Source organism: Pseudomonas huaxiensis (assembly GCF_003231275.1).
In the GTDB taxonomy this organism is placed as follows: Bacteria; Pseudomonadota; Gammaproteobacteria; order Pseudomonadales; family Pseudomonadaceae; genus Aquipseudomonas; species Aquipseudomonas huaxiensis.
In genome coordinates, this window is sequence record NZ_QKVL01000039.1 from 1 (window position 1) to 52,753 (window position 52,753).

The window sequence follows — 52,753 nt, forward strand, 5'->3', positions numbered from 1 at the left end:
CCCTGGGCGAAGTTGCGCAAGGTGTCGCCCTCCATGCGGTAGCGCACCCACTCGTCCTGGGGTTGCGCGCCGATGGAAAGGTAGAAATCGATGGCCGGCTGGTTCCAATCGAGCACACTCCACTCCAGACGACCGCAGTCATTGGCGCAGGCCACCTGGGCCAGGTGGCGCAGGAGCAATTTGCCGGCGCCGGTGCCGCGGGATTGCGGCGTCACGTAGAGGTCTTCGAGGTAAATGCCGTTGCGGCCGAGCCAGGTGGAGTAGCTGAAGAAGTACACGGCATAACCGATGGCCTGGCCGTCACGCTCGCAGATCAGCCCCTTGGCGGTGCTGTCCGGGCTGAACAGGCTGCGCTGGATGTCCTCGACGCTGGCGATCACTTCGTGGCGGGCGCGCTCGTACTCGGCCAGTTCAGTAATGAAGGTGAGAATTTGTCCGGCGTCTTCAGGCTGGGCGGGGCGGATGTGCAACGACATGAAAGGCATTCCGATGAAAAAGGTGCCGACATCGTAGTCCACTTTACCGACCGCCGTCAGAGGGTGTCGGGTGGAACAGTAAAGTGTATCTGCGCAATAGTGCAAAACTGTACCGCTGTGGGCGCACGGTTTCCCGGTAGGGTTTTACCGACAACGCCAAGGGGCACGACGCCCCGATAATCAGGTACACCGCCATGCTGCTCACGTCCCTCAATCTGCTTTCAGCCTTCGTGCTGTTTGCCTTCGTTTCCTCGATCACCCCCGGCCCGAACAACACCATGCTGTTGGCGTCGGGGGTGAACTTCGGCGTGCGTCGGACCATTCCCCATGCGCTGGGAGTGAGCATCGGTTTCATGGTGATGGTGCTGGGTGTCGGGTTTGGCCTGGGCGAGGTGTTCAAGCTCTATCCGATGGCCTATACCGTGCTGCGCTACGCCGGGGCCGCGTACCTGTTGTACCTGGCGTGGAAGATCGCCACGTCCGGGCCGATGTCGGCGAGCGATCCGCAAAACCGCAAGCCGCTGGGTTTCTGGGGTGCGGCGGCGTTCCAGTGGGTCAACCCCAAGGCCTGGGTGATGGCGGTTGGCGCGATCACCACCTACACGCCGGCCCAGGGCTATCTGTTCAACGTCGTGGTGATCGCAGCGGTGTTCTGCTTGGTCAACCTGCCGGCGGTGTGCGTTTGGGTGATGTTTGGCAGCGCGTTGCGGCGCTTCTTGCAGGATCCGCGTTGGCTTCGGCTGTTTAACCTGCTAATGGCAGCGCTGTTGGTGCTATCTCTGTATCCGCTGCTGTTTGTAGAATCGGGCTTTTCCTGATTCCCGCTGCGAGCCCCGATGGAACTGATCCCCTGGTCGCATGATTGCGCCGAACACTTCACCCTGCGCGGCTGGCGTTCACCCGCCAGCGGCAGGCCGCTGCTGCACTTCATTCACGGTAACGGTTTCTGCACCCTGGCGTACCAGCCGCTGCTGGAACGCCTCGCGGTGCACTTCGACCTCTGGCTCAGCGATGTTCAGGGCCATGGCGACAGCGATCACGGTGGCACCTTTGTCGGCTGGAACCGCAGCGCCGAACTGGCGCTGGAAGCCTTTCACGCCGGACGCGGTGTCTACGGCGATGTGCCGATGTTCGCGGTGGGTCACAGTTTCGGCGGCGTGCTGACCGGATTGATGCTGGCCCGCGAGCCGCACCTGTTCCGCCGCGCGGTGCTGCTCGACCCGGTGGTGTTCAGCCGCTCGATGATCGGCGTGATGGGCGTGGCCAGCCTGTTCGGCATGCACCGCCGTCACGGCCTGGCGCGCAAGGCCGCCACCCGCCGCAGTTTCTGGCCGGACCGCCAGGCCGCCCACGACTCGCTGCAGGGCCGCGGCATCTTCAAGGGCTGGAACGAAGCGGCGCTGCAGGCCTATGTCGATCACGCCATCGGCGACTGCGGCGAAGGCGTGGTGCTCAAGTGCCGGCCCAGCCGTGAGGTGGAAATCTTCAGTTCCTTCCCGCAACGGATGTGGGCGTCGCTGGCCAGCATCGAGGTCCCGACCCTGGTGCTCTACGGCGAGCAGACCTATCCCTTCGTGCCCTTGTCATTGGCGCGCCTGGCTCGCCTGAACCGCAAGGTCGAACCGCGCAAGGTGGCGGGCGGGCACTGCTTCATGCAGGAAGACCCGCAAGAAAGTGCTGCGCAGATCGAAGCCTGGGTGCTGGAAGCGTTGACCACCGCCCAAGTGAAATCCGCCTGATTGTTCCACTAATGGAACAGTGCGGGCGTTTTTAGCCCTCTACCGCCTTTTTCGTTGCATGGGTATTGTGTGTCCCATGCAACGAGGAGGTTTTCAATGAAGAAGATTCAAGGCGTTTACCAAAGCCCGGCGGCCCATTGGGTCGGTGACGGTTTTCCGGTGCGCAGTCTGTTTACCTACGACAACCTGGCCCGCCATATCAGCCCGTTCCTGCTGCTGGATTACGCGGGGCCCCATCATTTCAGCCCCACCAGCGCCCGCCGTGGCGTCGGCCAGCATCCGCACCGCGGCTTTGAAACCGTGACCATCGTCTATCAGGGCGAACTGGAGCACCGCGATTCCACCGGTGCCGGTGGCTTGATCGGCCCGGGCGACGTGCAGTGGATGACCGCCGCAGGCGGGATCATCCATGAAGAGTTCCATGCACCGTCGTTCGCCCGATCCGGCGGGATGATGGAAATGGTCCAGCTCTGGGTCAATCTGCCGGCCCGCGACAAATCCGCGCCTGCCGGATACCAGACCCTGCTTGCTGCCGACATTCCGCGAGTCGAACTGCCTGCCGACGCTGGCAGCCTGCGCGTGATCGCCGGTGATTACCTTGGCTACCAAGGGCCGGCGCGGACCTTCACGCCCATGGACGTCTGGGACCTGCAGTTGCAGGCGGGCAAGTCCGTCAGCTTGTCCACGCAGGAAGGTTACAACGCGGCGCTGGTGGTGTTGGCCGGCAGTGTCAGGGTCAATGGCCAGCAGGACCTAGGCAAAGCGCAACTGGTGTTGTTCGAGCGCGACGGTGCGCAGGTGCAACTGGAAGCCAGCAGCGACAGCAAATTGCTCTGGCTCAGCGGCGAACCGCTGGACGAACCCATCGTCGGCTACGGGCCGTTCGTGATGAACAGCCAGGCAGAAATCGCCGAAGCGTTCGATGATTTTCACGCCGGCCGTTTTGGCCAGATGGGCGCGGAGGGGTGATCCGACAACCTTTCGTCTGATGGGCCGTCACCTCGCCTGAACGGGCAGCGAGCGCGCCGCTCTTTAAGTCATGGCCTACGGGTCTGGCTGGTGACAGCCATGTGCGGGCTCAATGAGGGAAGGGCTGATCCATGGCTTTTTCAATTTGAACCTGCTGCCGGGCAGGCCTAACGTGGGCGACAGCCTTGACGAGCAGAGGGTTTGACGATGCCAATGCACGGAGTGTGCGATCTCGAATTGCGGCAGTTGATAGAGGGTGCCTTCCTCCCGGACCACTGCGAGGTGCGCTGTGGTGACGGGATGTCGCTGACTCTGTATTTCCCTGCCGATGCCAAACGCCAGGCGATGGTGGTCGGCGATATCCAGCTCAACAGCCTGCCAGACTGCAGGGCGCTGGCTGATCTGGTGATGAAGGTGCGTCAGCAGCGTGAGTTGCACAGCCATGGGCGGGTCGACGTGCCGCATCTGATGGCTGGGCGTTGAGATTTGCAGCGCATCGCGACGAACCGTCGCGATGCGTCCCCTGATTCACCCCGCCTTGCGCAACGTAAAATTGATCCGCCGCGCCCCGAGCAGCGGATGCACGCCGTCCTTGAGCGGCAATATCCCGTGAAAGCGCAATCGATCCTCACCACCCCACACCATCACATCCCCATGCTGCAACCCGATTCGCTGGGTGCGGTCAGCCCGTTCGTGGCCGCCAAACAGAAAGGTCGCCGGCAACCCCAGTGACACCGACACGATCGGCTGGCTGAAGTCCCGCTCGTTGCGGTCCTGATGCAGGGTCAGACGATTGCCGGGCAGGTAGCTGTTGACCAGGCAGGCATCCGGGGTGAAGTCGGCGAATCCGGCCTCGCTCGCGGCCTCCCGCGCAAGCTCCAGAAAGACCGGCGGCAATGCTGGCCACGGCTCCCCGCTCAGCGGATCAAGCGGACTGTAGCGATAACCGCGCAGGTCGCTGATCCAGCCCAGTTCGCCGCAATTGGTCACCCGCACCGAGATGGTCCGGCCACCCGGCGTGGTCATGTTGCGAAACGGCGCGGCATGCACTACCCGGCGCAAGGCGGGCAGCAAGTGTTCCACGCGTTCCAGGGCGAAGCCGGGCAGCACCACCGTCTGTTGGCCGACCCACTGCGGCTCGCGGCGCTGTGGCGAATCGAACAGCGCAAGTTCTGTCTGCATGTTCAAAGAAGCTCTGGGGGAAATCAGGTCGCCAGTATGAACCGGCGCGTGCTGGGTTGCCGGCTCACGCGACCGAACGGCGCTCGACGCCCGGCGGGTCGGCATCAGGGCAGTGGCCGAGGAGGAAGTCGCGCAGCGTATCGATGCTGTCCTGCCAGGCGCTGCCCGTCGGCCAGACCAGGTAATAGGCATCGCCGGTCGCTACCGCCTGAGAGAACGGCAACGCCAGCCGGCCATCGCGTAAATGAGCACCGATCAGCGCTAGATCGCCGACAGACAACCCATGTCTAGCCATCGCCGCAGCCATGCCTTGGTCGAGGGTATCGAAGCAGATGCCGCGCATCAGGTCGATGTCTGTCTCCAGCCCGCTGCCGCGCAGCCAGCGTTGCCAGTCGCGGCGGTCGCTGGACGGGTGCACCAGCGAGGCGTTGCTCAGGCGCTGGACGTCCCATGGTGTTTCACCCAGCAGCGACGGCGCGCAGATCGGGATCAGCCATTCCTCGAACAGCTTGCAACTCTGCACCTGCTCACCGAAATGGCCGTTGCCCAGCAGCACCGCGCAGTCGTAGGGCTCACTGGAAAAATCCACGGCGTCCTGGTCCATCCACACGCTGGCCAGTTGCACGGCGACGTGTTGCGGGTCTTGCCGGAAATGCTCCAGGCAGCCCAGCAGCCAGTGCATGGTCAGGGTCGACGGAGCTTTCAGGCGCAGTTGCCGACGCGCCCCGCGAAACGGCTGGCAAGCCTGCTCGATCAGGGTGAAGCCGGCGTTGAGTTGCCGGGCCAGGCGTTGTCCGGCGTCGGTCAAACGCAGGCGCGGTCCGTGGCGTTCGAACAGGCGGCAGCCCAGGTGGTTTTCCAGGCTGCGGATGTGCCGGCTGATGGCGCTCTGGGTCAGGGCCAGTTCATCGGCGGCGCGGGTGAAGGAGCAGGAGCGGGCGGCGACCTCGAAGGCGCGCAGGGCATACAGCGGGGGCAGGCGGTCAGCCATGGCAAAGGCTCATGATGAGTTTGAGTCATAGTAGGCCAGCGCTTTTTGCGTTTTTCAAGGCAGAGTCCACTGCCCAGAATGCGCGGATTCAACGCTACGAGAGCCAGACATGAACACACCGTTGCTGATTGCCTACCTGGGCACTGTCATCCTGTTGATCGCGACACCGGGCCCGGTGGTGCTGTTGGTGGTGGAAACCAGCAGCCGCGCCGGCACCGCCAAAGCGGTGAAAACCGCACTGGGCGCCAATGCGGCGTCGCTGATTCTGGTCGCGGCTGCTGCGGCGGTATTAGCCGGCAGCCTGGCGATCAGCCCGCAATTGCTGCAATGGGGCGGCCTGCTAGGTTGCCTGTTTATCGGTTGGCTGGGTTTTAGCGGCTTGCGTGATTCCGCCAGCGCCGAGACGAGCGTGGCCCCGCGCGCCAGTGGCTGGTGGCAAGGCTTCGTGATCGGTATTTCCAACCCCAAGGACATTCTGTTTTTCGTGGCCCTGTTCCCGCAGTTCATCCCGGTGACGGACTCCTTCGGCGTCAGCATCGGCTTGTTGGCAGTGCTCTGGTTGATCGTCGACCTGGGGATACTGGCGTTGTACATCGGACTGACACGACACGCTCTGGCACAACGCTACAGGGCGGGCGTGTCGCGGCTATCGGGTTGGGGTCTGTTAATCCTCGGAGGGATGGGTGCGGTTTACTGGACTGGCGTCCTGACAGGTTGATTCACGTCTCGGGCAGTACGGAGGAGTGATGGCTGCTGATCAGCCAGCGTTCACCGTCCCACGTATAGGCGAAGGAGTAACGTGCAGCGACCTCGGCCCCGGTGCCGACAAACTTGAAGGTGTAGAGACCGCTCAGCAGTGCACTGTTACAGCCGGTGTGGACGCGCTGGCTGTCGAGCTTGCCGACAGGCTGGCTGGCGAGGAAATGCTTGAAGTAGTCGATCCGTTCCTGAGCATTCAGGCGAGGGATGTTGGAGACCGTTGGCAATAAAACCGCATCGGGGGCGTACAGCGCGTTCACGGCCAAAGGGTCGCCGCTTTGCAGGCTGCTGTTCCACTGATGGAACAGATCGAGGATGTCGGCTTCAGTGGTGGTCACGCAGCGAGTGGCTGAGGGTGCAGCCTGTACGGACGTAGCGAGGAACGACAAAAGGGAGAGGCAGAGCAACGTTGTTCTCATCGAAGAGTCTCGGCATGGCTGACGCCTGATGCGCCAGCGCTGGCGGATTCTCGATAAACGCGCCCAGCAGTGAAATGCCGAAACTGTGAGGAACTGTTTATCTTTGCGCTGCGGCGCCGCTCTGCGGGGCTGGAGCTTGTTGTAACAGGAAATTCAGGCGTGCGACCTGCTCCTTGAGCTGGTCACGTTCCTGCTTCAGACGCTGCAGTTCGTCACGGCGAACCTGGACGTAGAGGGTCTGGGGTGGGCTTGCCGGCATCAGGGTTTGCATTGCGCACCTCGCAAATGGGTTGTCACAGAACTGAAGCGTAGACGCTTGACGGGGCGCGATTCTGAATTCTTTTTCCGTCGGGTGGAACTTTTTTGTTTGTCGCTGTCATGCCGTTCGTCGTGAAACCATCCTCCGGTCGTCTGGACTAACCTTGTGCACCTGATGAAGCATTTCTTCCTTTCGAACGGAGCGTCGGCACATGCAACTGGGAATCGTGGGGCTGGGCCGCATGGGCGGTAATATCGCAAGGCGCCTGATGCGCAATGGCCATCAATTGGTGGTGAACGACCGCAATCAGGCGGCAATCGCCACCTTGATGGAGCAAGGCGCGCAAGGCGCGCCGGACCTGCCGGCGCTGGTGGCGCAACTGGCCAAGCCGCGGGCCGTGTGGGTGATGTTGCCGGCAGGCGCTCCGACCGAAGAAACCATCGCGCAACTGGCCGACCTGCTGGAGGCGGGCGACGCGATCATCGACGGCGGCAACACCTTCTACAAGGACGATATCCGCCGCGCCGGCGAACTGAGCGCGCGTGGCCTGCACTACGTGGATGTCGGCACCTCGGGCGGCGTCTGGGGGCTGGAGCGCGGCTACTGCATGATGATCGGTGGTGAACAGGCGGTCATCGAACACCTCGACCCGCTGTTCGCCAGCCTTGCTCCGGGCGTTGGCGATATCCCGCGCACCCGCGGTCGCAGCGGCCCGTCCGTCCGTGCCGAACAGGGCTACATCCATACCGGGCCGGCCGGCTCCGGGCATTTCGTCAAGATGGTCCACAACGGCATCGAGTACGGCCTGATGCAGGCTTACGCCGAAGGCTTCGACATCCTGCGCGGCAAGGCCGGCGAGGAACTGCCCCCCGAGCAGCGTTATCAACTGGACCTGGCCGAGATCGCCGAGGTCTGGCGGCGCGGCAGCGTAGTCACTTCCTGGCTGCTCGACCTGACCGCTGATGCGCTGGCGGCCGATCCGCAGTTGAGCCACTACAGCGGTGCGGTGGACGACAGCGGTGAAGGGCGCTGGACCATCGATGCGGCGGTGGAGCAGGCGGTGCCAGTACCGGTGTTGTCCAGCGCGCTGTTCGCCCGCTTCCGTTCGCGACAGCAACAGGGCACCTATGGCGATCGCCTGCTGTCGGCGATGCGCTTCGGTTTTGGCGGGCATGTCGAGCGTTCCGAATGAATGAATACAACGTCGAAACCGCACCACCTTGCACCCTGTTTCTGTTTGGCGCCAATGGCGATCTGGTCAAGCGCCTGTTGATGCCGGCCCTTTACAACCTCAGCCGCGACGGCCTGCTGGACAGCAATCTGCGCATCGTCGGTGTCGACCACAATGCCGCCACCGGCGCTGAGTTCGCCGCCCGCCTGGAAGCCTTCATGCACGAACGCGACAAGGCGGCAGGCGAGGGTGCGCAGTGCCTGGACCCGAAGCGCTGGGCCAAACTGGCAAAGCGCATCGATTACCTGACCGGGGATTTTCTCGACGACGCCACCTACCAGGGCATCGCCAGGCACATCGACAAGTCGCGCAATGGCAACGCGATCTTCTACCTGGCGACTTCGCCACGCTTCTTCGCCGATGTGGTGCAGCGCCTCGGCGCCGCCGGGCTGCTGGACGAACGCGACGGTTTTCGCCGGGTGGTGATTGAAAAACCGTTTGGCTCGGACCTTGCCAGTGCGGAAATGCTCAATGCCCGCCTGCTCAGCGTGATGAGCGAAAAGCAGATCTACCGGATCGACCATTACCTGGGCAAGGAGACGGTGCAGAACATCCTGGTCAGCCGTTTTTCCAACGGCCTGTTCGAAGCGTTCTGGAACAACCACTACATCGACCATGTGCAGATCACAGCGGCGGAAACCGTCGGCGTGGAAGAGCGCGGCGGTTTCTATGACGGCACCGGCGCGTTGCGTGACATGGTGCCGAATCATCTGTTCCAGTTGCTGGCGATGGTGGCCATGGAGCCGCCGGCCGCTTTTGGCGCTGATGCCGTGCGCAGCGAAAAGGCCAAGGTCATCGGCGCGATCCGGCCCTGGTCGAAAGCCATGGCCCTGAAAAACTCTGTACGCGGGCAGTACAGCGCCGGCAAGCGCGGACGCAAGAAGCTCAAGGCCTATCGCCAGGAGCCGCGAGTGGAGGCGGACAGTCAGACCGAAACCTATGTGGCCCTCAAGGTGATGATCGACAACTGGCGCTGGGTCGGCGTGCCGTTCTACCTGCGCACCGGCAAGCGCATGAGCGTGCGCGACACCGAGATCGCCATTTGCTTCAAGCCGGCGCCCTACGCGCAGTTCCGCGACAGCGATGCTGAACGGCCCAAGCCCAACTACCTGAAGATCCAGATCCAGCCCAACGAAGGCATGTGGTTCGACCTGCAGGCCAAGCGTCCCGGGCCTGCGCTGGTGATGGAGAATGTCGAACTGGGCTTCGCCTACAAGGACTTCTTCAAGATGCGCCCGGCGACCGGCTACGAGACCTTGATTTACGACTGCCTGATTGGCGACCAGACCCTGTTCCAGCGTGCCGACAACATCGAGAACGGCTGGCGGGCGGTGCAGCCGTTTCTGGATGCCTGGAAGGAGGGCGGCGAGGTTCATGAATACCCGGCGGGTGAGGATGGACCAGCGGCGGGGGATGAGTTGCTGGGAAGGGAGCGCAGGAGTTGGCATCGGTTGGGGTGAGTTTCGATTTGATTGCTCCATGGGTATCTACACATCTCACGGTGGTGCGGCGACCAAGCGCTAGCCGACAGCTTTTTAGCGCTCTCAAGATCGAGCGCCGCCCGCGCGGCGCATCGCGAGCAAGCTCGCTCCTACATTTGTCGCAACGTGCCATGGCCTGTCAGAGATGGGTTGCCAGCCTTTGGCGCTTGACGATGGATTGCGAAGACGCTTTTGGGCCAACTTGATATCACGTCGTACAAACAAGGCGGGCAACTATGGCCTGACAGACATAGGCACGTTGCAACAAATGTAGGAGCGAGCTTGCTCGCGATGCGCCGCGCGGGCGGCGCGCGATCTTGAGAGCGCTGGAAAACTCCCGACATGCATCTGGTCGCCATCACTCGGTCTTTTGACAAGCGCCTTCCAGCCATCCCCTGAACCTTCACCAAAACCATCCAAACGGATGCCTGACCTAGCCGTCAGTATTTTCCCGCATAGCCCGTAACACGCGGGTTACAGCCATTCCTTGACGCCATTTATTCGCCGCCAATGGCAACTGGCTATATTGTTTCGGATGCGGCATCTTAGAAAAAAAGCGAGCGCGATCGGGCTTTTTGCAATCCTCCACAAGAGGCCATCGCGGTTCATTTTTCACGTATCCGTTGAAGGGTTTCGCATGGACGCCGTCTTGGCAAAGTCAGGGAATTGCACGCCATGAGCCGGCCGGGTGGACTGCAACAGGTCCTGGACGACAGTAACGGGCGGTATCCGGGCAAGGCGGCGATCATCTATGCCGGCGAGACCTACACCTACGCTCAAGTCGAAGACGCCAGCCAGCGACTGGCCGGCGGGCTATTGGGCGTCGGTCTGCGCACCCAGGACCGGGTGCTGTTGTGCCTCGGCAACCGCATTGAGACGGTGTGCGCCTTTTGGGGCGTGCTCAAGGCTGGCGGCGTGGTGGTCAATGTCGAGCCGCAGATCAGCGCCAGTCACCTCGACTACATCCTGCGCGACTGTGAAGCCACGGTGCTGATCACCACCTGCGCGACCCTTGCCGGCCTGCCGTCGAGCATCGCCGGGCTGCCGCACCTGCGCAGCATCGTCCTGCTCGACGGCGAGCCGGATGCCAAGGCCACCCGCACTTTCGAAAGCCTGCTCGGACAGGAAGCCTGGTGTGCCTCGGCGATGCCGCCGCAGGAGCAGGACCTGGCGACCATTTTCTACTCCGACGACACGCCGGGCCTGCCCCGTGGCGTCATGGTCACCCACCGCAACATGCTTGCGGCGCTTGGTTCATTGCGGCGCAACCTGGCGTATGAGCTCAGCGACAACGTTCTGTGCTGCTTGCCGTTGTCCTCGGACTACGGCCTCTACCAGATGCTGATGGCGCTGGACGCGGGTGCCACCCTGGTACTGGAGAAAACCTTTGCGTGGCCGATATACCTGGTTGAGAGCATCGAACGTCATGAAGTCAGCGTGGTGCCCTTTGTCGCCAACACGTTGATGCAGTTGCATGAGTATGCGGTTCGCCGCGGTCTCTGCTTTCCTGCGGTGCGGCTGGTGACCAATGGTGGAACCGGGCTGCGCCGGCGTCAGGTTGCGCGGATCGGCACGCTGTTTCCCATGGCGCAGATCTGTACGTTGTACGGGCTGCCGGAGTGCAAATGCTGCGCTTACCTGCCTGCCGAAGACGTACATGACAAGCCGGGCAGTCTGGGTATTCCGGTGCCCGACACCGAGGTCTGGCTGATCGACGAGGAGGGCAGCGACATTCTCCAGCCGGACCGCATGGGCCAACTGGTGATCCGCAGCCCATCGATGATGCCGGGTTACTGGCGTAACCCGGTGGTTACGGCGCAGCGGCTCAAGCCGGGCGTCGAGCCAGGCGAGAGCGTGCTGCACACCGGTGACCTGTGCAGCCGTGACGAGGACGGTTATCTGTATTACCACGGCGCGATCCAGCGCCTGGCGACCTGCGACGGCGTGCGGGTCAATCCGGTCGAGGTAGAGAGTTTTCTGCATGCCCTGGAGGGCGTGCAAGACGCCGCGGTGGTGGGCATTGCCGACCCCGTGGCCGGCGAGCGGCTGTGGGCCTTCGTGGTGCCGGACAGCAACGGGCCGCCGAGCCCCGGCGAAGTACTGGAGCGATGCCGGACCGGATTGACGGCCTGGCAGGTGCCGCAGGGGGTCACGTTCAGAAACGTGCTGCCCAGCACCGGTAGTGGTCGGGTGGACTTCACCCTGTTGCAACAATGGGCACGTAACGAACAGATGCAGGGAGATGGACCATGACAGCCGCCGAAACAACACTGGAGGAACCGAGCTTTGACTTCGACAGCATGCTCTGTTTCGCCCTGTATTCCACCGCCAACGCCCTGATCCGCGACTACGGTGAACCGCTGCGCCGGCATGGCGTGACCTACCCGCAACTGTTGGTGCTGATCGGCCTGTGGGGCGAGGACGACCTGTCCATCAGTGCCTTGAGCGCGGTGACCCTGTTCGACCTCGGCACCCTGACGCCGATCATCCGCCGCCTGAGCGATGCTGGCTTCATCACGGTCTACCTGGATCCGGGCGACCGTCGCCGGCGCAAGGTGTTGCTCACCGACCAGGGCCGAGCCCTGAAGGTCGAGGCGGCGCGGCTGTTCGAACACATGCAGGGCAAGTTGGCGCTGGAGCCACAGAACGTCAAGCACGTGCTCGACACCTGCGGGCACATCCGCTCGCGGCTACGTTGAAGCCGATCCGTCGAGGTGCTGCGGCGTATTGAAGTTGGCCAGCCGCGGATCGTCCTCGGCACAGTCCAGGGGCACTAGCGGCCCGCTGCGCAATACTCGCAACAAACTGCGCTCGCCGGCATTCCAGGCGTCCGCCAGGGAGGCGTGCAACGCCCGCGGAACGACGCTGAACATTGGTTGCCACTGACCGGCCTGACGCACCATCACCGGCGTATTGTGCGTCGCGGCGAGGGTCAGCATCGACGTCAGCAACCCATCGTCCACTTGCGGCGCATCGCAGGCCAGCACCAACAACCACTCATGACGGGCCGCCGCGAGCCCGGCCAGAACGCCGGCCAGCGGGCCGGGAAAGTCCGGCTCGTCGTCGTGGACCAGGGTGTCGGCGTACGTGCGGTAAGTGTCGGCGTTGCGGTTGCAGGAGATGATCAGGTCATCGCTGAGGGGGCGCACCACCGCGTGCAGGTGGGCAACCAGCGGCGTGCCGCGCCAGGGCAGCAAGCCCTTGTCCTGACCACCCATGCGCTGGCCGCGACCACCGGCCAGGATCAGGATCGAACAGGGCGGAAGAGGGGCGGCGCTCATTGCGAAGTGTTTCCGTCGGACAGGGTCCGCCACCTTCCCATGAGCGCCGCCGGGCTGTCCATCAGCTTTCGCTGACGGCGGCTGACGCGGCCTTGGCCTTGTTGCGGCGATAGCCGGTCAGGCGCATCACCACCACGAAGAACACCGGCACGAACACGATCGCGAGAGTGGCGCTGAGCATGCCGCCGACCACCCCGGTGCCGATCGCCTGCTGGCTGGCCGAGCTGGCGCCGGTGGCGATCGCCAGCGGCACCACGCCGAGGATGAACGCCAGCGAGGTCATGACGATCGGCCGCAGGCGCAGGCGCGCAGCCTGCACCGTGGCGTCCACCAGGTCGTGGCCCTGGTCCACCAGGCTCTTGGCAAACTCGATGATAAGGATGGCGTTCTTCGCCGACAGGCCGATCAGGGTAATCAGGCCAACCTTGAAGAACACGTCGTTGGGCAGTCCGCGCAGGGTCACCGCCAGCACCGCGCCGAGAATCCCCAGCGGCACCACCAGCAGCACCGAGGTCGGGATAGACCAGCTCTCATACAGGGCTGCCAGACAGAGGAACACCACCAGCAACGACAGGCCCATCAACAACGGCGCCTGGCTGCCGGACAGCCGTTCCTGCAGCGACAGCCCGGTCCATTCCAGGCCGAAGCCCAGCGGCAGCTCCGCCACCAGTCGTTCCACCTCGGCCATGGCGGCGCCGGAGCTGTAGCCCGGCGCCGGCTCGCCGCTGACGGCGATGGCCGGATAACCGTTGTAACGGGTCAGTTGCACCGGCCCGGACACCCATTGGGCGCGGGCGAAGGCGGCCAGCGGGACCATCTTGCCGCTGCTGTTGCGCACATGGATCTTCAGCAGGTCTTCAACCTGGCTGCGGCGGTCGCCTTCGGCTTGCACCACCACCCGCTGCATGCGGCCCTGGTTGGGGAAGTCGTTGACGTAGCTGGAGCCCACTGCGGTGTTCAGCACGGTACCGATATCAGCGAAGGACACGCCCAGCGCATTGGCCTGCTTGCGGTCGATCTCCAGTTGCACTTGCGGGCTTTCGGCCAGGGCGCTTTCACGCACGTTGACCAGCACCGGGCTCTTTTCCGCAGCGGCGAGCAACTGGTCCCGGGCGGCCATCAAGCGGTTGTAACCCAGGCCACCACGGTCCTGCAGACGGAACTCGAAGCCGGTGGAGGTGCCCAGGCCGTCCACTGGAGGTGGCAGCACCGAAAAGGCGATGGCGTTCTTGAACTGGCTGAAGGCGATGGTCGCTCGCTCGGCAATGGCCGCAGCGGCATCGTTGGCGCTGCGCTCGGACCAGTCCTTGAGCGTGGTGAACACCAGCGCGGCGTTCTGGCCGTTGCCCGAGAAGCTGAAACCAAGGATCACCGTGGTGTCGCCGACGCCCGGTTCAGCAGCGTTGTGCGCCTCGATCTGCGCCGCTACCTGCTCGGTGCGCTCGCGGCTGGCGCCGGGCGGCAACTGCACGTCGGTGATGGTGTAGCCCTGGTCCTCGGTGGGCAGGAACGACGACGGCAACTGGCTGAAGCTCATCACCAGCACGCCCAGCAGCACGGCATACAGCAGCAGGTAGCGGCCGCTGCGGGCGATGGCGCTAACCACCCAGCGCTGGTAGCCGTTGCTCATCGACTCGAAACGCCGGTTGAACCAGCCATACAGGCCGCGGCGTTCGTGGTGTTCGCCCTTGGCCACCGGCTTGAGCAGGGTGGCGCACAGCGCCGGGGTTAGGCTCAGGGCGAGGAAGGCCGAGAACAGGATCGACACCGCCATGGACATGGAGAACTGCTGGTAGATCACTCCCACCGAACCGCTCATGAAGGCCATCGGCAGGAACACCGCCACCAGCACCAGGGTGATGCCGATGATCGCGCCACTGATCTGGCCCATGGCCTTGCGGGTCGCCTCACGCGGCGGCAGGCCTTCTTCCATCATGATCCGCTCGACGTTCTCCACCACCACGATGGCATCGTCTACGAGGATGCCGATGGCCAGCACCATGCCGAACAGGGTCAGTACGTTGATCGAGAAACCCAGCGCCAGCATGGTGGCAAAGGTGCCCATCAGCGCCACCGGCACCACCAGCGTCGGGATCAGCGTGTAGCGGATGTTCTGCAGGAACAGCAGCATCACCAGGAACACCAGCACCATGGCTTCGCCGAGGGTGTTGATCACCTGGGTGATCGAGACTTTGACGAACGGCGAGGTGTCGTAGGGGATCGACCAGGTCGCCCCCGGCGGGAAGTAGCGCGACAGCTCTTCCATCTTTGCCCGCACCAGGTCGGCGGTCTGCATGGCGTTGGCGCCGGGCGCCAGTTGCACGCTGAAGGCGGTGGCCGGCTTGCCGTTGAGGCGGGTGCCGTATTGATACTCCTGGCTGCCGATCTCGACCCGGGCGACATCGCCGATGGTCACGCTGGAGCCGTCCTGGTTGGCGCGCAGGACGATGGCGGCGAACTCTTCCGGGCTCGACAACTGGCCCTTGACCAGCACGTTGGCGGTGATTTCCTGGCCCGAGCGGCCCGGCAGGTCGCCGATGCTGCCCGGTGCCACCTGGGCGTTCTGCCCGGCGATGGCGGTGTTGACGTCCTCCGGGGTCAGGCTGAAGCCGATCAGTTTCTGCGGGTCGATCCAGATCCGCATGGCCCGCTCGGAGCCATACAACTGCGCCTTGCCGACACCCGGGAGACGGCGGATTTCGTTCATCACGTTGCGCGCGAGGAAGTCGCTCAGGGCAGTTTCGTCGAGGCGATCGTCGTCCGCGGTGAGGGTCACCAGCATCAGGAAGCCGGTGGAAACCTTCTCCACCTGCAGGCCCTGTTGGGTGACGGCCCGCGGCAGGCGTGACTCGACGATCTTCAGGCGGTTCTGCACATCGACCTGGGCCAGTTCCGGGTTGGTGCCTGGCTCGAAGGTCGCGGTAATGGTGGCGCTGCCCAGGCTGCTCTGCGACTGGAAGTACAGCAGGTGGTCGGCGCCATTGAGTTCCTGCTCGATCAGACTGACCACGCTTTCATCCATGGTCTGCGCCGAGGCACCGGGGTAGACGGCGTAGACTTCCACCTGCGGCGGTGCCACGTTGGGGTACTGGGCCACTGGCAGCTTGGGCAGCGCCAACGCGCCGGCCAGCAGGATGAACAACGCGACCACCCAGGCGAACACCGGGCGATCAATGAAAAACTGCGGCATGGATCAGGCCCTCACTGGCCGGTGGTCTGGACGATGGGTTGGTCGCCCGCGGCGCTTGCTGTGATCTGCACCGGGTCGCCGGCCTTGACGTGCTGCAGGCCCTCGGTCACCACACGGTCCCCTGGGGCCAGGCCGTCGCTGACGATCCAGCGGTTGTTCTGCGCGCTGCCCAGGGTCACTGCGCGTTCGCTGATGCGCTGTTCGGCGTCCACTAGCAACACCCGCGGCTGGCCGGCGCTGTCACGCAGGATGGCTTGCTGCGGCACGCTGATGCCCTGCGGCTGGACCGCCTGTTCCAGACGCACGCGGATAAAACTGCCGGGCAGCAGGTCGAGGTCCGGGTTGGGGAATTCGCTGCGCAGGGTGATCTGCCCGGTGCTCTGGTCGACGCTGATGTCCGAGAACAGCAGCTTGCCGGCTAGAGGGTAGGGCGTGCCGTCGTCCTGGATCAGGGTGACTTTGGCCTGGTCCTGGCCGACCTGTTGCAGTTCGCCGGCCCGCAGTGCGCGGCGCAGGGCGTTGATTTCGCGGGTGGACTGGGTGAGGTCGGCGTGGATCGGGTCCAGTTGCTGGATGATTGCCAGCGGCGTCGATTCGTTCTGTCCGACCAGCGCGCCCTCGGTGACCAGCGCACGTCCGACCCGCCCGGAAATCGGCGCGGTGACCGTGGCATAGCCGAGGTTCAGGCGTGCCCGTTCGACGGCGGCCTTGGCGGCGGCAATATCAGCGTCGGCCTGCATCATCGCCGCGCGGGCGTTGTCGCGGTCCTGGCGGCTGACCGCGTTGATTTCGATCAGCTCGGCGTAGCGCTGGTCCTGCAGGCGCGCTTGGTAGCGGGTCGCCTCGGCCTTGGCCAGGGTGGCGCGGGCGCTGTCGAAGTCGGCCTGGAACGGCGCCGGGTCGATGCGGAACAGCACGTCGCCCTGTTTCACGTCGCTGCCTTCGCGGTATTCGCGCTTGAGCACCACACCGGCCACGCGCGCGCGCACTTCGGCAATGCGCGGCGCCTGGATGCGTCCGGACAGCTCGCTACTGATGGCCAGCGGCTGGACCCGCACGGTTTCTACCGAGACATTCGGCGCGGGGGCTTTTTCTTCCTCGGGGTGCTTGCTGTCGCAGGCACCCAGCAACAGGGCGATGGCGGTGACGGGGAGCAGACGTCGCAGACGGGCGGGGCTTGAAGGAAACATACGGATCTTCCATAAATGACCGGCGAATGGTAAGGCAGGCGCGCGATCAGCGGCTGTGAAGCTCTGTAGAGCGTCTGTTAAAAAGTGTGAACAAATAACTCGTTACCTTTTCCGGTTCTATATTCTGCGTTCCTTTCTCTGTCCTCCAAGTCAACTCATGCCCAACATTCTCCTGGTCGAAGACGACTGCGCCTTGTCCGAACTGATTGCCAGCTACCTGCAACGCAACGGCTTTACCGTGAGCGTCATCGCCCGTGGCGATCTGGTGCTGGAGCAGGTGCGCCGCGACAAGCCTGATCTGGTGATCCTCGACCTGATGCTCCCCGGCCTCGACGGTCTGCAGGTCTGCCGCCGTCTGCGCGGCGAGTCGCAGAGCCTGCCGATCCTCATGCTCACCGCGCGCGACGACAGCCACGACCAGGTGCTGGGCCTGGAAATGGGTGCTGACGACTACGTGGCCAAGCCCTGCGAACCGCGTGTATTGCTGGCCCGGGTGCGGACCCTGTTGCGCCGCAGCAGCATCACCGAGCCGCACCTGGAAAGCGACCGGGTGTTGATCGGCGCGCTGTGCATCGACCTGGCCGAGCGCACTGTGTCCTGGCGCGGACAGCCGGTGGAGCTGTCCAGCGGCGAGTTCAACCTGTTGGTGGTGATGGCGCGCAATGCCGGCACCGTGCTCAGCCGCGACCATATTCTCCAGCACCTGCGCGGCATCGAGTTCAACGGCACCGACCGTTCGGTGGACGTGGCGATTTCCAAGTTGCGCCGCAAGTTCGACGACAACGCCGGTGAGGCGCGCAAGATCAAGACCGTCTGGGGCAAGGGCTACCTGTTCAGCCGCCTGGAATGGGAGGTCTGAGACCGGGCCATGCTGAAGATCCTCGTCCGCCTCTACTTGCTGACCATCATCACTTACGCCGGGGCGATCTTCCTGGTGCCCGAAGTGATCCTCAAGGTCTTCAACGAACGTTACATGGCCTACAACCTGGAGCAGGCGCGGGGCGTGCAGGGGTTGATCGTGCGTCAGTTCCGCCAGGCATCGGAGAGCGAGTGGCCGGCGCTGGCGAAGGCGCTGGCCGCCGATTTCGCACCGCTGGCCATCGAACTGATGCCGAGCACCTCGGCCGACCTCACCGAGCAGGAGCGGGTGCGCCTGGACGCGGGCCAGAACGTGGTGCGTCTGGGTGACTGGGGCTATTACGAGACTGCCATCGCGCCGCTCAACGGCCAGTGGCTGGTGGCCTTGCGCAATCCGCCGGACCCGTTCGACATCAACCTGCTGTCCTGGGGTATCACCGTGTTGATCGGTGCCGCGCTGCTCGGCTGCCTGTTGCTCTGGCTGTGGCCGCACTGGCGCGACCTGCAACGGCTCAAAGCCACCGCGCAGTTGCTGGGGCAGGGGCAGTTGTCGGAACGTACGATGATTTCCTCGCGCTCCAACATCGGAGAACTGGCCCAGGTGTTCGACACCATGGCCCACGACCTGGAACAGCTGCTGACCCAGCAACGCGAGCTGCTCAATGCCGTGTCCCATGAGTTGCGCACGCCACTGACCCGGCTCGATTTCGGCCTGGTGCTGCTCTATGACGAACTGCCGGCCACCAGCCGCAAGCGCCTGATGCAATTGGTCGGGCATGTCCGCGAGCTGGATGAACTGGTGCTTGAACTACTGTCCTACAGCCGCTTGCAGACCCCTGGACAAACCGTCGAGCGGGTCGAGGTGTCGCTGCTGGAATTTGTCGACAGCATTCTCGGCAGCTTTGCCGAGGAACTCGACAGCCGCGATATCTGTTGGGAAGTCCGTGCGGCCAGCGACCTGCCGCGGTTCGCCCTGGACCCGCGGCTGACCGCCCGCGCCGTGCAGAACCTGATCCGCAATGCTATGCGCTACTGCGACAAACGCCTGATGCTCAGCCTCGACCAGGACGCAACCGGTAACTGCCTGCTCAGCGTCGAAGATGACGGCATTGGTATCCCCGAACACGAGCGTGAGCAGATCTTCCAACCGTTCTATCGCCTGGACCGCAGCCGCGACCAGGCCACTGGCGGGTTCGGCCTGGGGCTGGCCATCAGCCGTCGGGTCATCGAAAGCCAGGGCGGGCAACTGACCGTAGACCAATCGGCATTGGGCGGCGCGCGCTTCCATATTCAACTGCCCCGGCGTTAAGCACTCGCTTTTCCCACGGCGCCGGGTGTACTCACAAAGAATCCTTCCTCCTGCAAAAAAGGGTACAGACCACGCGCCTATTGCCCATTTCCCCGAGCTGTTTCTTAGGCTGTGAGTAAGCTCGGTGGGAAATTTCCCGGTGTCACTGGGATACGTCTGATGTAAGCCTTTTTCCCAGTCACGAATAATCCCTCCTGCCCATCAGCGCCAGCAACCCCTTCCCCGGCGGCGTCTTCGGTGGGCTTCGGAATTTTCGTAACTCAAATAGGGAAAAGATCATGAAATACAGTGCGTTCGTACTTCCGCTGGTATTGATGCTGGCGGCGGGCGCGGCTACGGCGGCGGAACCGATAAGCAAGCAAGTCAAGATCGGCGGTACCGTTCCAACCGAGTTCTTCAATGTGATCGATCAGGGTAAGTGGTGGGGCAAGAATCATGAATTGGTATGGGTGGATGGCCAAGGCTTTGCGTTGTTCAAGCAGAGACTTGTCTTCAGGAGCACTGTCGGGGCGGTCACGGCCCACCTGACACTGCCGCCGCAGCTCATCAACGACAAGGACGATGTGATCAATATGCGCCTCGCGGTGGGCGGCAAGGCCCTGAGTACTGTGCCGCAAGAAGTGGCCAGCGCGGAACAGATGTTGAGTGGCAGACCCTTGTCGCTGGATTTCGATCTGACCGCCGACCCCGCGACGGTGCCAGTGCCCGGCAACTATGCAGGGACATTCGGAATGATGTTCGAAACTGCGGCGCCACTGTAACCGGCGCCTGGCTGCCGATATCAATTCGTATCCCGATAAGGAACAAGTTCATGAAATACAGTGCTTTCGCGCTTCCCCTTGCATTGCTATTGGCATCCACTGGCGCTTTCGCAGCGCCCGAGCCGATCGAAGGACAATTCACGGTTACAGGCACGGTGCCCACGGAAAGCTTCAGCATCATAGATCCCGGAAACTGGATGTCCGTGCCGCAGACGTTGCCTTGGAACGAATTGGGGATCGGGTTCGCGGGGTTCCGGGAACAGCTCTTGATGAAGAGTACGGTAGGGCCCATCTCGGGTTACTTGCTTGAGCCTGCGCAAATCAGTAATGGCGATAGCGTTATTCCTTTGTCTGTGTCTATTAACAGCGTTGGTATGGCGTTGACCCCCAGGATGATCGTCAAGGCCGAGGATGCTGCCTCCGGCAAGTTGGTGGATTTCCATACCTCGGTCAGCTCCTCAGGTATCAAGTATGTCCCCGGTGATTACTCGGGCACGCTGAGCATGATGTTCGAGACTACTGCGCCGCTCTAGCCATTCGCCAGGTCACCCTTCGCTTATTGCCGGCTCGTTCCGAGTCCTTGTTTTCAAGGGCTTGGGGCGGTCGCTGAGTTCTTTCCATTCACTGACGAGCAGTGACATGTCTTTGGCATTATCCATTCGACTGGCCTTGTGTTGTACGGCCTCGGTCTGGCTGGCGGCTGCCAGCGCATACGGGTCGACGGAGCAGAGCAGTCGATCAGGAATCCTCCGCCAGGCGCAAGGCTTGCCGAAGGGGTTCGATGAACATTTTTTTGACGTGCCGCTGGCGGTGCGGGTCGATCTGGACGGTCGATTGTTGGGCGAGGCACTGGTGGTGCTGAGCCGCGACGAGCGGGTCCAATTGTTGAGCTTCACTGATAGTCGCGACAGCCAGGAACCCGAAATCCTGCGCCAGGCGTGGGCGGTTGCACTGGGCAACGGCCTGGCACTGGGCAACTGCGAGCGTGCTTGTCCACGTGACTTGCTGGCGCTGCACTACGATCTTCTGGACTCGCGTTTGTCGATCCTCACTCGCGGTGCGGAGAGCAGCGGTCAGGCGACTTACCACCGTCTGCCGGAGCAGGGGAGCCGAGGGCTGATCCTGCGTAACCAGCTTAACCTCAGCCGCGACGGCGAACAGACGGTCGGGCGCTATGCGCTTCAAGGGCAGAGCAGTATCGGCAACTGGACCACATTGGCTGAAGCCCGTTTCGATCGCAGTGGCGGCCGCTATGGCGAGGCTCGGCAGAACGTCGACCAACTCTATGCCGAACGTATCCATGAGGACCGTTTTTTTCGCCTGGGCTATTTCACGCCTGATGTTCAGGGCCTGAGCCGTCAGCCGATATCACTGGGCAACACGCCGGAAACGACCTTGGGTGTGATGTTCGGCAGCAGCGACAGCCTGGCGGTGAACAATGGCAGCGCCAGCGTCACGCCCATCTATGTCACGCCCAATCGCCAGGGGCAGGTGGAGATTTATCGCAACGGCCAGTTGATCCAGACACAACCGGTCGCGCCGGGCCTTCAGGTGCTGGACACCCGTGGCCTGCCCGGTGGTATCTACGAGGTGGAGGTGCGCCTGATCGAGGACGGTCAAGTCACCTCGCAAAGCAACGAGTTCGTTTACAAGCCCAACAACTGGAGCAACACCGATTCGCCCTGGCGCTACAACCTGTATGCCGGCCAACGCCAGGAGTTGCTGGGCAATGAGGACGAATCAACCTACAGCGGCCTGAGCGCTGGGGTCATTGCCAATTACCTGTTGCACCCCCGGGTGGTTACCGGCCTGTCGGCACAGCGGGTCGATGAGTACATGCAGTACGGCTCATCCCTGGATTGGCAGGTGCTGGATCGTCTGCAATTGTTGGGGAATGTCTTTCGTACTGACGGGCTGGGCAATGGCTATGACCTGCGCGGTATCTATCACTACGGCAATGGCAGCCTGATTTTCAGCCATAGCAGCACGGCGCTGGGGCCGCGTCCGGCCGATCGTGGTGACGTCGCAGCCTCACGGCGCCGCGAGCAGACCTCGCTGTCGCTGAATCACCGTCTTAGCCGTGAATACACAGCCAACCTGCGCCTGAGCCAAGACAGTGGCAGCAACGCAGGCACGGCGATGGACCTGGGGCTTTCCTATTTCGGCAAACTCTGGGAAAGCAATGCGAACTGGCGGGTTTCGCTGTTCGACCGTCCTGGCACCGGCAGTAGCGGTGACCGGCGCAGCCGAGGTATCAACTTCAGCGTCAGCACCAGCCTGGGCAGCTCTGACCGACGTCTGTCCGCCAGCCTGGGCACTCGGACCTCGCGCGACGGCGGGCAAGAGCGCAATGCCGCGTTGACCTATCAATACCTGCCTGAACAAGGCAGCGTGCGCAGTATCGCCGGGACGCTCAACCTGGACCGCTATGGCACAGGACTGTCGGCGGATACCCAATTTGAGAACAGCGCGTTGAACGGCGATGCCTTTATCCAGCGCTCATCATTCAATCAGGACCTCAGTGCCGGTCTGAACCTGGACAGTACCTTGGCAGTGGGCGGCGATCACCTTGGATTCAGCGGCCAGTACCTGCCGTATAACGCAGGGCTGATCGTGGATGTAGAAACGGACGTGCCGGACCTCCTGTTGAGTGCCAGTGACTCCGAAGGCGGCAGCAGTGTGTTGCGCCCTGGTCGCAACGTAGTACCGGTCAGTGCCTACAAGTCCGGCCATGTGCAGTTGGACTTCCAGTCCGGCTATGACGCCAGCGCCGTTATTCAGCCGCCGACACTGGCGTATCACCTCAACCGCGGCGGCGTGGCCTACGAGACGTTGCGCGTGATGCGCACGGTCACCGTCATCGGCCGCCTGCTGGATGACCATGGCAAGCCACTGCGCGGTGCAATGTTGATCAATCACGCCAGCCGCGGCGTGAGCGAAGCAGACGGGTTGTTCGTGGTGGAGATCAGCGAGGCAACGCCCACGCTGGAGGTTCTGTACAAGGGCCGGCAACTGTGCGTCCTGCACGTCAGCCCGCAAGGGCCGCGTGAAGATGGTGTGCTGCTGGCAGGTGATCAGCAGTGCGAGGCGAGGACGCTGGTTCAGGGTGAGCCTGTTCGCTCAGGAGGTGGCGCGTGAGGCATTCAAGTGGCTTGAAAACGATTCCATGGCTGCTTCTGATGCTATGGGCGGCTGCGGCCAACGCAGTGGAGGTAACAGTCAGCGCCGAGTACCGTAATGGCATCGACTTTGTGCACACCTCGCAGGCGCCTGGTTTCTGCGCGCGCTGGCCGGGGCAATGCAACGCCGGGCCGGCGCTGGACCTGCCCATCAGCTACGAGCTGGCAATACTCCAGAACAAGGACGCAGAACGTGCCGGGGTTACGATCAGGGTACCTGGCCGGCGTCAGGTCACGGTCACCAACGAGCGCAGCGGTGAGTCTTACACGCTGGGATTCGAGACACTCGCGTTGGGCCTGCAAGTGGACGCGCCAGCCGCTTCGCCGGCGTCCCACGCCGTGCAGGGCGGGTGCTCGGCGGCGGGGCTGCAGCACGCCGGGGCACGGACCCATTATTTGTGGCGGATCAATACGCCGACACAACCGGCAACCTGCGTGTCGGCAGGGCAAGTGGGCCAGGTCGATGAAACCGACCGGTTGCGCATCGGCGAGCTCGGCCTGGCCTACCGGCTGACTACGCCATCACCCCTGAAAATGAAGCCGGGCAAGTACCGGGGACGCCTGGTGTTCAGTGTCGGATCTGGCGCGGACTTTGATCTTGGCAACGGCGTGACGACGCTCGATGCCGATAGCCTGGAGCTCAACTTCGAGCTCGATGTGGTGCATGCCTTCCGTCTCGAATTCGCACAGGGCAGCGAGCAGGTCGTGCTGGAGCCGCCCGGCGGCTGGAACCAGTGGCCCAACGGTCTTCCGAACCGCCTGTATCGCGATGTCGCCCTGCGGATCTGGTCTTCCGGGCCGTTCAGCGTCCACCTTCGCTGCCAGTACATGGCAGGGCAAGGGTGCGGCATGCGCAATCAATCCAATGAGCACCAGGTGCCGTTGCGCGTCGCGCTGACCTTGCCGGGGGGATTCCAGCACTCCGGGCAGGGAGTGAACCGCGTCGTGCTTCCGGTGGGTGAAACCATGGCGCTGAAGCTGGAAAGCCTGCAGCCCATGCTCAATCAGGGCGGGCTTTTACATTTCGACGTGGGCAAGGCCGAGGTCAGGGAAATGGCTCGTTATCCGGGCATGGAATACGCGGGCGACGTGACAGTGATTTTCGATGCCGGGATGTAGGGCTCGAAGCAAACCGTAAAATTCACGAGGTAATGAACGATGAAAACCATGCTTTGCGCTCTGTTGCTGCTGGTGACGGCCGCTACGGTGCAAGCGGCGCCACAGATCAACGTGGGCAACCTGTACGACTACCTGAGCGGGGAGCGCAGCACGTTGCTCAAGCGGATTCGCAACAGCGGTGACACCACTGCATTCGTCAAGGTCAGCGTGTTCGAGCTGGTTTATGACGCACAGGGCACGATCACCGAGGTTGCGCAGGACGACCTGCCCCTCGAGCAGCGCCCGTTGATCGCCAGCCCTGCGCGGCTGATCGTGCCGGCCTCGGGGATGCAGACCATGCGCGTGCTGTATCGCGGCGAGCGTGACAAGGAGCGTTACTTTCGCTTGCGCTTCGTTCCGGTCGTGCCGGAGCGCGGTGACGGGTTCGCCATCAGCGAAGAGGACGCACAACAGTACGAAGCGCTCAAGGCCAAGGTGGAAATTCTGACTGGGTTCGGTTCGCTCTTGTTCGTCCATCCCAGCGGCACGCAGTACCAGACCGAGGTTTCCAGCGAGACCCAGCGCTTTATCGTGCATAACCGTGGCAGCAGCACCGTGGTGCTGGACCATTTCAACGACTGCGACGCAAGCGGCAAGCAATGCTCGGTGGCGACCAAGCACCATATCCGCCCCGGCAGCGACCGCGAATTCAGCCGGGATTCGGGACGGATATATCGCTTCGAACTGATCGAGGGCAATGAGCGCCGGCGAGTAGAGATCAAGGGCTGATTTAGACGCTGGGAAATTTCCCTCATGGATTAGGGAAACATCCGATGCACATGTGCCTGTCTTGAGGCCGATACTCTGCACATCAGAGTGCTGGCCTTTTGATGTTATTTGCCCGACCTCATTCGGTAGCCATGGCATTTGAAGCTGACCACACACGTCATCTAATTAACAGGGAAGATTTCATGTACAAAGCCATGATCGTGGACGACCATCCGTTCATTCGTGCCAGTGTCAGGATGTTGTTGCGTCAGGAGCAGTTCGAGGTGGTTGCCGAGGCCGACAACGGTATCGACGCCATGCGCCTGATCCGCGAGCACGAGCCGGATATCGCCATCCTCGATATTGCTATCCCGCGTATCGACGGGCTGGAAATCATCACTCGGGTCAAGGCCGCGCGCCTGAACATAAAGATGCTGGTGCTGACGTCCCAGGCCGTCGGTTATTTCTCGCTGCGCTGCATGCGCCTCGGGGCTTCGGGGTTTGTCTCGAAGAACGATGATTTGAGCGAGTTGCGCAAAGCGGCACTGGCGATCATGTCCGGCTACACCTATTTCCCGGAAATTTCCCTGAGTTCGGTAAACCGTTTCGATTGCCATGCCACTGAAACGCAGCGCATCGAAAAGCTCACCGACCGCGAACTGCTGATTCTCCAGCAATTGGCCCGAGGCTTGAGCAACAAGGCCATCGGCGAAGCCATGCTGCTGAGCAACAAGACCATCAGCACCTACAAAACCCGTCTGCTGGAAAAGCTGCGGGTCAGTTCCCAGGTAGACCTGGCCGACCTGGCCAGACGCCACACGCTGATCTGACGTCCACTTGCTGCCTCTCCCTCCTGTGCGCCGCACCTTTTTGCTGTCGCTGGCGGTACTGTGCGTGTGTCTGCTCAGTGGCCTCGCCTGGGCGGAAACGCCGAACCTGCTGGCCCGCTCAAGCCTCGACGACAACCTGCGGCTGGACCTGGGCGACAACGACCGCCACTGGCTCTGGGCGCGGCGGACGTTGTGGCTCGGGGTCAGCCGGCCCGACCGCGTGCCGTTCGACATCACCGCCACCGGGCGCGACTACGAAGGCCTCACTGCCGATTACGCCGGCCTGCTGGGTGAATTGCTCGACGTGCAGATCCGCGTGCGGCGCTATGGCTCGCGGGCCGACGCGATCAGTGCGTTGCAGCGCGGCGACATCGACCTGTTGGGCACCGTTTCCGCCGATGAGGCGGCGCGCAGCCGCCTGCTGCTGTCGCGGGCCTACGTGGAAAACCAGCCGGTGCTGGCCACCCGCAGCGACGGTGGCGCGCCGGACGTCGACCGGCCTGGCGTGCGCCTGGCACTGCGCGAGGGGTACTTGTCAGAGGAGCGCGCCCAACAACTGTTTCCCAACGCCCGCTTGGTGTTCTACCCGTCGCTGCTCAATGCTCTCGGTGCCGTGGCGTTCGGTCAGGCCGACCTGTTTCTCGGCGATGCTCTGGGTGCGCAATATCTGTTGCACAAGAATTACCTGGCTCACCTGCAGTTGTTCCCCACCGAGTTGCTTGAGGGCGGGCATTACGGCTTTGCCGTCAACAGTGACAACCTGCGCCTCAAAGGGCTGGTCAACCAGGCGTTGGAGCGGATTTCCGAACAAGCGCGCCTGGCTATTCTGCGACGCTGGAGCGGCGGTGCGACCAGCTTCGCCGCGCGTGGACAACTCGACTTCACCGATGCCGAGCGCGAGTGGTTGCGTCAGCACCCGCGGCTGACGGTGGCCATTGACGAGCAGTTCCTGCCGGTCAGCTACCTCGATGACCAGAGCGTGTTTCGTGGCATCAGCGCCGATTTGCTGGAGCGCATCGCCCAGCGCACCGGACTGGCCTTCGACATCGTCGCCGGCGGCGGCTTCGATGACATGGCGCAGCGTCTGGAGGTGCAGCAGGTCGATCTGGTGGCGGCGATGCCGTTCAGTCGTGGCCGCCAGGAACAGGTTGGTTTCAGCCGTTCCTACCTGAGCAACAGTCTGGTGCTGGTCACCCGAGACAACGACCGTGACCTCGACAACCTCGACGATCTGGCTGGCAAGCGCCTGGCCCTGGTCCAGGGCAGTGTGCTCGAGGACTACATGCGCGAACGTCACCCGCAGGTCCAGGTGCTCTGGAGCAGCGGCCCGCAGCAGGCGCTGGAACGGGTCGCCAACGGTGAGGCGCAGGCGGCGGTGACCAGCCTGATCGGCGCGCGCTACAGCATCGCCCGGCAGTTCCGTGGCCAACTGAGCATCCGTGCCGCGCTGCCAGTGCCGGCGGTGCACTTTGCCTTCGGGACGCGGCGCGGCGCGCGGGAGTTGCTGTCGATCATGAACAAGGCGCTGCTGAGCATCGCGCCGCAGGAGATGGACGAGTTGACCAATCGCTGGCGCAACGAAGTTATCGTCGTTGACAGCTATTGGCAGAAGTACCGCGGAATGATCCTGCAGGGCTTTCTCATGGCCCTGTTCCTGTTGCTGCTGGCGATGTATTGGATTCGCGGCCTGCGTCGCCAGGTTCACAAGCGTCTGCGGGCCGAACAGGCCCTGAGTGACCAGCTCGAGTTCATGCGGGTGATGATCGACGGCACGCCTCATCCGATCTATGTGCGCGACCGCGAAGGCTGTCTGCTGACCTGCAACGCCAGCTACCAGCGGGCCTTGAACGTCGATCGCGATGCGGTGATCGGCCAGCCTGTGCCGGAATGGTTGATCGGCGCGGACCAGGCTCGGCGCTACCGCGAGTCCTATCGACGGGTTATTGCTCAGGGCGCGTCGGTGGTCGAGGATCGCGAGCTGCTGCTGGCAGGCAGGCGCCTGATCATCTACCACTGGATGCTGCCGTACCGTGCAAGCGATGGTTCGGTGGCGGGCGTCATTGGTGGCTGGGTGGATATTTCCGAACGCCAGCAACTGTACGAGGCTCTGCAACAGGCCAAGGACGAAGCCGAGGCGGCCAACCAGGCCAAGACCACGTTCCTGGCGACCATGAGCCATGAAATCCGCACGCCGACGAACGCCTTGCTGGGCATGCTCGAGTTGGCCCTGCGCAAAGCCGAGGAGGGCGTGCTGGATCGCCTGGCCATCGAGGTCGCTTCCGGTGCGGCCCGGGGCTTGCTGGAGTTGGTGGGCGACATCCTCGATATCACCCGTATCGAGTCCGGTCACCTGGAGCTGGTGCCGCAGCAGGTCGACCTGTGCCGTGAGGTGGAAAGCACGGTGCGGATGTTCGAGGCACAGGCCCGGCAAAAGCGCCTGCATTTGCGGCTGGACATGGACAGCCACTGTTCGGTGCAGGTGTTGGTCGACCCGGTGCGGTTCAAACAAGTGCTGTCCAACCTCGTCAGTAACGCCATCAAATTCACCCACGAAGGCGAGGTCTGCGTGACCCTGGTTCTGGACGTGGACTGTGAACGGGTCGGGCTGTGTCTGTCGGTGGAAGATACGGGTGTCGGAATTCCCCAGGACGAAATGGCGCTGCTGGGCAGCCCGTTTCGTCAGGCCAGCAACAATCAGCAGAGTGCCCGCTGTGGTTCAGGGCTGGGCTTGAGCATCAGTCACACGCTCTGCACCATGATGGGCGGCGACATGTTGCTGGACAGTACCCTCGGCGTTGGCACCCGGGCCCGGATCAATCTCGACCTGCCGCGCCTGACGCCGTCCGAGGCGGTGCTGGCCAGCCTGCCGCAACTGCCCGCCCGCAGCGATGCGCCGCTGGATATCCTGGTGGTGGACGATTACCCGGCCAATCGTCTGCTGTTGCAGCAGCAACTGAGTTTTCTTGGCCATCGCGTGGTGACCGCGACCAACGGGCACGAAGGGCTGCGCACCTGGTTGCGGCAGCGTTTCGACGTGCTGATCACCGATTGCAATATGCCCGGCCTCAACGGCTACGCTCTGGCCCGGGCGGTGCGAGAGGACGAGCGGCGAAAGCGCAAGGTCTCGATCCTCTTGCTTGGCTGCACCGCCAACGCTCAGCCGCAGGAGCGCAAGCGGTGTATCGAGGCCGGTATGGATGACTGCCTGTTCAAGCCGCTGAACCTGAAGGACCTGGCCGGCAAGCTGGTCTCGGGCGAGCCGGGCCTGGTGCCCGACGACACCTCGAGCGGGTCGGCGCCGGGGAACGGATTGGACTTGTCCAGCCTGCACAAGATCACTGGCGGCGACCCCACGGCGGTCAAGGCCCTCTTGCAAGACCTGCTGAGCAGCAACCGCGAAGACCTGGAAAAACTGACCTATCTCCAGAGCGAAGGCGACCTGGGTGGCCTCGCGGACCTGGTGCACCGGATCAAAGGTGGCGGACGGATCATCAAGGCACACAGGTTGCTGTACGCCTGCCATAACCTGGAAAAGGCCTGTCAGGACAGTGCACCGGCCGAGCGAATCGATCCACTGGTGGATGAGCTGCGTCAGGCCGTGACCGCGCTGACTCAGCGCCTGGAACTGTTTTGCCAGTCGTGAAGCGTCGGAGATTTCCGCCGAATGCTGGGAACCCTCCTGATTCTTCCTGGCTGAACCGATAGGAATATGGGGCTTGGCCTATACGAGGGAAGCGGTTGTGCCTGCTAAGTCTTTGCGTGTCCTGATCCTTGAAAACCAGTCTTTTCAGCGCGCCATCGCCGTGAAGATTCTTTGTCAGCTCGGCTGCCGGGACGTCTTGGAAGCGTCCTCCGGCAGCGAAGCAATCACGCTGCTGGAGCGCATCGGCCGGGTGGATGTGGTGGTGTGTGATGTGCGCATGGAGGGCATGGACGGCCTGGAATTCATCCACCGCGCGGCTCAGGCGTCGCTGATCGGCGGGGTCATCGTCAGCAGCGGTTTGCATTCCGAGGTGCGCCGGGCCATTACGCTGTTGGTTGCCCGCCTGGGCGTGGCTTTTCTCGGCGATGTCGGCAAGCCCCTGCACATGGAGGGCATGCGTGATGCGTTGGCCAGGGTACGGACCTTGCCAGCGCTGTCACTGACCACACCGGTGCTAGGGGCGTGGGTGACCGAAGCAGATATCCGCCGGGGGCTGTCGTACAAGGAGTTCGTCGCTCACTTCCTGCCGCGCTGTGACCTGGGCAACGGCGAGATCAAGGGCGTGGACGTGCGGGTTCGCTGGAAACACCCGGTCCATGGCCTGCTGGCGGACAATCTGTTCATGCCCCAGGTGGAGCGGGCGGGGTTGCTGGATGACGTGCTGGTGGTGTTGCTGGAGCAGGGCCTGGCCTTGCAGCGAGAACTTATGGCCCAGGGACGCGTGCTGCGCATGTGCTTTGCCTTGGGCTTGTCACAGCTCTGTGGCCGCAGCCTGACCCGCCGGCTCAAGTCGCTGATGCAGTTCCATCGCTCGGTCGGCCAGGGCATCGCCTTCGAAATGGCCTTCTGCGGCGCGCTGGAGGCTTCGCCGATGCACCTGGAAAGCCTGACGCGCCTGCGCATGCTCGGTTGCGGGTTGTGTCTGGGAGAGTTCGGCAGCAATGGCGGGTCCTTCCAGCGGCTCTGCCAGTTGCCATTCAACGAAATCAAGCTGGCCAGCCAGTTCATGCACGATCTGGAACACCAGCCACGCCACCGTGCCGTGATCAGGAGCAGCCTGGCGCTGGCCGGCACACTTGGCCTGGGCGTCACCGTCACTGGAGTGGAAAGCGCCGGCCAGCATCTCATCCTGATGGATATGGACTGCGCGGTCGGCCAGGGCAACTACTTCGCACCGGTGCTGGACCGTGAAGAACTGGTCCGCCGGCTCGGTCGGCGCGCGCGTGGGTGCTGAAAGACATCTTTATGACGGAAGGATGCGTGGAGCGTCTGTACCGGATGCTAGCAATGTGCTACAAACTTTCGCTTTAACTTCAGGCTTTTAACCGCGCAAGGAAGGTGACCCCCGTGACTGCAACTACCCTGATCGAAACCGTAAGTGCCGATTCCCTGACCACCCTGCTGCAAGACGCCGGTTGCCGCGTCAACCGCACCGAGCAGAACGCTGTGATTCAACTGCTCAGCGCCAGCCAGGGTGTCGGCTACGCCGTCCGTTTCGGTAACAGTGCCCCGGAAGAAGGACAATTCCTGGACTTCACCTACAGCTGTGCACTCCGCATCCAGGGTGAGCTGCCTGAAGGCCTTACCAACCTGTGGAACGCTTCGCGCCGTTTCTCCCGTCTGGCTCAACAGGGCGAGTTCCTGGTCCTGGAAAAAGACGTGATCGTTGCTGACGGCGTTAGCCTCAAGCACCTGCAAGGCTCCCTGGTGCTGTGGGACCGCCTGCTGCAAGAGTTCGTTGTGTACCTGCGTGACTACAGCCGCAACGTCGCGGCTGCCCAGGTTCCTGTGGAAAGCGCTTCGTGAGTCGCGGTCGCCTGTGGGCCGGCGCTGGTGCGCTGGCCGTGCTGACCGTTGCGGTCACCCTGGCCCTGCGTCCTGGCGACGATCTGGAGGCGGCCAGCCGCACTGTTCCGGAGTCCACCGAAAGCGGTACCGCGCTGGCTCGCCTGGGTGACCAGCAGGTCAACGCCGAAGAGCTCAAGGCGCTGTTTGCCCAATTGCCGGAGCAGGCTCGCCTGCAACTGCGCAATGATCGTCCTGCCCTGGAAACCTGGATCCGTGCACGCCTGGCGGAAAAGGCCCTGTACCAGCAGGCCGAAGCCAAGGGCTGGTCGAAGCGTCCTGACGTCGAAGCCCAGACCCGCGCGGCAATCGAGCAGATCGTACTGCGCAGCTACCTGAACAGCGTGACCAAGGTAGCGGATGACTATCCGCCCGAGCAGGACCTGAAGCAGGCCTACGAGAACGGCAAGGCTTCGTTGCAGGTCCCGGCGCTGTACCGTGTCAGCCAGATCTATCTGGCCGTACCGGACGAGCAGGCCCTGGAATCAGTGCGCAAGCAGGCCGAAAGCATCGCCAAGCGTGCCCAGGCCTCCGGCGCCAACTTTGCCGAACTGGCGAAGACCTACTCGCAGGACGCAGGCAGTGCGGCGCAAGGCGGCGATATCGGCTTGCAACCGCTGACGCAGTTGCTGCCGGAAGTCCGTACCGCGGTGTCGAAGTTGAAGGTCGGCGCGGTCAGCGAACCGTTGCAGAGCCCGCTGGGCCTGCACATCGTCAAGCTGGTCGAATCGCAGCCGGCGCGTGTCGCCACCTACGACGAAGTTCGCGGACAACTGCGTGACGCCTTGCGTGCGCAGCGTCAGGAACAGTTGGCCAAGACCTACGTCGAAGGCATGTTCAACAGCGCCACCCTGAGCATCGACGGGGCTGTACTGAACAAGGTTATCGAAGCCGAGAAGTAAGATATCGCTAGCCTCATCGCCGGCAAGCCGGCTCCCACACAGTCCGGTGTATACAGTACCTGTGGGAGCTGGCTTGCCAGCGATGAGGCCCCGACGTCAAACAACAACCGCAGCACCCTCCGAAATACCCTCAGCCTTCGCCTGTAGCTGCCGCCGATACCGTGGCAACGCCATCACCAGAAACCCCGCCGCCAACACCAGCAACGACACTGACGCCGCCAGCGCATAGCGCAGCGATTCGCCGCCCAGCGAAGCGACGAAGAAGTCACTCAGCACACCAATCACCAACGGCCCCAGGCCAACCCCCAACAGGGTCATGGACATGACGAAGATCGCCGTGGCCTGAGCCAGGCGTGTGGCCGGGAACAAATGGGTGATCGCGCCCAGGCACGGCGTTGCCCACCACACGCCGAAGAAACCGAACGCGCTGTAGAACAGGAATGCCTCGGGCACCGGAATGCTGCCGATATGAAAAGCGATGCCCTGTGGCCAGAGGAAATAGGCGAGGGCGAAGGGAATGCTCAGCAGGGTGCCGAGCAGCGGCACGCCGATTTGCCAGCCGACATCACGTCGGGCCAGGCGGTCGGTGAGCAGGCCGCAGGCGAGGGTGCCGATGGTCGAGCCGGTGCCGCCGACCACGCCCACCAGAAAGCCGGCTTCCTGCATGTTCAAATCATGGGATCGAATCAGGAAACTCGGACTCCAGGTGCCGATGGCATAACCGGCGATCGCCGCCGTGCCACCGGTCAGCACCAGCCAGAAGAATGACGGCATGCGGAACAGCTCCACCAGGGTCGTGGTCCAGCCATCCTGCGTTGTGGCCGTGGCCTGGCGGATCTGCGCGGGCTTTGGTGCACGCACGGTCAACAGCAGGATCAGGCCGAGCAGGATGCCCGGTGCACCAATCAGCAAAAACGCATAGCGCCAGCCGTGGTGCTGGGCAATCCAGCCACCGAGGCCGAGGCCGACGATCGCGCCCAGGCTCGACCCCAGCATCAGCACCGACAACGCGGTGGAGCGGCGGTTGGCCGGGTACAAATCGGAGACCATCGCCACCGACGGCGCGGTGCCGCCGGCTTCGCCCACCGCCACGCCAATCCGTGCCAGCACCAGGGTGAGGAAGTTGCCGGCCATGCCGCAGAGCATGGTCATCAGGCTCCAGGCCATGCAACTGAACGCGATCACCGGCTTGCGCCCGATGCGGTCCGACAGCCGTCCCAGCGGGAAGCCGAACACGGTATAGAACACCGCGAAGGTGACCCCCGAAAGCAGGCCGATGCCGGTGTCGGAAATGCCGAATTCGAGCTTCACCGGCTCGATCAGGATCGCCATCAATTGGCGGTCGATGTAGTTGAAAACGTAGATGCTGGCGAGCACCAGAAGCGCGTAGTGCGTGCGCCAGGTGACGGGATTGGGTGGGTTCACTGCACTGCTCCGGTTCTTGTTATATCGAGCTCGATCGTCGGCGCATCCCGCACCTGTTTCATCGTCCGTTCAGACCATTTTTCCTGCGCGTTTCAAGGCGCTGCCAACCCTACCTGAAGCCGCAAAACTAGTCTTGTCGGACGATGTTTCGGCCTCGTTGCGGATCAATCATGCAGCCCATATCCGGGGTTGCGGCAATGCTCCAAGCGGCCGGTCAGCCCCGGGCACAACAAGAACTTAAGGAGCTGACATGAGCATCTTGTTCGAGCCGGTGCGCCTGGGCGAACTGCAACTGGCCAACCGTATCGTCATGGCCCCGATGACCCGCAGCCGCGCCGATGTGCAGGCCGTGCCCACTGCCGAGATGGTCGAGTACTACCGCCAGCGGGCCAGCGCCGGGCTGATCGTCGCCGAAGGCACCGCGCCGTCGGCAGGTGGTCTGGGCTACTGCCGCACCCCGGCGATCTACACCGCCGAGCAGATAGCCGCCTGGCGCCAGGTGACCCGCGCCGTGCATGCGGAGGGCGGGCGCATCGTCCTGCAACTGATGCACGTCGGCCGCGCCGCCAGCCGCTACAACAAGCCGGCCGGTGCTGCCACGGTGGCGCCGTCGGCCCTGCGCGCCAACACCCAGGTGTTCACCGACGCGGTAGGCATGGCCGACACCGAGCAGCCCGAGGCCTTGAGCGTTGCCGGCATTGCCGCGGTAATCGCCGAGTACCGCCAGGCCGCGCTGAATGCCCGCGAAGCCGGCTTCGACGGCGTCGAGCTGCACTGCACCAGCGGCTACCTGCCGATGCAGTTCCTCGCCTCGGGCAGCAATCAGCGCACCGATGCCTATGGCGGCAGTGCGGAGAATCGCGTGCGGTTCGTCGTCGAGACGGTACAGGCGATGGCCGATGCCATTGGTGTCGGGCGGGTCGCCGTGCGCTTCTGTCCGGGCAACCCTTACAACGACATTCAGGACGATGACCCGGCCGCCACCGCGATTGCCCTGTGCACTGCGCTGGCGCCACTGGAGCTGGCCTACCTGCATGTGATGCGTTCGCCGCTCGGCACCCTCGATGCCTTCGCCCTGGCCCGTGCCTACGGCAACCAGCGGCTGATCCTCAATGATGGTTTCGACGGTGCCTCGGCCAATACCGCGCTGGACGCGGGCGAGGGCGTTGCGGTTTCGTTCGGTCGGCATTTCATTGCCAACCCGGATCTGGTCGAGCGCCTGCGGCAGGACCAGCCGCTGGCCGCCTTCGACCGCAAGACCCTCTACACCGCCGGCCCCCGCGGCTACACCGATTATCCCGCGCTCAGCCAGGTGGTGGAGGTGACCCCATGAACCTGCCATCCTCCGGCTTGCCAACCAGCGCCGTGGTGCCCCGCGAGCAGACCCAGGCGATCCTCGACCGTCGCGGCGCGGCGGCCGGGCAGATCAAACCTGCGGACCACTACACCCTGGCCGACCGCCTCGAACAACAAGCCGCGCGCTTCGCCGAGCGGCCCTTCCTGATCTATGGCAAGCAGTCCCTGAGCTACGCCGAAGTGGACGCCCGCGCCAACCAGATAGCCCATACCTTCTACGCCAAGGGCCTGCGCGCCGGCGACGTCTGCGCCATGGTCATGGAAAACCGCCCGGCGTTCTTCTGCACCTGGTTCGGCCTGGTCAAGCTCGGCGTGGTGGTGGCCTTCATCAACACCCAGGTCAACGGCCGGCCGCTGCTGCATGCGCTGGAAACCACCGGCGCCAAAGCCCTGGTGATCGGCGAAGAATGCCTGGGCAACGTGCTCGCCACCGAGGGCCTGCCGACGCTGGCCTACTGGCTGGTGGGCGATGAGGAAAATCCGTGGGCCGGCGATCTGCCCGGGTTTATCGACCGCCAGTTCGCCAGCCGCCTGGACAGCGCGCCGCGCAGCGCCTTCCCGCGGGATATCCGCGCGGCGGTCGAGGCGCAGGCGACCACCTTGCTGATCTTCACCTCCGGCACCACCGGCCTGCCCAAGGCGGCGCGCTACAGCCATATGCGCTGGATGTCCTCGGGGGACGTGATGGAAGTCACCCTGGCGGCGACCTGCGACGACGTCTTCTACTGCTGCCTGCCGCTGTACCACGGCGCCGCCGCCACCTCGGTGACCTCCACTGCGCTGCGCGCCGGAGCCAGCATCGTGGTGCGGCGCAAGTTCAGCGTCAGCGAATTCTGGCGCGATGTGGTGCGCCACAACATCAGCGTGTTCCAGTACATCGGCGAGATCTGCCGCTACCTGCTCAACCGCCCGGAACAGCCCGGCGAGCGCGACCACAACCTGCGCTGCATGCTCGGCGCCGGCTTGACCCCGGAATCCTGGCAGCGCTGGATCGAGCGCTTCGGGCCCGTCCAGGTGTTCGAAGGCTGGGGTGCTACCGAGGCCAACACCGCGCTGATCAACGTCGACAACTACGTGGGTTCCTGCGGACGGGTTCCGGATTGGGAGCGCACCAACCTGCGGCTGATCCGCTTCGACGTGGAAAACGACTGCCACCCGCGGGATGAAAACGGTTTCTACCAGGTCTGCGAAGTGGGCGAGTTGGGCGAAGCCATGGCCTTTATCGTCAACCACCCGGAAATCGGCGGCGGGCGCTTCGAGGGCTACACCTCGGCCGACGCTACCGAGAGCAAGATCCGCCGCAATGTGCTGCATGCGGGCGATGCCTGGTGGAGTTCGGGCGACCTGCTCCGTCAGGACGCCGATGGCTACTGCTACTTTGTCGACCGCATCGGTGACACCTATCGCTGGAAGAGCGAGAACGTTTCGACCCAGGAAGTGGCGGACGCGCTCGGTGATCTGCCGGGGCTTGAACTGATCAATATCTACGGCGTGCAGGTGCCTGGCCACGAAGGCCGCGCCGGGATGGCGGCGGTGTTGATGCAGGCCGGGCAGGTGTTCGATCCCGCCGCGCTGTATGCGCTGAGCGAAGCGCGTCTGCCGCGCTATGCCGCGCCGCTGTTCGTGCGGGTCAGCGCTGCGGCGGACCTGACCAGCACCTTCAAGCTGCGCAAAGTCGATCTGCAACGCCAGGGTTATTGCCCGGCCGCCTGCCACGACCCGCTGTACATCCGCGACGAGCAGTCCGGCACTTACCAGCCGTATTCGCAGGCGCTGCTGCAACGCCTGGAACTGGCACCGTTCGTGGTCGCCGACCATGGCTGACCTCGACCACAACGGCCACGAACTGCGCGACGGCCTGCGCTACCCGTGGCCCAAGGCGCCGGCCGGCGGTGAAGTGCGCGCGGTGGCGGATGGCGTGTTCTGGCTGCGCATGCCGCTGCCGTTTCGCCTCGACCATATCAACCTCTACCTGCTGCAGGACGGCGATGGTTGGGTCGCGGTGGACACCGGGATGAACACCGAGCAGACCCGCGAAGTCTGGGAGCAGGTGTTCGCCGGGCTGTGCGCCGGCCAGCCGCTGCGGGCGGTGGTCTGCACCCATTTCCACTCCGACCACGCGGGTGTCGCCGGCTGGCTGGCCGAGCGTTTTCGTTGCCCGGTGTACATGACCGAGGCCGAGTACCAGTCGCTGTACGTCAAGGTGCCGAGCGAGGTCGAACCGGGCTGGGACTTCCTGCAGCACTACGCCAGGGCCGGTTTCAGCGCCGAGCAGGCCGGCGACATGTACCGGACCATCCAGAACGGGCATTTCCGCCCGCTGCACTTCAACAGTTACCGGCGCCTGCGCGAGGGCGATCGCCTGCGCATCGGCCACCGCGAGTGGCGGGTGGTGGTAGGGCGCGGGCATTCGCCGGAACACGCCTGCCTGTACGCCGAGGCCGACGGCCTGCTGATTTCCGGGGATCAGGTGCTGCCGCGCATCACCTCGACGGTGGGTGTGCACGCCACCGAGCCGGACGCCGACCCGCTGCGTGACTGGCTGGCCTCCATCGATCACCTGCGCGCAGTACCCGACAGCGTGCTGGTGCTGCCGGCACACGAACGTCCGTTTTTCAACCTGCATGCGCGTCTGGACCAGTTGGCGGCCCATCACCGGGCCCACCTGGCGCTGCTGTTGGCCACCTGCGACGAGCCGCGTAGCGCGCTCGAGCTGATGGCCGTGCTGTTCCCGAAGCTGTCCGGTCGTTTCGACGAACTGATGGCGCTGGGCGAAACGTTGGCCCATGCCAACTTCCTCATGGCCGAAGGGTCGCTGTCGCGGGCGGAACACGGCGGGCTCTACCGCTACCGACGGCGCGATCCCGACGCACCCGCCACCGATCCGCCCGATGTGTTGTGAGCGTCCGGCACGGCGGCAATGTTGCTCAAACCCGGCAGCCTGATGGCTGCCACACAGGAGAGTCAGTGTGATCGATAAAAACAACAATAATGCGCCTGGCCTTGGCTCACGCGGGGTCCAGGTCACCCACCTGGCGGCGGCCATTGCCCTGGCATCGACGCAGGCCTTGGCCGGCGAGACTATCGAGTTCGATAACGGCGCGACCATCGACTGGTCGGTGACCACCAGCTACGGCGTCGGCATGCGCCTGGGCGAGCAGAGCCGGCGACTGATGGGGGTCAACGCCGACGATGCCAACCGCAACTTCGACCGTGGTTCCCTGACCACCAACCGTATCGGCGCCCTTGGCGAGATGATCCTGCGCAAGGACAACTACGGCGCGGTGGTGCGCGCCAGTACCTTCTACGACGACGTCTATCACAAGGGCAATGACAACGATTCGCCGGCCACCGTGAACAAGAGCGGCGACCACGACGAGTTCACCAGCGACACCCGCTACTACAGTGGCGGCCGCACCCGTCTGTTGGATGCCTATGTGTTCGGCGGCTGGCGTTTCGATAACGACACCATGCTCGACGTCAAGGCCGGGCGGCATATCGAGTCCTGGGGCGAGAGCCTGTATTACCCGGGCGTGAACGGCGTGCAGAACCCGTCCGATGCGGTCAAGGCCGCGCAGCCTGGGGTCGAAGTCAAGGAGGTCCTGCTGCCGGTGGGGCAGGTCTCGGCCTCGTTCCGCCTCAACCCGCAAATCACCTTCGGCGCCTATGTGCAGTACGAATGGAAGGGCACCGAGCTGCCGCCGGTGGGCAGCTACCTGTCCAGCAGCGACGTGATCGGTCCGGGTCGCGAGTTCATTTACAGCGGCAACAGCAAGATCGCCTATCGCGGCACCGACGAACCGCGCGACAGCGGCCAGTGGGGTGTGCAGGTGCGCTTCCGGCCGGTGCCGGCAATCGAAATGTCGCTGTTCCACGTCAACTATCACGACAAGAACCCGGCCACCGCGTTGGTGGGCTATGACCCGGTGCCGGTCGGCGGCGGCCTGTATGCCTTTGCCGCCAACGGCTACAAGGTCAAGTACTTCGAGGACATCAAACTCACCGGTATCAGCGCCTCGACCAAGCTGGGCGAGTTCCAGATCGGTGGCGAATGGTCGTACCGCGACGGCGCGCCAGTGATGGTCAATACCGGCCTCGGTCCGGTGCCGACCCGCGGCAAGGGCCAGCAGATGCAACTGTCGGCGATGCGCGTGCTGGGCGACCGGCCGTGGGCCAGCCAGACCACGCTGACCGCCGAAATCGTTCATGTACGGGTGGACAGCGTCGATGACGCCTCCGCCGCGCCCAACCTGCAAGGTGTGAACCTGCTGCCATCGCTCGGCGGCATGGTGGGGAATTCCGATGACTACACCTACAAGACCTCATCTGCCTGGCGCAGCCGTGATTCCAGCGCCTACACCCTGGGCACATCGTTCAGTTATCCGGGGGTTTTCCAGGGCTGGGATCTGGAAGTGCCAGTGCGCTTCTCCAACGTGTTCAGCGGCTCGACACCGATGTCCGGGAGCATCTCAGGCGTGCAGGGCGACCGACGCCTGAGCGTGGGCACCACCTGGAAATACCTGGGCAACCTCGAAGTCGGCCTGAACTACACCGGCTACCTGGGCTCGGCCGACCCGGTCAAGCGCCCGTTCGCCGACCGCGACTACGCCACGTTCTCGATGAAATACAGCTTCTGAGTTGCACATGCCCTGGGCGCGCCCGGGGCCTCACTATCGCTATGACAACCGGGCCTCAGGCCCGGACGGGGAGAGACTATGGGCCTCAAAGGGCACGCGGCCATCGTTGGCACCGCGCAATACAAGCCGGAGAAGTACGCCACGGCGCCGAAGATGTTTCACCTGGAGCAGGTCGCCGACCTCGCGGCCCGCGCCCTGCGCGACGCCGGGCTCAAGGCCGAGGACCTCGACGGGTTGGTGATCAACGGCCCGCAGTTTCATGAAGCCTCGGTGTTCGTCCCGGCCATGGCCGCCGAATACCTGGGCCTGCGCCTGAACTTCGCCGAAGTGGTTGATTTGGGTGGCTGCACCTCGGTGGGTATGGTCTGGCGCGCTGCCGCCGCCATCGAACTGGGCCTGTGCCAGGCGGTGCTGTGCGTGCTGCCGGCGCGCATGGCACCGCTCGGCCCGGACGAAGACCCGAGCTGGATGGCCCGGGCCATGCGCTTCGGCGGCCACAGCACCGCGTTCGGTGCGCCGGAAGCCGAGTTCGACCTGCCTTACGGGCACATGGGGCAGAACACCGGCTACGCGATGATCGCCCAGCGCTACGCGGCGCAGTACGGCTACGACCCGGTGGCCCTGGCGAAGATCGCCGTGGACCAGCGCACCAACGCCCAGGCCAACCCGGACGCGATGTTCTACGGCCAGCCGCTGACCATCGAACAGGTACTGGCCAGCCGCATGGTTGCCGACCCGCTGCACGTCCTCGAAATCGTCATGCCGGTGGCCGGTGGCGCGGCGATGATCATCGCCTCGAAGGAAGTCGCGGCACGCTCACGCAAGCGCCCGGCCTTCGTCACCGGTTTCGGTGAACACCTGGCGTTCAAGTCACCTTCCTATGCCGCGGACATGATCCACACACCGATCGGCCCTGCGTCCCAGCGTGCCTTTGCCATGGCCGGGCTCAAGCCCACCGATGTCGACGCTGCGCAGATCTATGACTGTTACACCATCACCGCGTTGCTGACCCTGGAAGATGCCGGTTTCTGCGGCAAGGGCGAGGGCATGGCCTTCGTTCGCGAGCACGACCTGACCTTCCGTGGCGATTTCCCGATGAACACCCATGGCGGCCAGCTCAGCTTCGGCCAGTCTGGCGCTGCGGGTGGCATGTCGCAGGTGATCGAGGCGGTGACGCAGATCGCCGGCACGGCGGGCGAGCGTCAGCTCAACGGCTGCGACACCGTCTATGTCTCCGGCACCGGCGGCGTGATGAGCGAGCAGGGCGCATTGATTCTTCAGGGAGCATAAGAGCATGTCCAACAACAAACCGATGCCCGTTGCCACGGAGATTTCCGCGCCGTTCTGGGAAGGGATCAAGGCCCGTCGCCTGCTGATCCAGCAGTGCAACGCTTGTTCGCACTGGGTGTTCTACCCGCGCCGGCACTGCCCGTCGTGCCTCGCTCACGACCTGGCCTGGCGCGAAGTGCCGGGCCGGGCAACGCTGTACAGCTACACCCTGACGCGCATCCCGACCCTGCCGGACTTTGCCGATGAAATGCCGCAGAAACTGGCGGTGGTCGAACTGGCCGAAGGCGTGCGGATCAACACCAACCTGGTGGGCCTGGACGAAGACGAGATCCACATCGGCATGGCTTTGCAGCCGGTGTTCGCCGAGGTGGACGGCAAGGGCAACCGCCTGTTGCGCTTTACTGGCATGGACAAGGACGCCGCCGCGCTGGAGCCGCTGCCGGGGCTGGAGCCTGAGCCGCAACCGGCTGAGGATGCCGGATCGGTGCGCAGGATCGACTTCAACGATGCGGCCGCGCTGCAGTCGCTGGTGAGTGACCGTTTCAGCGACTGGAGCAATGTGATCGTCGTTGACCAGGCGCTGATCGACGCCTTTGCCCAACTGTCCGGCGATGACTACTGGATTCACACCGACCCTGAGCGCGCACGGCTGCAGAGCCCGTTTGGCGGCACCATCGCCCATGGCGCGCTGGTGCAGGTGTTGCAGTCGCGGATGAAGCTGGCGCTAGGCTTCGAGATCACGGGATTCGGCACCCAGATCAACTACGGCTCTGACCGCCTGCGCTTCCCGGCGCCGGTACCGGCAGGAGCGCGGATCCATGCGCGGGCGCGGGTCAAGAGCGTGGAACTGCTCGGGCGTGGCACGCAATTGACCCTGGAGATCAATATCCATGTGCTGGGGCAGGAGCGGCCTTCGGTGATCAATGATCTGGTGATTCTGTATCGGGCCTGAACAGCGTTGTTGTGGTGAGTGGCGTGCTAGCCGGCAGATCTTCAGCGGGCTCAAGATCGAGCGCCATCCGCGGCGCATCGCCGGCAAGCTGGCTCCCAGGTTTGGGGTTGACCCTGAACCCTATGGGCGCTGGCTTGCCGGGGCGCCGAACCGCAGCGATCCACCTCAAGGTCAGCGTTACTGCGTGTCATGCCAACCCGCGCCAGGTAAGCCATTTGGACGATGTTCCAAAGCTTCTCAGCACTGACTATCCCGTGAAACGACGCCCACCGTGTCAAGGAGCGCTTCGCATGAGAGACGCACAATGAATCAGGTCAAACAATGGGTAACGCACTGCGTCGAGGTCATCGCCGACTGGCTGATGGCCTGGCGCAAGGGGCTGCTGGCGCTGTTCGTGCTGCTTAGCTTGGGGCTGGGCTACAGCGCCCTGAACACGCAACTGGACCCTGGCTTCAACAAGCAGATCCCGGTCCGCCACGCCTATATGGTCAACTTCCTCAAGTTCAGCCAGTACTTCACCGGCGCCAATCGCTTGCTGGTCAGCGTGCGCTGGAAAGGCGAGGGTGACATCTACAACCCTGAATTCCTCGAAACCCTGCGCAAGGTCACCGATGATGTGTTCTTCATCAGTGGCGTGAGCCGGCCCAGCGTGACCTCGCTGTTCACCGCCAACGTGCGCTACATCGAGATCACCGAAGAGGGTTTCTACGGCGATGTGGTGGTGCCGCCACGCTTCAGTGGCAGCCCCGACGACCTCGCCCAGGTGCGCAGCAACGCTGCGGCGTCCGGGCAGGTCGGCCGGCTGATCGCCAATGACCTGAAGTCGGCCATGGTCCGCGCCGACCTGCAGGACCTCGACCCGCGCAGCGGCAAACCGGTGGATTACACCCAAGTGGCCAACAGCCTGGAAGAGATCCGCCAGAAATACGCCAGCGACACCATCGAGATCAATGTCGTCGGCTTCGCAAAGCTGGTGGGGGATGTGGTGGAAGGCCTGACCACGGTGATCGGTTTCTTCGCCATCGCCTTCGTCATCACCGGCCTGCTGTTGTGGCTGTATTCCCGCTCCCTGCGCCTGACCCTGGTGGCGCTGGTGGTGGCGTTGCTGCCGGTGGTCTGGCTGCTGGGGTTGCTGCCGCTGCTGGGCCTGGGTATCGACCCGATGTCGATTCTGGTGCCGTTCCTGATCTTCTCGATTGGCGTGTCCCACGCGGTGCAGATGACCAACGCCTGGAAACAGGACGTGGTCGCTGGTGCCACGTCGTTGCAGGCGGCGCGCACGGCGTTCTGCAAGATCTTCATTCCCGGCTCCCTGGCCCTGCTGATGAATGCCCTGGGCTTCGGCGTGATCATGCTGATCGACATTCCCATCGTCCATGAACTGGGGGTGACCGCGTGCATCGGTGTGATGCTGATGATCATCACCAACAAGCTGATGTTGCCGATCATCATTTCCTGGCTGCCGCTGGAGCGCGGTCTGCTGAGCCGCGAACAGGCCGGCCGGCAAGAGCGCCATCGGTTGTGGTGGCGGCTGTCGGCGCTGGCCGAGCCGGGCCCGGCGTTGGCGGTATTCGGCCTGAGTCTGTTGCTGCTCGCAGCCGGTGCCTGGAAAGCCCGTGACCTGGCGGTGGGCGACATCGGTGCCGGCGCGCCGGAGCTGCGTGCCGACTCGCGTTACAACCAGGACAACGCGCGGATCATCAGCAGCTATTCGATTGGCCTGGACGTGCTGGCGGTGTTCGTCCAGACCCACGATGTCGAGGAAGGCTGCCTGAATCCGGAAGTGATGCGTGCGGTGGAAGGTTTCGACTTCCGCATGCGTGCGGTACAGGGCGTGCAGTCGGTGCAGAGCGTGGCCGGCATGGGCAAGCGAGTGATCGCCGGCAACAACGAAGGCAATCCGCGCTGGGCAGCGATTCCCGGTTCCTCCCGCGGCCTGAGTCAGGGCGCTCGCGCTTATATGCCGGACGACGGCCTGGTCACCGATGGCTGCCAGCAGATGCAGATTCTGGTGTTTCTCGCCGACCACGAAGGCGCCACCGTCAGCCATGCGGTCAACGAAGCGAAGCGGATTATCGCCGAGGTGGCTACGCCGCGGGTGGAGTTTCTCCTGGCGGGCGGCAACGTCGGCGTGATGGCGGCCTCCAATGAGGCGGTCAAGCGCGCCGAGGTGATCATGCTGGCGGCGTTGTTCGGTTCGGTGGCGCTGTTCTGCTGGCTGACCTTCCTGTCGGTGCGGGCGGTGCTGTGCATCCTGGTGCCGCTGGCAATCGTGGCGATCCTCTGCAACGCGCTGATGGCCATGCTCGGCATCGGCCTGAAAGTCGCGACCTTGCCGGTGATGGCCCTGGGCGTGGGCGTCGGCGTGGATTACGGCATCTACTTGTACGAACGCATCCAGCACGAGATGTCCGCCGGCGCCGACCTGCGCGAGGCGTTCTACCAGGCCATGTGCCAGCGCGGCACGGCGGCGGTGTTCACCGCCCTGACCATGTCCATCGGCGTGTGCACCTGGGCCTTTGCGCCGCTGAAGTTCCAGGCCGACATGGGCGTGCTGCTGTCGTTCATGTTCCTGGTCAATGTGCTCGGCGCGATCTTCCTGTTGCCGGCCCTGGCGGCCTGGTTCAACCGGGGGCGCCCGCTGGTGGCCCGGGAGGCGCAATCGGTGGAAGTGCTGCGGGGTGAATTCCGGCTGAAGAAGCAACCGGCAGCACCACACATCCGATAGCTGCGGATATCAGGGAGCGCCCTATTGTGGGCGCTCCGGGAGATAGCGAGACTGCAACGCGACGTGCACTTCGAGGGGGCTGATTGCCCCCGAGTCGAACTCATAACAATAAGAAGGGAAGGCCCAGCCTTACCCGAGCGAGGAGAAGACGGTGGAGAACCCTGTGCTGACCCCGGATGGCCTGAGCAAGCTCGGTCTCGATCTGGCCGGCTACGACCGGCTGGTGAGTGAAGTCTACGACGGCGCCATCAACCCCCGGCAGATGGCCCGGGCCCTGACCAGCTTCCGCGACCTTTACGGCGCCAACTACGTGACCCTGATCCTGAGGGTGCCAGACCAGCCTGACATGGGCCTGATGATCATCGTCGGTGATATCGAAGGCGCGGGCGAAGTCAGCTACATGACCTACCCGCAAACCCAGACGCCCTTCACTAACCAGCCGCTGGACTATGTGTTCACCGTGGATGATGTGCTCACCAGCAGCCAATGGGAGCAATCGGCGTACTTCAAGATGTTCTGCGGGCCACAGGACGTCTACCACGTCATGGGCGCCGATATCTCCACCGCCGATGGCGGCAAACTGCGCCTGCGGATCACCCGGCCCAAACGGGCGCCGGCCTTCTCCCGCGACGATCGGGCGCTGTGCGCGATGTTCCTGCCACACCTGCGTCGCGGCATGCAAATGCACAACCTGCTCGACCGCAGCGAATCCCTCAGCGACCTGTACGCCCAGGCCATCAGCCGCCTGTCGGTGGCGACGCTGGTGCTGGACGAGAGCGGCAGCGTGCTGCGGGTCAACCCGGTGGCCCATGACCTGCTGGCCCAGGCCGACGGCCTGAAACTGGTTGGCGGGCGTCTGGAAGCCACCTATCCCAGCGACAACCGCGAGCTGCAGCGCTTGATCCGCGCGGCGTTTTCTCCGGATGCACCGAAAAGCGCCGAGGCCATGTCGGTGACCCGGCCGTCCGGGCTGGTCAATCTGGGGCTGGTGGTGGAACCGATTCCGTCGCTGGACTGGGCGGAGGGCAAGGGCAAGCCGGCGGCGCTGGTGTACATCCGCGATGCCGCCAGCAAGTCTTTGGCCAGCGAACTGGTGACCAAGCAACTGTTCAACCTGACCAAGGCCGAGACGGCGCTGGCCATGGAACTGGCCAACGGCCTGTCACTGGAAGAGGCCGCCGAGGAACTGAACATCCGCCGCAACACCGCGCGGGCGCACTTGCGTTCGATCTTCTCCAAGACCGGTGTGCGCCGGCAGACCGAGCTGGTGCGGATCCTGCTCAACAGCGTGGTGGCGTTGGGCAAACCGAAAATGCCGCTGAAGGTCCCCGGCAAACTGAAGGTCCCGCCGCCGCAACTGGCGGTGCCGATGGCGCGACGGGCATGAAGGGCTCACGCGTGTTGTGAATGAGCCTTAGGCCAAAACGGTCTTAAGAACTATCAGTAATGTCAGGTGTGCAACGGGTGCGGCACGCAAAGAATGGGGTAGCGGGCAGGCAGCTTGCCGCCCCTTCTTTTCGAGGTGAACCGATATGGCCGGCGTAGATGAGATTGTTCTGAAAGTGTCCCAACTCACCAAGGGCGAGGAATTGAACGCGGTGACAGCAGCGGTTAACAGCCGATTGGCCGCTTTGCGTAGCGCGGAGACGGACGCAGCGATGAGCAAATATACGGATGTGAAACATAAAGAATTGAAAGGCAAGGTGGATCTGAACGAGATATTGAAAGGAGACAGCGATCCAAACAACAGCCAGCAGTAATAAGAAGAGCAACCGCGGTTCCTTGGCGTCCCAAAGCAAAAGCCCAGCCTCGTCCGGCTGGGCTTTTGTTTGCAGTGCATTTTTAGTCTTCTCGGACGATGTTTCCGGCAAGGTTGCTGCTGATCATGGGGCTGCTGTGCAGCCCTTCGCGCCGAACCGTCGCGAAGGATCAACGCCCAACTCATGGAGATTCCAATGCCCACAACCGCCATCACCGGCTCTGCCTCCGGCATCGGCGCCGCCGTTGCCACGGCCTTGCGCGCCGCCGGCCACCGCGTCATCGGTATCGACCGCGGCAACGCCGAGGTCATTGCCGACCTGTCCACCCGCGAAGGTCGCGATGCGGCCATTGCCCAGGTCCTCGAACTCAGCGGCGGCGTCCTCGACGGCCTGGTCTGCTGCGCCGGCATCGGCGTCACCGCGCCGTCCTGCGGGTTGATCGTGGCGGTCAACCATTTCGGCGTCAGCCAACTGCTCGGCGGTCTTGAAGGTGCGTTGGCCAAGGGCAGCAACCCGGCGGCGTTGGTGATCGGTTCGGTGGCGGCGATCCGTCCCGGCACCGAGCAAGAACCCATGACTCAGGCCATGCTCGACAACGACGAAGCGCGGGCGCTGGACATCGCCAACACCCTGGGCGAGCCCCAGGTGGCCTACGCATGCTCCAAGTACGCGATCACCCATCATGCCCGGCGCCTGGCGGCGACTTGGGGCGCCAAGGGCATTCGCCTCAACGTGGTCGCGCCCGGAGCGGTGGAAACCCCGCTGCACGATGCTTCGCGCAATGACCCGCGCTTTGGCGATGCGGTACGTGCGTTCGTCGCGCCACTCGGACGCAATGGCCACCCCGAGGAAATCGCTGCGCTGATCGCCTTCCTGCAGTCGCAACAAGCGGGCTTTATTCACGGCAGCGTGATGTACATCGACGGCGGCATGGACGCCATGGTCCGGCCGCAGCGGGTCTGAGGAAAACACATGAACAAGGTTGCATTCATCACCGGCGCCAGCCGCGGTATCGGTCGTGCGGCGGCGCTGGCGTTCGCCCGGGCCGGCTTCGACCTGGCGATCAGCGCCCGCACCCTGGACGAAGGCGAGCAACACCCGCACGCCTTGCGCGATGCCAGCGGCGCGCCACTGCCGGGCAGCCTCAACGGCACTGCCGAAGCCATCCGTGCGCTGGGCCGCAAGGCGCTGGTGGTGCCGATGGACCTGCTCGACAGTGACTCGGCACTGGCTGCGTGCACGGCGGTGCTGGCCGAGTACGGTCGCATCGACGTGCTGATCAATAACGCGATCTACCAGGGCAGTGACCTCAATGCCGGTTTCATGGCATTGCAGCCCGAGACGCTGGAACGGATGTTCAAGGGCTACATTCTCACACCGTTCCTGCTGACCCGCGCCGTGGCCCAAGTGATGGCGGAGCAGGGCGATGGTGTGGTGATCAACGTCACCTCCGGCGCCGGCGAGAGCGACCCGCCGGTTGCGGCCGGGAAGGGCGGCTGGGGCTATGCCTATGGCGCGGGCAAGGCGGCGGTGTCGCGGTTGTCGGGGATCGTTGCGGTGGAACTGGGTGATGCCGGGGTTCGCGCCTACACCGTCAATCCCGGGGTGGTGACCACCGATGCGCTGAAAGCCACCATCGGCGAGAAGGGTGTGATCGCTCTGCGCGCCGGTAGTGCGCCGCCAGAAGTGCCGGCGGCGGTGATGTTGTGGCTCGCCACTGATGAAGAGGCCAGCCATTATCAGCGCCAGACCATTGCGGCCCAGCCGTTTGCCAGAAAGCTTGGGTTGTTGGCGGACTGAGGCCCGTCGACACCGGACCCTGTGGGAGCCGGCTTGCCGGCGATGCGCCGCACCTGCGGCGCTCAATCCAAGGGGCGCAAACACACGCCGAGTTAGCGTTTTTCCATACAACCTTGTGCGCAAATTTTTTTATACCCCTGACGAGTGTTAAAGTGCCATCAATAAAAAATGTTTCATCTCGCCAAGGTCGGGCCCGTCAATTGCTAGCGTAGCGCTGCTGCGCCGTCAGGGATGAGTCGCCTGATCCACACTAGGAGTTGTTGTGGACAGACGTAGAACTGCAGTACCTCGCACGGCCCGTACCCGCTTGTCGCTGGCTGTCAGCCTGGCCATGTTCGGCGCCTTCGCCGCCATCGACCCTGTTTTCGCCGCGTGTACACCCGGCGCGCCCGCCGATGGCGCGGCGGTGAACTGCACTGGCACCAGCCTGGACGTAGCGCTGAACGCCAACTCGCTGACGGTCACGGTCGGCAACGGCGCACTGTTGACGAGGAACGACATTACCTTCCCGACGCTGGCCATTACGGGTATCAACAACACCTTCATCAACAACGGCAACATCGACCTGGGCTACTACGGACCGCCACCTGTCCGCATGACGGCGGTCAAGATCACCAGCCCCACCGCCTCGAACCTGACGATCACCAACAACTCAGGTACCGGCAACAACGGCCAGATCGTCGGTTACAGCGGCTTCCTCGGCATCGGCATGACCAACCTCACCGGTGCGGCGCTGGACATCAACAATGGCTCTGGCGGGCGCACGAACATCAACAACTACGGCCGGATCCTGTCGATCCTGCTCTCTGGCGCTACAGAAACCGAGCCCGACCTGCCAGTGATCGGGGTCTACGGCGGTAGCCAGGTGACGTTCACCAACACCGGCACCATCACCGGGCGGATTGCCTTCGAAAGTTCGGGTGAGGGCAACATCTTTATTAACCAGGGCACCATTACCGGCGGCGTGTCGTTGGGCCAGGGTGGTGGTAATAATGAGTTCAGGGCAATAACCGGTTCGTCAGTCGTCAGCGGCGGCGGCAGCGGTGCGGCGCTGTCGATCAATGGCCTGCAGTTCGCCGCCACTGGCATCGTCGATGGCGGGGCCGGCGGCGACAATACGCTGTACCTGCAGAACACCCTGAACGGCGGCACGGGTACCAATACGGGCGTCGGCAACATAAACCTGAGCTCCTACGTCAATTTCGGCTTCCTGAATCTCCTCGGTGGGACCTGGACTGTGCAAGGCGCTCTGACCGACGGCGTCATGGCCGTCCTGCAGGGTGGCACGCTGCAAACCGACAACAGCGGCTTTATCGGTACCGGCCTTATCGGCGGCTATGGCGGTACGATCGCCAGTTCTGCGGCGACGATGAACTTCGCCAACAACTTCTACCTGGGTTATTCGTACGACATCGCCGCCGGCGGCCTGACGTTCAGCAGCAACACCACCGCGTTCACCCTCTCGGGCACAATCGAGGGGGAGACCAATTCCCCGCTGGTCAAGACCGGTACTTCGTCCCTGCGCCTGAACGGTGTCAGTACTTACATTGCCGGCACCATCCTCAGTGGCGGCTCGCTCATCATCGGCAGCAGCCAGGCGCTGGGTAGCGGCACTGTCTCTGCGGGGACCGGTACCCGGATCGACTCCGCAGCCACCTCGACCCTGAGCAACACCTTCAGCATGGCGGGGACCGTGAATTTCGGCGGCACCAGTTCGCTGACCCTGAACGGCACGGTCCTGGGCGCCGGTGCCTTGCTTAACAAGGATGGCTCGGGCACGTTGGTGCTGACGCGCAGCAATACCTACAGCGGCGGCACAACGCTGACGGCCGGCACCCTGGGGATCGGCAGCAACCAGGCGCTGGGCAACGGCAACGTGGCCGCGGCAAGTGGTACCCGGATCAACTCCACGGCCACCTCGATCCTGAACAACAGCATCCTCATGACTGGCACCGTGAATTTCGGTGGCAGCAGCACGCTGACCCTGAATGGCACGATCCAGGGCGCCAGCGCCGTGCTCAACAAGGACGGCTCGGGCACGCTGGTCCTGACCGGCGCCAACACCTACACCGGCGGCACCACGTTGAGCGCCGGTACGCTGACCCTCGGCAGCAACAGCGCGATCGGCACCGGCAACTTGACGGTAACCGGGGCCTCCACCCTGACCAGCAACCAATTTGTCACCTTCCTCAAAGATGTTGCGCTTAACAGCACCCTGACCGTGGGCGGCAACAACGATCTGCGCCTGCTCGGCAACATCAGCGGGAACTCAAGCAACAAGCTGATCAAGACCGGCAACGGCAATCTCATTCTGGGCGGGAACAACAGCTTTGCGGGGGGGATCGAGCTCAATGCAGGCTCCGTGACACTGCTCACCACGGGTGTGCTGGGCAACGGCGGCCTGACGGTCACCGGCAACAGCAGCGTGGTGGTCGAGATGCAGCAGACCAACCTCCAGCCGGTCGCCATCAATTCGGGCGCAACCTTGCAACTGGTCGCCAACCAGGCCTACGCGCTGCAGGGCGTGCTGTCCGGCAGCGGAACGCTGGTCAAGGACGGCGTCGCGGACCTGTCGCTGATGGCTATATCGCCGAACTCGTTCAGCGGCCTGTTCGATGTGGTCAAGGGCCAGCTCGTCTCGATGATTCCGGGCAGCCTGGGCACCAATGCGAGCGTGAATATCGGCAGCAACGGCACCGTCAGCCTGGCAGGCAGCGAAACCATCGACGCTCTCAGCGGCACTGGCAGCCTGGTAATCGGCGACGGCGGCACCCTGAGGGTCGGCAGCCTCAACAGCAGCTCCACCTTCGGCGGCGCCATATCGGGCGCCGGCACGCTGCAGAAGATCGGTACCGGTAACCTGACCCTCACCGGCACCAGCGTTATCGGCGGTGTCACCAGCGTCAGCGCCGGGCGCCTGACGCTCGGCTCGGGTGCCAGCCTGAACAGCGCCGGGGTGACCGTAGTCAACGGCGCCAGCCTGGCGGGTAGCGGCAGCGTGCTCAGCAACCTGACCGTCAACTCTGGCGGTCACCTGGTGCTCGCCTCGGGAGGCACCCTGACGGCCAGCAGCCTGAGCCTGAGCAACGGCAGCATTGTCGACGTTGCACTCGGCACGCCTTCGCTGACCCCGATGCTCAACATCGGCGGTGCTGCAGCCATGGGCACCACCTCGTTCAATTTCACCGATCTTGCGGACATCGCCAACGGCACCTACCGCCTGGTCACTCACCAGTCGGGGCTGCTGGCACCTACGGCCACGATCGCTTCGATGCCGACCGACTTCCTGCCGGGCGAACTGCTGCTGCAATACGTCAGCGGCGGGATCAACGTCATCGTCAACTCCATGAGCCTGGCCGCCCAGTACTGGGATGGCATCGCCTCGGGCGCCAACGGCAGCATCGATGGCGGCGGCGGTGTCTGGAATGCGGGCAACACCAACTGGACCAACGCCAGCGGCAACACCAACGATGTCTGGAAGGGCGTTTCGGCGGTCTTCCAGAATGGTTCGGGCACCGTGGCCATCCAGGGTACCCAGACCATCAGCGCGTTGCGCTTCAAGAGCGATGGCTACGTGCTGTACGCCGATGCGACCAATGGCCTGAGCCTGGTCAACAGTTCGGGCGGCTCGGTGGTGGTGACGGTCGACAGCGGCTTGACCGCGACACTGGATACCCTCCTCGCCGGTACCGGCAAGCTGGAGAAAAGCGGTGCCGGGACACTGGTCCTGACCCGTAGCAACAGCTACGCAGGCGGCACCGCGCTGACCGCGGGCACGCTGTTGGTCCGTGATAACAACGCCCTGGGCAATGGCGCCCTGAGCCTTGCCTCCGGTACCACCCTGAGCAGCAACCTGTCCGCGCTGCAACTGGCCAACAACGTCGTCCTCGCCGGTGCCTCCACCGTCGATGTCAGCTCCGGTACCCTGAGCCTGAACGGTGTCGTCAGCGGCGCCGGTGGCCTGGTCAAGGTCGGTGCCGGCAACCTGTTGTTGAGCGGCAACAACGCGCAACTGGGCAATACCTCGCTCAACGCTGGTGGCCTGGTGCTGGGCCACAGCAATGCGCTGGGCGCGGGCACCTTGAATACGGCCAGCAACACCACCCTCGACAGCAGCCTCGCGGGCCTGCTGATCGGCAACAACGTGGCGATCACCGGTAACCTGACGGTCGTCGGCACCCAGGACCTGACGCTTGATGGCACTGTGTCCGGCACCGGCAACCTGATCAAGAACGGCGTCAGCGCGCTGACCCTGACGAAGGCCAGCACCCTCAATGGCAGCGTCTCGTTGAACCAGGGCACCTTGCGCCTTGCCAACAACAATTCGCTGGGCAACGCCAACCTGGTGGTCGGCGGCGTGTCGACCTTGCAGGCGGCGGCGAACA

The 52,753-nt window shown here is 63.7% G+C and carries 42 protein-coding genes; 33 read left to right on the plus strand and 9 right to left on the minus strand.

The window, feature by feature from the left end:
• On the minus strand, positions 1–476 hold a 476-nt coding region (locus DM374_RS26610), incomplete at its 3' end, for a GNAT family N-acetyltransferase (RefSeq protein ID WP_110972602.1).
• Positions 477–670: 194 nt separating this feature from the next.
• Between DM374_RS26610 and DM374_RS26615 the strand changes: the two genes are divergently transcribed.
• From DM374_RS26615 to DM374_RS26630, 4 genes are all read left to right on the plus strand, one after another.
• The gene (locus DM374_RS26615; protein ID WP_177431608.1) at positions 671–1,294 is read left to right on the plus strand and encodes a LysE family translocator; all 624 of its coding nucleotides are present in this window, start codon (positions 671–673) and stop codon (positions 1,292–1,294) included.
• Between the two features lie 18 nt (positions 1,295–1,312).
• A complete protein-coding gene (locus DM374_RS26620; protein ID WP_110972567.1) occupies positions 1,313–2,215 on the plus strand; it encodes an alpha/beta fold hydrolase in 903 nt (300 codons plus the stop codon).
• A 96-nt stretch (positions 2,216–2,311) separates the two neighbouring features.
• Positions 2,312–3,184, plus strand: a complete 873-nt coding sequence (locus DM374_RS26625) for a pirin family protein (RefSeq protein ID WP_110972568.1) — start codon at positions 2,312–2,314, stop codon at positions 3,182–3,184.
• Between the two features lie 207 nt (positions 3,185–3,391).
• Positions 3,392–3,667, plus strand: a complete 276-nt coding sequence (locus DM374_RS26630; RefSeq protein WP_157969754.1) for a DUF1652 domain-containing protein — start codon at positions 3,392–3,394, stop codon at positions 3,665–3,667.
• A 45-nt stretch (positions 3,668–3,712) separates the two neighbouring features.
• Here DM374_RS26630 and alkB read toward each other — a convergent pair whose 3' ends face one another.
• Both alkB and DM374_RS26640 read right to left on the minus strand, forming a co-directional pair.
• Entirely contained in the window at positions 3,713–4,366 is a 654-nt protein-coding gene (gene alkB, locus DM374_RS26635) for a DNA oxidative demethylase AlkB (RefSeq protein ID WP_110972569.1), read from the minus strand.
• A 64-nt stretch (positions 4,367–4,430) separates the two neighbouring features.
• The gene (locus DM374_RS26640; protein WP_110972570.1) at positions 4,431–5,357 is read right to left on the minus strand and encodes a LysR substrate-binding domain-containing protein; all 927 of its coding nucleotides are present in this window, start codon (positions 5,355–5,357) and stop codon (positions 4,431–4,433) included.
• Positions 5,358–5,466: 109 nt separating this feature from the next.
• Between DM374_RS26640 and DM374_RS26645 the strand changes: the two genes are divergently transcribed.
• Positions 5,467–6,075, plus strand: a complete 609-nt coding sequence (locus DM374_RS26645) for a LysE family translocator (protein ID WP_110972571.1) — start codon at positions 5,467–5,469, stop codon at positions 6,073–6,075.
• Position 6,076: 1 nt separating this feature from the next.
• Here the strand turns inward: DM374_RS26645 and DM374_RS26650 are convergent, their stop codons facing one another.
• Positions 6,077–6,454 (minus strand): DUF4440 domain-containing protein, encoded by a 378-nt coding sequence (locus DM374_RS26650; RefSeq protein ID WP_225422598.1) that lies wholly within the window; start codon positions 6,452–6,454, stop codon positions 6,077–6,079.
• 178 nt (positions 6,455–6,632) lie between these two features.
• The gene (locus tag DM374_RS33535) at positions 6,633–6,806 is read right to left on the minus strand and encodes a DUF6026 family protein (protein ID WP_177431609.1); all 174 of its coding nucleotides are present in this window, start codon (positions 6,804–6,806) and stop codon (positions 6,633–6,635) included.
• Positions 6,807–7,005: 199 nt separating this feature from the next.
• Here DM374_RS33535 and gnd point away from each other — a divergent pair, with 199 nt between their 5' ends.
• The 4 genes from gnd (at position 7,006) to DM374_RS26670 (ending at position 12,205) form a co-directional block, all read left to right on the plus strand.
• The gene (gnd, locus tag DM374_RS26655) at positions 7,006–7,986 is read left to right on the plus strand and encodes a phosphogluconate dehydrogenase (NAD(+)-dependent, decarboxylating) (RefSeq protein ID WP_110972573.1); all 981 of its coding nucleotides are present in this window, start codon (positions 7,006–7,008) and stop codon (positions 7,984–7,986) included.
• Complete coding sequence (zwf, locus tag DM374_RS26660) at positions 7,983–9,485, plus strand: glucose-6-phosphate dehydrogenase (RefSeq protein ID WP_110972574.1); 1,503 nt, start codon at positions 7,983–7,985, stop codon at positions 9,483–9,485. Before gnd ends, zwf begins: the two co-directional genes overlap by 4 nt.
• 696 nt (positions 9,486–10,181) lie before the next feature.
• Positions 10,182–11,759, plus strand: coding sequence for a class I adenylate-forming enzyme family protein (locus DM374_RS26665; RefSeq protein WP_110972575.1), 1,578 nt, complete (start codon positions 10,182–10,184; stop codon positions 11,757–11,759).
• Positions 11,756–12,205, plus strand: a complete 450-nt coding sequence (locus DM374_RS26670; RefSeq protein WP_225422599.1) for a MarR family winged helix-turn-helix transcriptional regulator — start codon at positions 11,756–11,758, stop codon at positions 12,203–12,205. Before DM374_RS26665 ends, DM374_RS26670 begins: the two co-directional genes overlap by 4 nt.
• On the opposite strand, the gene mobA is transcribed toward DM374_RS26670, so the two are convergent.
• From mobA to DM374_RS26685, 3 genes are all read right to left on the minus strand, one after another.
• Positions 12,197–12,787, minus strand: a complete 591-nt coding sequence (gene mobA / locus DM374_RS26675) for a molybdenum cofactor guanylyltransferase MobA (protein WP_110972576.1) — start codon at positions 12,785–12,787, stop codon at positions 12,197–12,199. The genes DM374_RS26670 and mobA overlap by 9 nt on opposite strands.
• A gap of 61 nt (positions 12,788–12,848) precedes the next feature.
• Positions 12,849–15,977, minus strand: coding sequence for an efflux RND transporter permease subunit (locus DM374_RS26680; protein ID WP_110972577.1), 3,129 nt, complete (start codon positions 15,975–15,977; stop codon positions 12,849–12,851).
• Between the two features lie 11 nt (positions 15,978–15,988).
• Positions 15,989–17,167, minus strand: a complete 1,179-nt coding sequence (locus DM374_RS26685) for an efflux RND transporter periplasmic adaptor subunit (protein ID WP_110972578.1) — start codon at positions 17,165–17,167, stop codon at positions 15,989–15,991.
• Between the two features lie 157 nt (positions 17,168–17,324).
• On the opposite strand from DM374_RS26685, the gene DM374_RS26690 reads away from it, so the two are divergent.
• The 12 genes from DM374_RS26690 to DM374_RS26745 all read left to right on the plus strand — a co-directional run bounded on the left by DM374_RS26690 (position 17,325) and on the right by DM374_RS26745 (position 32,420).
• Positions 17,325–18,026 (plus strand): response regulator transcription factor, encoded by a 702-nt coding sequence (locus DM374_RS26690; protein WP_110972579.1) that lies wholly within the window; start codon positions 17,325–17,327, stop codon positions 18,024–18,026.
• A 9-nt stretch (positions 18,027–18,035) separates the two neighbouring features.
• Entirely contained in the window at positions 18,036–19,334 is a 1,299-nt protein-coding gene (locus tag DM374_RS26695) for an ATP-binding protein (RefSeq protein WP_110972580.1), read from the plus strand.
• Between the two features lie 278 nt (positions 19,335–19,612).
• Positions 19,613–20,095, plus strand: coding sequence for a CS1 type fimbrial major subunit (locus DM374_RS26700; protein WP_110972581.1), 483 nt, complete (start codon positions 19,613–19,615; stop codon positions 20,093–20,095).
• 50 nt (positions 20,096–20,145) lie between these two features.
• Entirely contained in the window at positions 20,146–20,628 is a 483-nt protein-coding gene (locus tag DM374_RS26705; RefSeq protein WP_110972582.1) for a CS1 type fimbrial major subunit, read from the plus strand.
• A gap of 106 nt (positions 20,629–20,734) precedes the next feature.
• Positions 20,735–23,233 (plus strand): TcfC E-set like domain-containing protein, encoded by a 2,499-nt coding sequence (locus tag DM374_RS26710; protein WP_110972583.1) that lies wholly within the window; start codon positions 20,735–20,737, stop codon positions 23,231–23,233.
• Positions 23,234–23,247: 14 nt separating this feature from the next.
• Positions 23,248–24,393 (plus strand): hypothetical protein, encoded by a 1,146-nt coding sequence (locus DM374_RS33540; RefSeq protein ID WP_177431610.1) that lies wholly within the window; start codon positions 23,248–23,250, stop codon positions 24,391–24,393.
• A 39-nt stretch (positions 24,394–24,432) separates the two neighbouring features.
• Positions 24,433–25,161, plus strand: coding sequence for a fimbrial biogenesis chaperone (locus DM374_RS26720; protein ID WP_110972584.1), 729 nt, complete (start codon positions 24,433–24,435; stop codon positions 25,159–25,161).
• A gap of 182 nt (positions 25,162–25,343) precedes the next feature.
• A complete protein-coding gene (locus DM374_RS26725; RefSeq protein WP_110972585.1) occupies positions 25,344–25,970 on the plus strand; it encodes a response regulator transcription factor in 627 nt (208 codons plus the stop codon).
• A gap of 25 nt (positions 25,971–25,995) precedes the next feature.
• Entirely contained in the window at positions 25,996–29,613 is a 3,618-nt protein-coding gene (locus DM374_RS26730) for a transporter substrate-binding domain-containing protein (RefSeq protein ID WP_225422601.1), read from the plus strand.
• Positions 29,614–29,710: 97 nt separating this feature from the next.
• Positions 29,711–30,907 (plus strand): EAL domain-containing response regulator, encoded by a 1,197-nt coding sequence (locus tag DM374_RS26735; RefSeq protein ID WP_157969755.1) that lies wholly within the window; start codon positions 29,711–29,713, stop codon positions 30,905–30,907.
• Between the two features lie 113 nt (positions 30,908–31,020).
• On the plus strand, positions 31,021–31,479 hold the full coding sequence (locus DM374_RS26740; protein ID WP_110972588.1) for a YbjN domain-containing protein: 459 nt from the start codon (positions 31,021–31,023) through the stop codon (positions 31,477–31,479).
• Entirely contained in the window at positions 31,476–32,420 is a 945-nt protein-coding gene (locus tag DM374_RS26745; protein WP_110972589.1) for a peptidylprolyl isomerase, read from the plus strand. Before DM374_RS26740 ends, DM374_RS26745 begins: the two co-directional genes overlap by 4 nt.
• A 96-nt stretch (positions 32,421–32,516) precedes the next feature.
• Here DM374_RS26745 and DM374_RS26750 read toward each other — a convergent pair whose 3' ends face one another.
• Positions 32,517–33,845, minus strand: coding sequence for a spinster family MFS transporter (locus DM374_RS26750; protein ID WP_110972590.1), 1,329 nt, complete (start codon positions 33,843–33,845; stop codon positions 32,517–32,519).
• 250 nt (positions 33,846–34,095) lie between these two features.
• Here DM374_RS26750 and DM374_RS26755 point away from each other — a divergent pair, with 250 nt between their 5' ends.
• The 12 genes from DM374_RS26755 to DM374_RS26810 all read left to right on the plus strand — a co-directional run.
• Positions 34,096–35,178, plus strand: a complete 1,083-nt coding sequence (locus DM374_RS26755; RefSeq protein WP_110972591.1) for an alkene reductase — start codon at positions 34,096–34,098, stop codon at positions 35,176–35,178.
• On the plus strand, positions 35,175–37,025 hold the full coding sequence (locus DM374_RS26760) for a long-chain-acyl-CoA synthetase (protein ID WP_110972592.1): 1,851 nt from the start codon (positions 35,175–35,177) through the stop codon (positions 37,023–37,025). Before DM374_RS26755 ends, DM374_RS26760 begins: the two co-directional genes overlap by 4 nt.
• Positions 37,018–38,103 (plus strand): MBL fold metallo-hydrolase, encoded by a 1,086-nt coding sequence (locus tag DM374_RS26765; RefSeq protein ID WP_110972593.1) that lies wholly within the window; start codon positions 37,018–37,020, stop codon positions 38,101–38,103. Before DM374_RS26760 ends, DM374_RS26765 begins: the two co-directional genes overlap by 8 nt.
• Positions 38,104–38,170: 67 nt before the next feature.
• Positions 38,171–39,838, plus strand: a complete 1,668-nt coding sequence (locus DM374_RS26770; protein ID WP_110972594.1) for a DUF1302 domain-containing protein — start codon at positions 38,171–38,173, stop codon at positions 39,836–39,838.
• A gap of 78 nt (positions 39,839–39,916) precedes the next feature.
• Entirely contained in the window at positions 39,917–41,128 is a 1,212-nt protein-coding gene (locus DM374_RS26775) for a thiolase family protein (protein ID WP_110972595.1), read from the plus strand.
• 4 nt (positions 41,129–41,132) lie between these two features.
• Positions 41,133–42,080, plus strand: a complete 948-nt coding sequence (locus DM374_RS26780) for a bifunctional OB-fold nucleic acid binding domain-containing protein/MaoC family dehydratase (protein WP_110972596.1) — start codon at positions 41,133–41,135, stop codon at positions 42,078–42,080.
• A 304-nt stretch (positions 42,081–42,384) separates the two neighbouring features.
• Positions 42,385–44,808, plus strand: a complete 2,424-nt coding sequence (locus DM374_RS26785; RefSeq protein WP_110972597.1) for an efflux RND transporter permease subunit — start codon at positions 42,385–42,387, stop codon at positions 44,806–44,808.
• Between the two features lie 151 nt (positions 44,809–44,959).
• Positions 44,960–46,195, plus strand: coding sequence for a helix-turn-helix transcriptional regulator (locus DM374_RS26790; RefSeq protein WP_110972598.1), 1,236 nt, complete (start codon positions 44,960–44,962; stop codon positions 46,193–46,195).
• Between the two features lie 145 nt (positions 46,196–46,340).
• On the plus strand, positions 46,341–46,568 hold the full coding sequence (locus tag DM374_RS26795; protein ID WP_110972599.1) for a hypothetical protein: 228 nt from the start codon (positions 46,341–46,343) through the stop codon (positions 46,566–46,568).
• A 195-nt stretch (positions 46,569–46,763) separates the two neighbouring features.
• Entirely contained in the window at positions 46,764–47,531 is a 768-nt protein-coding gene (locus tag DM374_RS26800) for an SDR family oxidoreductase (RefSeq protein WP_110972600.1), read from the plus strand.
• A gap of 9 nt (positions 47,532–47,540) precedes the next feature.
• Positions 47,541–48,368, plus strand: coding sequence for an SDR family NAD(P)-dependent oxidoreductase (locus tag DM374_RS26805; protein WP_110972601.1), 828 nt, complete (start codon positions 47,541–47,543; stop codon positions 48,366–48,368).
• Positions 48,369–48,630: 262 nt separating this feature from the next.
• Positions 48,631–52,753: beta strand repeat-containing protein (locus DM374_RS26810; protein WP_177431611.1), on the plus strand; the 4,123-nt coding region annotated here is incomplete at its 3' end.

What these genes read in the sequence shown, in the direction of transcription:
- DM374_RS26615 (WP_177431608.1), top strand. Translation starts at nt 671, where the DNA reads ATGCTGCTCACGTCCCTCAATCTGCTTTCAGCCTTCGTGCTGTTTGCC.
- DM374_RS26620 (WP_110972567.1), top strand. Translation starts at nt 1,313, where the DNA reads ATGGAACTGATCCCCTGGTCGCATGATTGCGCCGAACACTTCACCCTG.
- DM374_RS26625 (WP_110972568.1), top strand. Translation starts at nt 2,312, where the DNA reads ATGAAGAAGATTCAAGGCGTTTACCAAAGCCCGGCGGCCCATTGGGTC.
- DM374_RS26630 (WP_157969754.1), top strand. Translation starts at nt 3,392, where the DNA reads ATGCCAATGCACGGAGTGTGCGATCTCGAATTGCGGCAGTTGATAGAG.
- alkB (WP_110972569.1), bottom strand. Translation starts at nt 4,366, where the DNA reads ATGCAGACAGAACTTGCGCTGTTCGATTCGCCACAGCGCCGCGAGCCG.
- DM374_RS26640 (WP_110972570.1), bottom strand. Translation starts at nt 5,357, where the DNA reads ATGGCTGACCGCCTGCCCCCGCTGTATGCCCTGCGCGCCTTCGAGGTC.
- DM374_RS26645 (WP_110972571.1), top strand. Translation starts at nt 5,467, where the DNA reads ATGAACACACCGTTGCTGATTGCCTACCTGGGCACTGTCATCCTGTTG.
- DM374_RS33535 (WP_177431609.1), bottom strand. Translation starts at nt 6,806, where the DNA reads ATGCAAACCCTGATGCCGGCAAGCCCACCCCAGACCCTCTACGTCCAG.
- gnd (WP_110972573.1), top strand. Translation starts at nt 7,006, where the DNA reads ATGCAACTGGGAATCGTGGGGCTGGGCCGCATGGGCGGTAATATCGCA.
- zwf (WP_110972574.1), top strand. Translation starts at nt 7,983, where the DNA reads ATGAATGAATACAACGTCGAAACCGCACCACCTTGCACCCTGTTTCTG.
- DM374_RS26665 (WP_110972575.1), top strand. Translation starts at nt 10,182, where the DNA reads ATGAGCCGGCCGGGTGGACTGCAACAGGTCCTGGACGACAGTAACGGG.
- DM374_RS26670 (WP_225422599.1), top strand. Translation starts at nt 11,756, where the DNA reads ATGACAGCCGCCGAAACAACACTGGAGGAACCGAGCTTTGACTTCGAC.
- mobA (WP_110972576.1), bottom strand. Translation starts at nt 12,787, where the DNA reads ATGAGCGCCGCCCCTCTTCCGCCCTGTTCGATCCTGATCCTGGCCGGT.
- DM374_RS26680 (WP_110972577.1), bottom strand. Translation starts at nt 15,977, where the DNA reads ATGCCGCAGTTTTTCATTGATCGCCCGGTGTTCGCCTGGGTGGTCGCG.
- DM374_RS26685 (WP_110972578.1), bottom strand. Translation starts at nt 17,167, where the DNA reads ATGTTTCCTTCAAGCCCCGCCCGTCTGCGACGTCTGCTCCCCGTCACC.
- DM374_RS26690 (WP_110972579.1), top strand. Translation starts at nt 17,325, where the DNA reads ATGCCCAACATTCTCCTGGTCGAAGACGACTGCGCCTTGTCCGAACTG.
- DM374_RS26695 (WP_110972580.1), top strand. Translation starts at nt 18,036, where the DNA reads ATGCTGAAGATCCTCGTCCGCCTCTACTTGCTGACCATCATCACTTAC.
- DM374_RS26700 (WP_110972581.1), top strand. Translation starts at nt 19,613, where the DNA reads ATGAAATACAGTGCGTTCGTACTTCCGCTGGTATTGATGCTGGCGGCG.
- DM374_RS26705 (WP_110972582.1), top strand. Translation starts at nt 20,146, where the DNA reads ATGAAATACAGTGCTTTCGCGCTTCCCCTTGCATTGCTATTGGCATCC.
- DM374_RS26710 (WP_110972583.1), top strand. Translation starts at nt 20,735, where the DNA reads ATGTCTTTGGCATTATCCATTCGACTGGCCTTGTGTTGTACGGCCTCG.
- DM374_RS26720 (WP_110972584.1), top strand. Translation starts at nt 24,433, where the DNA reads ATGAAAACCATGCTTTGCGCTCTGTTGCTGCTGGTGACGGCCGCTACG.
- DM374_RS26725 (WP_110972585.1), top strand. Translation starts at nt 25,344, where the DNA reads ATGTACAAAGCCATGATCGTGGACGACCATCCGTTCATTCGTGCCAGT.
- DM374_RS26755 (WP_110972591.1), top strand. Translation starts at nt 34,096, where the DNA reads ATGAGCATCTTGTTCGAGCCGGTGCGCCTGGGCGAACTGCAACTGGCC.
- DM374_RS26760 (WP_110972592.1), top strand. Translation starts at nt 35,175, where the DNA reads ATGAACCTGCCATCCTCCGGCTTGCCAACCAGCGCCGTGGTGCCCCGC.
- DM374_RS26765 (WP_110972593.1), top strand. Translation starts at nt 37,018, where the DNA reads ATGGCTGACCTCGACCACAACGGCCACGAACTGCGCGACGGCCTGCGC.
- DM374_RS26775 (WP_110972595.1), top strand. Translation starts at nt 39,917, where the DNA reads ATGGGCCTCAAAGGGCACGCGGCCATCGTTGGCACCGCGCAATACAAG.
- DM374_RS26780 (WP_110972596.1), top strand. Translation starts at nt 41,133, where the DNA reads ATGTCCAACAACAAACCGATGCCCGTTGCCACGGAGATTTCCGCGCCG.
- DM374_RS26785 (WP_110972597.1), top strand. Translation starts at nt 42,385, where the DNA reads ATGAATCAGGTCAAACAATGGGTAACGCACTGCGTCGAGGTCATCGCC.
- DM374_RS26795 (WP_110972599.1), top strand. Translation starts at nt 46,341, where the DNA reads ATGGCCGGCGTAGATGAGATTGTTCTGAAAGTGTCCCAACTCACCAAG.
- DM374_RS26800 (WP_110972600.1), top strand. Translation starts at nt 46,764, where the DNA reads ATGCCCACAACCGCCATCACCGGCTCTGCCTCCGGCATCGGCGCCGCC.
- DM374_RS26805 (WP_110972601.1), top strand. Translation starts at nt 47,541, where the DNA reads ATGAACAAGGTTGCATTCATCACCGGCGCCAGCCGCGGTATCGGTCGT.